This is a genomic window from Corallococcus sp. AB032C, from assembly GCF_003668935.1.
Lineage (GTDB): Bacteria > Myxococcota > Myxococcia > Myxococcales > Myxococcaceae > Corallococcus > Corallococcus exiguus.
In genome coordinates this window covers 1-46,867 of record NZ_RAWP01000082.1, presented here as the reverse complement: position 1 = coordinate 46,867, position 46,867 = coordinate 1, and the positions used below count along the sequence as shown (strand labels likewise).

General features: G+C 67.9%; 37 protein-coding genes, 1 pseudogene and 1 riboswitch. Of the genes and pseudogenes, 22 read left to right on the top strand and 16 right to left on the bottom strand.

The features are described from left to right. A pseudogene (locus D7X99_RS29680) lies at positions 1–948 on the bottom strand (OmpA family protein); the annotation flags it as partial. Between the two features lie 435 nt (positions 949–1,383). On the opposite strand from D7X99_RS29680, the gene D7X99_RS29675 reads away from it, so the two are divergent. Continuing rightward, a complete protein-coding gene (locus tag D7X99_RS29675; RefSeq protein ID WP_121780721.1) occupies positions 1,384–2,211 on the top strand; it encodes a PPK2 family polyphosphate kinase in 828 nt (275 codons plus the stop codon). An 86-nt stretch (positions 2,212–2,297) separates the two neighbouring features. Beyond that, positions 2,298–3,305 (top strand): fatty acid desaturase, encoded by a 1,008-nt coding sequence (locus D7X99_RS29670; RefSeq protein WP_121780720.1) that lies wholly within the window; start codon positions 2,298–2,300, stop codon positions 3,303–3,305. 60 nt (positions 3,306–3,365) lie between these two features. Here D7X99_RS29670 and D7X99_RS29665 read toward each other — a convergent pair whose 3' ends face one another. After that, positions 3,366–3,842 (bottom strand): bacterioferritin, encoded by a 477-nt coding sequence (locus D7X99_RS29665; RefSeq protein ID WP_158627091.1) that lies wholly within the window; start codon positions 3,840–3,842, stop codon positions 3,366–3,368. Positions 3,843–4,083: 241 nt separating this feature from the next. Here D7X99_RS29665 and D7X99_RS29660 point away from each other — a divergent pair, with 241 nt between their 5' ends. Both D7X99_RS29660 and D7X99_RS29655 read left to right on the top strand, forming a co-directional pair. After that, entirely contained in the window at positions 4,084–6,495 is a 2,412-nt protein-coding gene (locus D7X99_RS29660) for a helicase-related protein (protein ID WP_121780718.1), read from the top strand. A 21-nt stretch (positions 6,496–6,516) separates the two neighbouring features. Further along, positions 6,517–6,720 (top strand): hypothetical protein, encoded by a 204-nt coding sequence (locus D7X99_RS29655; RefSeq protein ID WP_121780717.1) that lies wholly within the window; start codon positions 6,517–6,519, stop codon positions 6,718–6,720. A gap of 30 nt (positions 6,721–6,750) precedes the next feature. Here the strand turns inward: D7X99_RS29655 and D7X99_RS29650 are convergent, their stop codons facing one another. Beyond that, positions 6,751–7,122 carry a DUSAM domain-containing protein gene (locus D7X99_RS29650; RefSeq protein ID WP_121780716.1) on the bottom strand — a complete coding sequence of 124 codons (372 nt, stop codon included), beginning with the start codon at positions 7,120–7,122 and terminating at the stop codon, positions 6,751–6,753. A gap of 542 nt (positions 7,123–7,664) precedes the next feature. On the opposite strand from D7X99_RS29650, the gene D7X99_RS29640 reads away from it, so the two are divergent. Then, entirely contained in the window at positions 7,665–9,383 is a 1,719-nt protein-coding gene (locus tag D7X99_RS29640; RefSeq protein ID WP_121780715.1) for a radical SAM protein, read from the top strand. A gap of 57 nt (positions 9,384–9,440) precedes the next feature. Here the strand turns inward: D7X99_RS29640 and D7X99_RS29635 are convergent, their stop codons facing one another. Next, positions 9,441–10,526 carry a DUF6600 domain-containing protein gene (locus D7X99_RS29635; protein WP_199756378.1) on the bottom strand — a complete coding sequence of 362 codons (1,086 nt, stop codon included), beginning with the start codon at positions 10,524–10,526 and terminating at the stop codon, positions 9,441–9,443. A 109-nt stretch (positions 10,527–10,635) separates the two neighbouring features. Between D7X99_RS29635 and D7X99_RS29630 the strand changes: the two genes are divergently transcribed. Next, positions 10,636–11,346 carry a siderophore-interacting protein gene (locus tag D7X99_RS29630; RefSeq protein WP_121780723.1) on the top strand — a complete coding sequence of 237 codons (711 nt, stop codon included), beginning with the start codon at positions 10,636–10,638 and terminating at the stop codon, positions 11,344–11,346. Position 11,347: 1 nt separating this feature from the next. Here D7X99_RS29630 and D7X99_RS29625 read toward each other — a convergent pair whose 3' ends face one another. After that, positions 11,348–11,713 (bottom strand): hypothetical protein, encoded by a 366-nt coding sequence (locus tag D7X99_RS29625; protein WP_121780714.1) that lies wholly within the window; start codon positions 11,711–11,713, stop codon positions 11,348–11,350. A 352-nt stretch (positions 11,714–12,065) separates the two neighbouring features. Here D7X99_RS29625 and D7X99_RS29620 point away from each other — a divergent pair, with 352 nt between their 5' ends. Genes D7X99_RS29620 through D7X99_RS29610 form a run of 3 tightly spaced genes read left to right on the top strand, consistent with a single transcriptional unit; the run spans position 12,066 to position 15,474 of the window. Then, positions 12,066–12,737: an Isoquinoline 1-oxidoreductase subunit gene (locus D7X99_RS29620; RefSeq protein WP_121780713.1), complete on the top strand. Its 672-nt coding sequence runs from the start codon at positions 12,066–12,068 to the stop codon at positions 12,735–12,737. Then, positions 12,734–13,195, top strand: coding sequence for a (2Fe-2S)-binding protein (locus D7X99_RS29615; protein WP_121780712.1), 462 nt, complete (start codon positions 12,734–12,736; stop codon positions 13,193–13,195). The genes D7X99_RS29620 and D7X99_RS29615 overlap by 4 nt, the downstream gene beginning before the upstream one ends. Before the next feature lie 11 nt (positions 13,196–13,206). Next, complete coding sequence (locus tag D7X99_RS29610; RefSeq protein ID WP_121780711.1) at positions 13,207–15,474, top strand: molybdopterin cofactor-binding domain-containing protein; 2,268 nt, start codon at positions 13,207–13,209, stop codon at positions 15,472–15,474. 48 nt (positions 15,475–15,522) lie between these two features. Here D7X99_RS29610 and cdiI read toward each other — a convergent pair whose 3' ends face one another. The 6 genes from cdiI to D7X99_RS29585 form a co-directional block, all read right to left on the bottom strand. Next, positions 15,523–15,873, bottom strand: a complete 351-nt coding sequence (gene cdiI, locus D7X99_RS29605; protein WP_120596691.1) for a ribonuclease toxin immunity protein CdiI — start codon at positions 15,871–15,873, stop codon at positions 15,523–15,525. A 52-nt stretch (positions 15,874–15,925) separates the two neighbouring features. After that, a complete protein-coding gene (locus tag D7X99_RS29600) occupies positions 15,926–17,140 on the bottom strand; it encodes a hypothetical protein (protein WP_126934504.1) in 1,215 nt (404 codons plus the stop codon). 118 nt (positions 17,141–17,258) lie between these two features. Beyond that, on the bottom strand, positions 17,259–18,104 hold the full coding sequence (locus tag D7X99_RS29595) for a hypothetical protein (protein ID WP_126934503.1): 846 nt from the start codon (positions 18,102–18,104) through the stop codon (positions 17,259–17,261). 998 nt (positions 18,105–19,102) lie between these two features. Further along, positions 19,103–21,046, bottom strand: coding sequence for an amidohydrolase (locus D7X99_RS29590; protein ID WP_233613828.1), 1,944 nt, complete (start codon positions 21,044–21,046; stop codon positions 19,103–19,105). 366 nt (positions 21,047–21,412) lie between these two features. Beyond that, a complete protein-coding gene (locus tag D7X99_RS42440; RefSeq protein ID WP_147476297.1) occupies positions 21,413–21,904 on the bottom strand; it encodes a hypothetical protein in 492 nt (163 codons plus the stop codon). A 271-nt stretch (positions 21,905–22,175) separates the two neighbouring features. Then, on the bottom strand, positions 22,176–27,827 hold the full coding sequence (locus D7X99_RS29585) for an RHS repeat-associated core domain-containing protein (protein WP_158627090.1): 5,652 nt from the start codon (positions 27,825–27,827) through the stop codon (positions 22,176–22,178). Positions 27,828–28,691: 864 nt separating this feature from the next. Then, a riboswitch (TPP riboswitch) is annotated at positions 28,692–28,804 on the top strand. 45 nt (positions 28,805–28,849) lie between these two features. Between D7X99_RS29585 and thiC the strand changes: the two genes are divergently transcribed. After that, positions 28,850–30,721, top strand: a complete 1,872-nt coding sequence (gene thiC / locus D7X99_RS29580; protein ID WP_121780708.1) for a phosphomethylpyrimidine synthase ThiC — start codon at positions 28,850–28,852, stop codon at positions 30,719–30,721. A 129-nt stretch (positions 30,722–30,850) separates the two neighbouring features. Next, positions 30,851–31,258: a DUF4870 domain-containing protein gene (locus D7X99_RS29575; RefSeq protein WP_120575787.1), complete on the top strand. Its 408-nt coding sequence runs from the start codon at positions 30,851–30,853 to the stop codon at positions 31,256–31,258. 3 nt (positions 31,259–31,261) lie between these two features. On the opposite strand, the gene moaA is transcribed toward D7X99_RS29575, so the two are convergent. The 3 genes from moaA to thiO form a co-directional block, all read right to left on the bottom strand. Further along, complete coding sequence (gene moaA / locus D7X99_RS29570) at positions 31,262–32,287, bottom strand: GTP 3',8-cyclase MoaA (protein WP_233613821.1); 1,026 nt, start codon at positions 32,285–32,287, stop codon at positions 31,262–31,264. 46 nt (positions 32,288–32,333) lie between these two features. Continuing rightward, entirely contained in the window at positions 32,334–33,566 is a 1,233-nt protein-coding gene (locus D7X99_RS29565; RefSeq protein WP_120575788.1) for an HD-GYP domain-containing protein, read from the bottom strand. A 172-nt stretch (positions 33,567–33,738) separates the two neighbouring features. Continuing rightward, the gene (thiO, locus tag D7X99_RS29560) at positions 33,739–34,854 is read right to left on the bottom strand and encodes a glycine oxidase ThiO (RefSeq protein ID WP_121780707.1); all 1,116 of its coding nucleotides are present in this window, start codon (positions 34,852–34,854) and stop codon (positions 33,739–33,741) included. Between the two features lie 293 nt (positions 34,855–35,147). Between thiO and hisG the strand changes: the two genes are divergently transcribed. From hisG to D7X99_RS29510, 10 genes are all read left to right on the top strand, one after another. After that, positions 35,148–36,005 (top strand): ATP phosphoribosyltransferase, encoded by an 858-nt coding sequence (hisG, locus tag D7X99_RS29555; RefSeq protein ID WP_121780706.1) that lies wholly within the window; start codon positions 35,148–35,150, stop codon positions 36,003–36,005. Continuing rightward, entirely contained in the window at positions 36,002–37,303 is a 1,302-nt protein-coding gene (gene hisD / locus D7X99_RS29550; protein ID WP_121780705.1) for a histidinol dehydrogenase, read from the top strand. The genes hisG and hisD overlap by 4 nt, the downstream gene beginning before the upstream one ends. After that, a complete protein-coding gene (locus D7X99_RS29545; RefSeq protein WP_121780704.1) occupies positions 37,300–38,337 on the top strand; it encodes a histidinol-phosphate transaminase in 1,038 nt (345 codons plus the stop codon). The genes hisD and D7X99_RS29545 overlap by 4 nt, the downstream gene beginning before the upstream one ends. Next, positions 38,337–38,930 carry an imidazole glycerol phosphate synthase subunit HisH gene (gene hisH, locus D7X99_RS29540; protein ID WP_121780703.1) on the top strand — a complete coding sequence of 198 codons (594 nt, stop codon included), beginning with the start codon at positions 38,337–38,339 and terminating at the stop codon, positions 38,928–38,930. The genes D7X99_RS29545 and hisH overlap by 1 nt, the downstream gene beginning before the upstream one ends. Then, positions 38,927–39,643 carry a HisA/HisF-related TIM barrel protein gene (locus D7X99_RS29535; RefSeq protein WP_121780702.1) on the top strand — a complete coding sequence of 239 codons (717 nt, stop codon included), beginning with the start codon at positions 38,927–38,929 and terminating at the stop codon, positions 39,641–39,643. Before hisH ends, D7X99_RS29535 begins: the two co-directional genes overlap by 4 nt. Next, a complete protein-coding gene (locus tag D7X99_RS29530; RefSeq protein WP_121780701.1) occupies positions 39,640–40,185 on the top strand; it encodes an imidazoleglycerol-phosphate dehydratase in 546 nt (181 codons plus the stop codon). Before D7X99_RS29535 ends, D7X99_RS29530 begins: the two co-directional genes overlap by 4 nt. Beyond that, positions 40,185–40,946 carry an imidazole glycerol phosphate synthase subunit HisF gene (gene hisF, locus D7X99_RS29525; protein ID WP_121780700.1) on the top strand — a complete coding sequence of 254 codons (762 nt, stop codon included), beginning with the start codon at positions 40,185–40,187 and terminating at the stop codon, positions 40,944–40,946. The genes D7X99_RS29530 and hisF overlap by 1 nt, the downstream gene beginning before the upstream one ends. After that, the gene (hisN, locus tag D7X99_RS29520) at positions 40,943–41,725 is read left to right on the top strand and encodes a histidinol-phosphatase (protein ID WP_120581101.1); all 783 of its coding nucleotides are present in this window, start codon (positions 40,943–40,945) and stop codon (positions 41,723–41,725) included. The genes hisF and hisN overlap by 4 nt, the downstream gene beginning before the upstream one ends. After that, the gene (gene hisIE / locus D7X99_RS29515) at positions 41,722–42,339 is read left to right on the top strand and encodes a bifunctional phosphoribosyl-AMP cyclohydrolase/phosphoribosyl-ATP diphosphatase HisIE (RefSeq protein WP_121780699.1); all 618 of its coding nucleotides are present in this window, start codon (positions 41,722–41,724) and stop codon (positions 42,337–42,339) included. Before hisN ends, hisIE begins: the two co-directional genes overlap by 4 nt. A 222-nt stretch (positions 42,340–42,561) precedes the next feature. Then, a complete protein-coding gene (locus D7X99_RS29510) occupies positions 42,562–43,005 on the top strand; it encodes a DofB protein (RefSeq protein ID WP_120523716.1) in 444 nt (147 codons plus the stop codon). A gap of 59 nt (positions 43,006–43,064) precedes the next feature. Here the strand turns inward: D7X99_RS29510 and D7X99_RS29505 are convergent, their stop codons facing one another. Further along, positions 43,065–44,201: a hypothetical protein gene (locus tag D7X99_RS29505; RefSeq protein WP_233613819.1), complete on the bottom strand. Its 1,137-nt coding sequence runs from the start codon at positions 44,199–44,201 to the stop codon at positions 43,065–43,067. An 81-nt stretch (positions 44,202–44,282) separates the two neighbouring features. Here D7X99_RS29505 and lpdA point away from each other — a divergent pair, with 81 nt between their 5' ends. Next, complete coding sequence (gene lpdA, locus D7X99_RS29500) at positions 44,283–45,680, top strand: dihydrolipoyl dehydrogenase (protein ID WP_120581104.1); 1,398 nt, start codon at positions 44,283–44,285, stop codon at positions 45,678–45,680. Here the strand turns inward: lpdA and D7X99_RS29495 are convergent. Then, a complete protein-coding gene (locus tag D7X99_RS29495) occupies positions 45,677–46,675 on the bottom strand; it encodes a YafY family protein (RefSeq protein ID WP_121780697.1) in 999 nt (332 codons plus the stop codon). The genes lpdA and D7X99_RS29495 overlap by 4 nt on opposite strands. Between the last annotated feature and the right edge of the window lie 192 nt (positions 46,676–46,867).

The following is a 46,867-nucleotide window of genomic DNA, read 5'->3' as shown; positions in this document are numbered from 1 at the left end:
GGCGGGCGTGGGGGGAAGGGCTTCCGCGATGCGGGGACGCATCACCGGCTGGACTGCCTGGAGCGCGGACACCGACAGGCCGGCCATCACGCGGAAGGCGGGCGTGCCCGGCGCGGTGCCCAGGCCGGGGCCGCCCAGCGCGAACACCTCCATCCGGGAGCCCAGCGCATAGCGGCCTCCTGCCAGCAGCTCCATGGGCATGGGGCTGTCCGTCAGGGGGACCGCGGAGCGCAGGCCCAGCTCACCGCGCAGCTTGTGGCCCGTGGTGGCCACGGTGGCCGCCCAGGGCAGCTCCGAGCCGACCGAGTTCGAACCCACCGCCGTGCGGTTGCGCAGCCGGACGCCCGCCTCCAGGCCCAGCACCACCGGACCCACCGTGCGGCCCGCGGACACGCGCGGCGTCACGTCCCAGCCGCCGCTGCCCTGGAGCGCGTCCTTGTTGCCCACGGGCAGGCCCACCGCCAGCTCCGCCGCCAGCGACACCGGCGCGGACGCCTCATCCAGGAGCCCCAGCCGGCCCTGCAACACCGGCGTCCCCAGGCCCCACGACGAGGGGGACGTCATGCCCACGTTGGAGAACCCGCGCGTGCCCTGGTGGGCCATGAGGGGGAGGATGGCGCCCACCTCGAACCGCTTGCTCACCGTATAGGTGCCCGCCAGTTGCACTTGCGTGCGCGACCCGACGAGCGAGTCCATCCGCTCTCCATCGCGGTAGAGCGTGAGCGGAGAGCGCTCGTAGTGCGCCGCCAGGGCCAGGCGCAGCTCACCGGGCTCGCGCAGGCTGCCCGCCGCCGTGCCGAGCGCGGCGCGCGACGTGGGGTTGAGGCTCAGCCGCTCCAGGTCGAAAGCAGGGGCGGTGGTCGAGGCGGCGCTGGCCAGGGAGGGCAGCAGGGCCAGGGTGGACAACAAACGAAGGCGGGTCGGCAGGAGCATGGAGGTTCGGAACATCTGGCTCTCGTGATGTGGCGGGTCGGGCTGGCGACAGGGGGGACGAAAGCTGAACGGGCGAGATGCGGATTTGTGAGGGATTGATTTCTGGAGACTTGTTTGGACCGCCAGGGCAGCTCTTGAGCCTGGTTTTGCCGCTTGTCGCGGAGGCAATCGCAAGCAGTGAAACAGCCGCATTGCTGGAGTGTGACTGGATTCGGGGGGCTCGCGGAGCACCTGGCGGGGCGTCTTGTCTGGATTCAAGAACCAGGATCTGGAAACTGGACAGCCTGTCGGCCCAAGAGGGAGTCGGCACGCTGTCCAGCCGCCACAGCCTGTGCCGGAGGGTCCTTGAAAGGTTCGACTCGGACGTTCTGCCGCCGTCCTGGCTCGGAACGGTGTGAATCCGCCTGCGCTCAGGGCACGCTTGCGCCCACACCAGGAGCGAAGGGGACCATGGACATCATCCGCAACGACAAGCAGGGCGCGAAGGTGAAGCTGGAGCGCACCCCCACGGGACCGCCGAAGAAGACGGACAAGGAGGTGGCCAAGGCGGAGTTCGACGTGCTGGGCGAGGAGCTGTTCGATCTCCAGGACCTGCTGTGGGGCGCGAAGATGAACTCCGTCCTCATCGTCCTGCAGGGGCGCGACACCGCCGGCAAGGACGGCACCATCAAGCACGTGGTGGGCAGCCTCAATCCGCGCGGGGTGAGCGTCACCTCCTTTGGTGTGCCCAGCACGGAGGAGCGGGAGCACGACTTCCTCTGGCGCGTGCACTGCAAGACCCCGCGCCTGGGCGAGTTCTCCATCTTCAACCGCTCCCACTACGAGGACGTGCTCGTGGCGCGGGTGAACAACCTGGTGCCCAAGGCGCTCTGGAAGTCGCGCTACCAGCACATCCGCGACTTCGAGACCCTCCTCTGGGAGCACGGCACCCTCATCCTCAAGTTCTTCCTCCACATCAGCCAGGAGGAGCAGGAGCAGCGGCTGCTGGCGCGCGAGGAGGAGCCGCGCAAGGCGTGGAAGATCGCCGCGGGCGACTGGGAGGACCGCAAGCACTGGGCGGACTACACGCGCGCCTACGAGGATGTCTTCGCCCTCACGTCCACCGAGCAGGCGCCCTGGCACCTGGTGCCCTCGGACGCCAAGTGGTACCGCAACCTGGTGGTGGCCCGCGCCGTGGCGGAGGCCCTGCGCCCCTACCGTGAAACCTGGCAGGCCCGGCTGGACGAGGTGGGCAAGCAGAAGAAGGCGGAGCTTCGCGCCTGGCGTAAGAAGCGCTGACCCGGCCGTGACATGGGGATGGGACAACGCTCGCGGTCATCCGTCCCGGTGTGTCGCCGGGCGGGCACCGCCGGAGCCCTGTCCCCATGGAACGAACCGCGTCGCCATCGAGCAAGGACCTCATTGCCCGCACGCGTCCCTACGCGGCCCAGGACACCGCGCGCTCCCTCTGGGCGCTCGGCTCCACCTACGCCGCGCTCGTGGGCGCGGTGGTGCTGGCGGTGGCCGCGCCCTGGTGGCCCCTGCGCATCGTGGGCGGCCTCATTGAAGCGCTGGTGCTCATCCGCTGCTTCATCCTCTTCCACGACGCGATGCACGGGGCGCTCCTGCCGAAGTCCCGGTGGGCCAAGGCGCTCTTCCAGGTGCAGGGGCTGCTCACGCTCACCCCGGCGCGCATCTGGAATGAGACGCACAACCATCACCACGCCAACACCGCCCGCATCGCGGCGGACTCGGCGGGCACCTTCGCCACCTGGACCACGGATCAATGGCGCAAGGCCACCGGCGCACAGCGCCTGGGCTACGTGGTGGAGCGCCACCCGGTGACGCAGCTGTTCGGCTACTTCACCGCGTTCCTCTACAGCCTGTGCCTCCAGCCGTTCGTGAAGAACCCGAAGCGCTACTGGACGTCCGGGCTGGCGCTGGGCGTGCACGTGGCCCTGTCCGCGGCCGTCTGGCATGGCTTTGGCCTGGGCGTCTATCTCACGGCCTTCCTGGGGCCGCTGTTCGCCGCGTACGCGCTGGGCACGTACCTGTTCTACGCGCAGCACAACTTCGACGACGTGGCCATCCTGCCGGAGGCGTCGTGGAGCCACGCGGACGCGGCGCTGGAGGCCAGCAGCTACATGCGCTTCGGGCCGGTGATGGAGTGGTTCACGGGCAACATCGGCTACCACCACGTCCACCACCTCAACCCGCGCATCCCGTTCTACCGGCTGCCGGAGGCGATGGCGTCCATCCCGGAGCTCCAGGGGCCGCACGTCACCACGCTCACGCTGAAGGACATCGTGGGGTGCCTGCGGCTGAACCTGTGGGATCCGTCGCTGAAGCGGATGGTGCGCTACCGCGACGTGCAGGTGGCACCGGGCGCCTGAGGATCCTCGGCCCGGCGGGTCCGTTCGGGACCCGCCCGAGGAACCCACCGGGCCGGGGTCTCAAGGCTTCAGCAGCGCGTGCAGGGCGTTGGCGTGGGCCTCCTCTTCGTCGAGGAGCTCCTCCAGCAGCCGCCGCGTGGTGGGATCGCGTTCCGCGAAGTAGGGGATGAGGTCGCGGTACGACGCGATGGCGACGCGCTCCGCCTCCAGGTTCTCGCGCAGCAGCTCCACCAGCGTGCGCCCTTCGTTGTCCTGGGTGTCACCGCTGGACATAAGCCCTCCAAGGTTGAAATCCGGCCGGCCGCCCAGCTGTTGGATGCGCTCGACGAGCCTGAGCGCGTGGTCCTGTTCATCGCGAGCGTGCAGGCCGAAAGCGGCCTTCATCGCCTCGTGACACGCGCCTCCCGCCAGCAGGGCGTGGCGCGTGTAGCGCCGCACGCAGACGACCTTGGTCGCCAGCGCGGCGTTGAGCAGCGTGATGCGGACCCCCAGCTCCCCCGGGTCGGTCTCGGACGGCTGCGAATGCGTGTCGGCCATGGCATTGCCCCCGGGCGGCTGCGTGTCCGGAAGCTGGGGGGCCCGGGCGGCGCCGTCCATCCCATCTGCCCCCGCGTGCCGGGAGCGCCGCGCCTGTCCGTCCCGCCCCGGGGCCCGTTGTATCTGGCAAGGGCCTTTCGCTGACGCCTGCTTCCACGCAGGGCGCGGGCAGGGACGTTGTCCGCGAACATCCCTTGCGGCCTCCAGGGCGGAGGAGGGGGTTCGGGGTTAGTCTTCGCCAATGAGCTCGAGCCCATCCAGCCGGCCGTCCGTCGTCGTGGCGGAGCTGGGGCCCACGAACACCGGGAAGACCTTTCGCGCCATCGAACGGATGCTCGAGCACGACTCCGGCATCATCGGGTTGCCGCTTCGCCTGCTTGCCCGTGAGGTCTACGACCGGGTGACCGCGAAGGTGGGCGAGGGCCGGGTCGCGCTGATGACGGGCGAGGAGAAGCGCGTCCCGCCCCGGCCCGACTATTGGATCTGCACCGTGGAGGCGATGCCGACCGACCGGGAGGTGGACTTCCTCGCGGTGGATGAAATCCAGCTCGCCGCGCACCGGGAGCGTGGGCACGTCTTCACGGATCGACTGCTGCACGCGCGCGGCCGCAAGGAGACCTGGTTCCTGGGCGCGGACACCATGCGGCCCATGGTGCAGGCGCTGATTCCCCATGCGACCACGAAGCGCGCCATGCGCCTGTCGCAGCTGCGCTATGCCGGGCGCCGCTCGCTGAAGAGCCTGCCGCCGCGCTCGGCGGTGGTCGCGTTCTCCGCGGACCGCGTCTATGAGCTGGCCGAAGCGCTGCGTCGTCTGCGGGGCGGGGTGGCGGTGGTGCTGGGCGCGCTGTCACCGCGTACGCGCAACGCGCAGGTGGCCATGTATCAATCCGGCGAGGTCCAGTATCTCGTGGCCACGGATGCCATTGGCATGGGGTTGAACCTGGACCTCAACCACGTGGCCTTCGCGACGCTCTCCAAGTACGACGGCGCCGAACAGCGCGACCTGTATCCGGACGAGCTGGCGCAGATCGCCGGTCGCGCGGGGCGCCACCTCAACGACGGGAGCTTCGGCGCGCTGAACACGCTGCCGGAGCTGCCGCCGCGCATCGTCTCCGCCATCGAAACCCACCGCTTCCCAGCAGTGCGCAGCCTTGTCTGGCGCAATTCCTCGCTCGACTTCGCAAGCCCGGAAGCGCTGCTGGATTCATTGTCGCGAGCGCCGCGCGACAGCGCCTTCGTCCGGGTGGAGCGCGCGGACGACTTCGACGCGCTCAAGGGCTTGTCCGGGGTGCCGGCCATCCGCGAGCTCACCACCGACAAGGCCTCCGTGGAGCTGCTGTGGCAGGTCTGCCAGATCCCGGATTTTCGCAAGGGGCTCTTCGGGCAGCACGTCGCGCTGCTTCGCGAGACGTTCCTCCAGCTGACGGCCGGGGACGGGAAGCTGGATCCGACGTGGCTGGGCCGGCAGGTGTCGCCGCTGGACGATGCCTCCGGGGACATCCACACGCTGATGGACCGGCTCGCGGCCATCCGCATCTGGACGTACATCAGCCATCGTCCGGGTTGGCTGAACGACGCGGAGGACTGGCAGGAGCGCACGCGTCTCATCGAGGACGCGCTGGGAGACGCCCTGCACGAGCGGCTGGTGGAGCGCTTCGTGCAGCGGGCCGCGAGGAGGAGCGCGCGCCGCTTCGTGAGGGCCAGCGCGCAGTTGCAGGCCGGTGCCTCGGACAATCCATTCGCGAAGCTGGGGCTCCTGTTGACGGAGGTGCCGGGCGCGGAAGGCGCGTTGATGACGGAGGAGCAGTTCGTCCAGCGCGTGGTGGACGCGACGCACGACGCCTTTGAGGTGGACGCGACGGGGCGAATCTCCTTCGAGGCGCAGCCGTTGGCCCGGCTGGTGCGGGGGCGCGACCGGCGCTCGCCGCAGCTGGCGTTGGCGGAGCCGGAGGTGTGGACAGGAGGCGCGCGTCAGCGATTGGAGCGCCGGCTGGTGGCGCTGGCGAGGGACCTGGTCACGGAGGCCATGGGAGGCTTTCCCGCGGAGTCCTTCACGGGCGAGGGTCGCGCACCGGCGATGCGGGGCGTGGCCTACCGGCTGGCGGAAGGGCTGGGTGTCATCTCCCAGGGCGAGGCGCGCGAGCAGTGGCGGCTCCTGGACGAGGAGTCGCGGGAGCGGCTGAAGACGCAGGGCGTCCACGAGGGCCAGCGGTTCCTCTATGTCACCCAGGCCCTGTCGCCCCAGGCGCTGGAGCGGCGGGCCATGTTGACGGCGCTGTTCCAGCAGGCGCCGTGTCCGCAGGGCATTCCCCAGGAGCCGGCGCTGAATGTCTCGTCGCTGGCCGGCCGGAGCGCGCGGGCCTTCGGCTACGAGGTCATCGGACCGGTGGCGCTGCGCATCGACATCGTGGAGCGGCTGGGCGAGGGATTGCGGAACCCGCAGGGCGCGAAGCAGGTGCAGGCGCTCATGCAACAACTGCGATTGGAGGGCGGCGTCCGCGCGCAGGTGCTGCGGGCGTTGGGTGGACAGCCTCAGGGTGCTGCCTCGAAGAAGCGGCGGCGCAGGCGGGGACGAAAGCCGTCGGCGCCGGATACGAGTGGTGTTCGCGGTCGTGAGACGGCAGGCTCGGGCCGGCTCAACGACCGCCCATGATGAAACGGGGCCTTCGAGGCCATGGGTTACCGCGAGGCGGAACGGCAGCGCTCGCCCGACTGCGCCCAGGGTGTGTCCCAGGCGGTGGCGCAGCTCAGCGCGGAGATCCGGGGCCTCGCCTCCCCGCTCTTCCTGCTCCTGAACGAGTACTTGATGGAGGAGAAACAGGACGCGGAGCTCCAGGCCGTGCTGCGCTCCGCGAACCTGGCCGAACTGCTGGAGTGACAGCGCTACATTGGCGCCGCACCCTGGCCGTCATGGATCGTCAGACATGCCGGATAGCTGCTCCAAGGCGAGCTCGCGGTAGTAGGGGACGACTTCGACAGCAAGTACGTCGCGCATCTGCTGGCGCGCGCTGTCGAAGTCCCCCTGCCGCTGGAACCTCCACATCCCGTGCAGTGCGTCTGTCAGGCGGTTCGATCCCTCTGCGATGCGTCGCTCGGCCTCGCGCACCAAGGCCAGCGCCTCGGTCCTGGTGCTCAAGGCAGTCTCTGCATTCGAGATGGAGACTTCCTCCGCGATGCGCAGCAAGAGGGTGCGCACGTCGTCACTCAGTGTCAGTGGCGCTCCCTCGCGAAGGACGCGCCGTGCAAGGTCGCGGAACGGGCTCCAGTCGGGTGTGCTCATTCGGTTCTCATCGTTTCGGCTTGGATGGGCGGCACATATCAAGGGGCCAATCGTGTTGCCCTTCGCACCTGCGCAGACAGTCAGTGCAGGGACCCGCGAATCTACCGTCTACGCAGGCGTTCCAGTTTCGCAAGCACCTGTTCTTCCACGTGGGCAGGCGTGGATCATCCACGTAATCGTCCGCCTCGGAGCTGGCGTGTGTGCCGGTGGCGCCGACACCCGCGGCCATGATGACCGAAGCTTCGGCGGCGGTGAGTCCGCATGCTTCTGGGAGTCCTGGGTGTCGCTGAATGCAATCCGTCTCGGTGTCCATCGCGATGGAGACACATCCCAGGCTGAAAGCCGCGAGGAAGGGGGCAAGGCTGCGCCACGAGCGGGCGGTTCTCAGGGCTGTCACGAGGCGCGGACCCTACTGCGGAGGGGGGCCGTCCAGGGAGCAGGCCGGCGGCCCGGAGGGAGGGGAGGCGACGAATCCACGCGGGGCCTGCCCGGATTCGCCTATACGCTGGCCTTCGTCTCCCTCCCAGTCCGGTGGTCGTCCCATGAGCAGTGGTCGTGCCCTCTCGCCAGTCCTCCTCGTCGGTGCCGGAACGGGCGAAGCCACGTGCGGCATCCTCTACCTGGCGAGCTACCTGCGGCGCGGCGGGATTGAAGCCTTCGTACGCCTGTGGGACGGGGACGAGAGCGCGGGGGATGTGACGCAGTCCTTCGAGCGCCTCATCGCCCGCGTTCGCCCGAAGCTCATCGGCATCAGCCTCAAGTGGTTCCACCACGTGGACCGCGCGCTGCTCATCGCCCGGACCATCCGGAAGATCGACCCGTCCATCCGCATCGTCGTGGGAGGCAACTCCGCGTCGTACTGGTGGAAGGAATTGAGCGGCTACGACTGCATCGACCACGTCATCCTGGGCGATGGGGAAGTCCCCCTGCTGGCGCTCTGCAACGGAGAGGAAGCCCCGCCCAACGTCGTGACGCGGACGCCGGACGGCCGTCCCCGCCGGTTGCCGCTGGCGTACGTGCAGCGCGCCACCAACACGCAGGACGTCTACTACTCGCACTTCAACGAGATCTTCCTCAGCCAGATGGACGCGCACTCCTTCTCCGGCTGGGTCGCGCCTGGGAAGGGCTGCGGCGAGAACTGCCTCTATTGCGGCGGGGCGCGAGGCAACCAGAAGGCGGACTTCGGGCGCGCGAAGCCGTTCCTGCGCGCCGAGGAGAACGTGCGCCGCGACCATCAGGAGATCGCCAGCCGGACCTGGCAGATGCGCTACGACTTCGCGGGAAGCACGGCGGAGTTCCTGGGGAGCACCTGGGCGGGCGTGGACCTGTCACGCCACTGCTGCACGTACTTCCTCTGGGGCGTACCGCGCGTGGAGTTGGTCGAGGCACTGGCGGAGACCTTCCAGCGCATCTACATGGTCATCGACATCGGCTGCTTCTCCGAACAGCAGCGGCTGGAGCAGATGTCCAAGGGCCTGCTCAAGCCCTGCGCGAAGGACCGCGAGCTGCTGGAGGTCATCGAGTCCGTCCGCCGCCATCCGAACGTGGAGATTGAAATCTCCGGCATCGGGGGCCTGCCGTTCACGAGCCGGGAGCGGCTGGCGGAGGAGCTGCGGCTGGTGGAGCGCATCATCGGCCTGGACTGCGTGGTGGGCTACCAGCGGCTGGAGGCGCAGCCCGGGGCGCTCGTCACGGAGCACCCCGCGCGCTTCGACATGGTGACGGAGGCGAAGACGTTCGCGGAGTTCCTCGGCTACTTCGAGCGGCGCGAGCCCGGCGACGTGTCCGTGCCGATGATCCGCTTCAACGACAAGGAGCTGGAGGCGGCGGTGCAGCGCACCTCGGACCGGGTGGACGCGCTGGCCTGGAAGCACCGGGACGCGAGGAAGCACGTCGACCTCAGCGGGCGCACGCGGCTCAAGAACACTGCGTCCTCGGCGGAGCGCTTCACTCTGGGGGACTGGCTGGGCAGCCACCGGGCGCCCGCGAAGATGGCGAAGGAGCCGGTGACGGTCCTGCGCTCGGTGGACGGAATCACGTTGAGCTGCGCGCCGTCCGTCAACCCGCGAAGGTTCACCGACCCCACGCTGACGCAAGGGGATGACGGCGCCATCCTCCTCGCCGCCCTGGCCGCCTTCGAAAAGCCCACTACCGTCTCCAGCGCGGTGACCCAGTTGGGCACCAAGGAGAGGCTGGATCCGCACTCCGCTCGCGAGGTCATCGACCATCTGGTGGATGGGCGCTTCCTTCAGCCCGCGTAGGCGCCAGGGCGCGCGCTTGTTTCCTGGATGAATCAGCACCTGCCACTGCCCCTGTCATCAGCGGTGCTGGGAACCTCCGGAGTGTCCACTCGATGGATGGGAGGGAGCCGGCGCATGCGGAGCCGGCTCATGCGGCTCAGCGGGCGCATGAGGAGCGGCAGGCTCATGGGGCGCCACGGGCGCATGAGGAGCGGCAGGCTCATGGGGCGCCACGGGCTCATGGGGCGCCACGGGCTCATGGGGCGCGGCGTGCTCCGGCACCACGGGCTCATGCGGCGCGGAGGGGACCTCGGAACGCGGAGGCGGGGCCACTTCATGCGGCGTAACCGGTGTCGCGGGAACCGCATGGCGGGGCACTGCCGGCGCGGGCCGTGACGGGGCCACGCTGGTCCCAGTGCGAGCGCGCGGCGGATGCCCCGTGGGAGGCGTCATCGGCTTCGCGAGCGGAACCGCCTGTCCGGTGACCCGGGCGACCTCCCTGGGCTCCGGCCCCCGGTTCCAGTGCCCCTGGTGTGCCGCCACGTGCTCGCCCACGGGCTGTGTCTGACGCAGCAGCTCCGGGACCCGTGCGGGAGGCAGCCGGTGCCGCCAGGCGTCGGGCCGCACGAAGTCGTTCGTACCCACGAACGTCCAGCCGAGCCCGACCCCGACCCCGACCCCAACCCCGATACTGATGCCCGGCGGCGCGAGGGGCTGCCAGCCAATGAAGCCATCCCCCCATCGCCAGTCCACCCAGGCAGGGGCCCACTCACTGTCCGGCCACCACACCCAGCCCGCCGACGGCGTGACGAACCACCGCCCGTAGTGGAAGGGGGCCCAGCCCCAATCCCAATCGCTCTCGAAGGTCCAGCCCCAATCGCTGGAGACCCACCGGCCGCCGGTGGAATACGGGACGAAGTCCGTTCCCACGACGTTCGGATCCGGCCGCCAGACCCAGCCGACGTCCGGCAGGTCAATCCACGATCCGTAAGGCGCCAGATCCGATCGGAACTGGGACATGGGGTTGTCCAGGGGCGTCGAGCTCGACGTCACCTGCGGCCCGAATTCCTCCGGACCCATCGCGCAGCTGCTGGTTGCCAGGATGGCAATCGCGGTGGTGGCGCCGGTCCGAAGCCAGCGCACCCGGGTGTGCCAGGGGCTCATGTCCGGTTCCTTTCGTGGGGGTTCTCTGCCGAAAGGTGAGGACGCCTTCACGCAACTTCACGAGCCGTGCACGGGCAGGAGGCGTATGAACGCCTGCACGGAGGTCTCAATGGCAAACGCCAAGGCCATGCTGGGCAGCATGCTGGGCCGCTTCATCTTCACCGAGGCGAAGGTCACCCAGGTGCGCGAGCTGTCACACGCGTTCAGACAGATTGACTTCGAGGGGCCCGCGCTGAGGGGGCAGGGCTGGGCCCCCGGCGACAAGGTGCAGGTGTTCCTGCCAGGGCTGGGCATGCGCACGTACACGCCGCTGTCGTGGGACGAAGCGCGAGGGGCCACGGCCTTCCTGGTGTACCTGCACGGCGACAGCCCGGGAGCGAAGTGGGGCCGCGACGTGCGCACCGGGGACACGGTGCAGTTCTTCGGGCCCCGGCGCTCGGTGGTGCTGGAGTCCGGCGATGCGCCGGTGGTGCTCTTCGGTGACGAGACGTCCTTCGCGGTGGCGCACGCGTTCCGCACCGGAGCGAAGCGCGACGTCACCCCCATCTTCGAGGTGACACGCCGCGAGGACTGCGCGCCCGCGCTGCGCGAGCTGGGCTTCGAGGGCCAGGACGTGGAGCGCACGGCAGGCGACGCGCACCTGGCGCAAGTCCACGAACGGCTGCGCGAAGTCCTGCGCGCGAAACCCGGCGCGACGCTGGTGATGACGGGCCGGGCGCAGTCCATCCAGGCCTTGCGCTCGCGGCTGCGCGGCGACGGCGAACGCGCCACGCCGAAGGTGAAGGCCTACTGGGCGGTGGGCAAGACGGGGCTCGACTGATTCAGGCCGGAGCGAACTGGAGGCCGCGCAGGAAGTCGTCGCGGCCCCGGGTCACGCCCGCGGGACGGCGCTTGGACTTCTGCCGCAGGAAGCGCGAGGCGTCCTGGCGGCGGTAGCAGGTGAGGAGCCGGTCCTCGTCATTGAGGATGAGGATCCACCCGCGGGCCTGCCGCGCCAATGACGAGTCACGCAGCGCGACCGGCAGGTCTCGCTCGTGCACGGTGAGGTGGGTGGCACCACACGCCCGGGCGGGAGTACCGAACTCGAGGATGAACGCGATGACCTCCTCGCGCAGCCTCCACCGGGAACACTGTTCGACGAAGAGGCGGGTGAGGGAGAACACGGACGACGCGGGGTTCTGGCGCATGGCGGGCTATCTCCTTGCGTGCTTCCCAATACACATGGCGTTCCAACACCCCGCGCACGCGATTCCGCGCACTTGCGCGGATCCCCCAGCGGCCCCGAAAGACATTCCGTCAATCCCGCCCGCGGCCCGTGTCACCCAGGCACGAATCCTTCACGAAGGCCGCCGTCCCTCACGGTGCGTGAGGTCACCGCCCACTCCCAGGGTTGGCCCCGTTCTGAAGAAAACCTTCACAGGCCATGCGGCATTTTGACAGGCTCGCGGAGGGCGGGACCGGGGCAGCATGGCCCGTCCGGCCTCGCGACGCTGCGTGTGAGGCCGGACGACCTCTGGCCGAAGGGATGGACGGGGCACGATGAATCTTCGCTCGAAGGCACTGGGAGCCGTGCTGGGCGCGGGGGCGGCGGGGCTGTCGCTGTCGCTCCTGATCAGCGTGGGATGCGGAGGCCGCGCGGCGCATCCGGCCGTGGTGCCGCCGCCCGCGAATCCGCAAGCACTCCGGCCGCCGGAGGCCTTCGCGGGCATTGGCGACAAGAAGGAGCGCTCGCAAGCGCTGTTCCTGGAGGCGAGCCGGGTCATGCTGCATCCCCGCTGCGTCAACTGCCACCCCGCGGGCGACAGTCCGCTGCAAGGTGAAGAGGGCAAGGTGCACGACCCGCCGGTGGTCCGGGGCCCTGAGGACCAGGGGGTGCCCGGCCTGGAGTGCACTTCCTGCCACCAGGACCGCAACGCGCAGCTGGCGCGGATCCCCGGCGCGCCCAAGTGGCACGTGGCGCCCAAGGTGATGGCGTGGGAGGGGCGCACGCCGCACGCGCTGTGCGAACAGTTGAAGGACCCGGCGCGCAACGGCGGAAAGAGCCTGGCGGAATTGATTGAGCACTCGGCGCATGACGAGCTGGTGGGCTGGGGCTGGAAGCCCGGGGCGGATCGGGTTCCGGCGCCGGGAACGCAGGCGGAGTTCGGGGCCCTGGTGGCCGCGTGGGTGAAGGATGGCGCGGAGTGCCCGCGCGAGGAGAGCCGACCGTGAGCATCCGTCTGCGAGTGAATGGGACCGAGCACGTGCTGGACGTGGATCCGGAGATGCCGTTGCTCTGGGCGCTGCGCGACGTGCTGACGTTGACGGGCACGAAGTACGGCTGCGGCCAGGCGCTCTGCGGCGCGTGCGTGGTGCACATCGACGGCGCGGCGGTGCGCTCGTGCGTGACGCCGGTGCGCCGCGCGGACGGCCGCGAGGTGATGACCATCGAGGGCCTGTCTCCGGACGGCTCGCATCCGTTGCAGAAGGCATGGGTGGAGCTGGCGGTGCCTCAGTGTGGCTTCTGTCAGGCGGGGCAGATCATGACGGCGGCGGCGCTGCTGGCGAAGAAGCCGAAGCCCACCGACGCGGAGATCGATCAATCGCTGGCGGGCAACCTCTGCCGCTGCGGAACGTACACGCGCATCCGCACCGCCGTGAAGAAGGCGGCGGGACTGCCGACGGAGTGAGGGCCGCCATCATGCAAGACACTCGCATCCGTCTGTCGCGCCGCTCCGTGCTGGAAGGAATGGGACTCGTGGCCGCGGGCCTGGGGCTGGAGGTGTTCCTGCCCGCGAGGGCCCACGCCGCGCCCATGCCCACGTCGCTGCCGGAAGTGCCCACGGGGGGTCTCCGGGCCAACGTCTTCGTGCACGTGGCGCCGGACGGCGTGGTGACCATCGTCTGCCATCGCTCGGAGATGGGGCAGGGCGTGCGCAGCTCGCTGCCGGTGCTCATCGCGGACGAGCTGGGCGCGGACATGGCCCACGTGAAGGTGGTCCAGGGCGACGGCGACGAGGCCTACGGAGACCAGAACACGGACGGCTCCAGCAGCGTGCGGAAGATCTTCGACGACCTGCGCTACGCGGGCGCGACGGCGCGCACGATGCTGGTGGCGGTGGCGGCGAAGCGCTGGAAGGTGGCGCCCACGGAGTGCGAGGCGCGCGACCACGCCGTCTTCCACAAGGGCTCGCAGCGGACGCTGAAGTTCGGAGAGCTGGCCGGTGACGCGGCGAAGCTGAAGGTCCCCAAGAAGGACGCGGTGACGCTCCGTCCGCGCAGCGAGCTCAAGCACCTGGGCAAGGAGCTGCCGCTCTTGGACGGGCCGGACATCGTGACGGGCCGGGCGGTGTTCGGCGCGGACGTCGTGTTGCCGGGGATGCGCACGGCGGTCATCGCGCGTCCGCCCGTGGCGGGAGGCAAGGTGGCCCGCTACGACGCGACGAAGACGCTGGCGGTGCCGGGCGTGCGGCAGGTGGTGGAGTTGCCGGCGGCGACGAAGCCCTTCCTGTTCCAGCCGCTGGGAGGCCTGGCGGTGGTGGCGGACAACACCTGGGCGGCGATGAAGGGCCGCGCGGCGCTGGACGTGACGTGGGAGGGCGGCGACAACGCCGTCTACGACTCGGAGGCGTACCGCGAGCAGCTGCTGGAGGTGATTGGCAAGCCGGGCAAGGTGGTGCGCAACGTCGGCGACGCGCAAGGAGCGCTGGCGAAGGCGGCGAAGCGGGTGCAGGCCACGTACAACACGCCGCACCTGGCGCACGCGCCCATGGAGCCGCCCGCGGCGCTGGCGAAGGTGGAGAACGGCACCTGCGAGGTGTGGGCCACGACGCAGAACCCGCAGGCCGCGCGCAGCGAGGTGGCGAAGGCGCTGGGCATCGACCCGTCGAAGGTGACCATCCACGTGACGCTGTTGGGTGGCGGGTTCGGCCGCAAGTCGAAGCCGGACTACGTGGTGGAGGCGGCGCTGGTGGCGAAGGCGGTGGGCGCGCCGGTGCGCCTGCAGTGGACGCGCGAGGACGACGTGCGCCACGACTACTACCACTCCACGAGCGCGCAGCGGCTGGAGGCGGGCCTGGACGCGAGCGGCAAGGTGGTGGCGTGGCACCAGCGCATCGCGTTCCCGCCCATCGGGTCCACGTTCTCCGACGCGACGTTCGCGGGTGACGGAGAGATGGGGCAGGGCATCGTGGATCTGCCGTTGGCCATCCCGGACATCCGGATGGAGAACTGCGAAGCGCGAGCGCACACGCGCATCGGCTGGCTGCGGTCCGTGGCGAACATCTACCACGCGTTCGCGGTGCAGAGTTTCATCGACGAGCTGGCGCACGAGCGCGGCACGGATCCACGGGACACGTTGCTGGAGGTGCTGGGGCCGTCGCGCATCGTGACGCCCAAGGACCTGGGCGTGGCGAAGGTGCCGAACTACGGCCAGTCCCTGGAAGAGCACCCGGTGGACACGGCGCGGCTGCGCAGGGTGATTGAAAGGGTGACGGGCCTGTCTCGCTGGGACGAGCGCAAGCGGGAGGGAAGGGCGCTGGGGCTGGCGGCGCACCGCAGCTTCCTGACGTACGTGGCGGTGGTGGTGTCGGTGGTGAAGGGCGCGGACGAGCGCATCCGCGTGGACGAGGCGTGGATCGTCGCGGATGCGGGCACCATCGTGAACATGGAGCGCGTGCGGGCGCAGATGGAGGGCGCGGTGGTGTTCGGCCTGAGCCTGGGGCTCTACGGCGCCATCACGATGAAGGACGGCGCCGTGGTGGAGAGCAACTTCCGCGACTACCGCCTGGCGCGCATCGCGGAGACGCCGAAGCGCATCCACGTGGACATCATCCCCAGCGACGGCCGCCCCGGAGGCATTGGCGAGCCCGGAGTGCCCCCCGTGGCCCCCGCCCTGGCCAACGCCGTGTTCGCGCTCACGGGGACGCGCGTGCGTGAGCTGCCATTGGTGAAGACCGTGAAGGTGTGAGCCGAGGGTGCGGTCTTCCTGCGGCCCGCACCAAACATCAGTACGCACTTAGAGGCCCAAGTAACCTGGGAGGTCCTTCAGGATCGCTTCGAGCTCAGCCTTGTCTTCCGGCCAAGCCTTGACGTGGGCCTGCGCCCAGGTCAATGCGAACCGGACGAACACGCTGTAATCAACGATGACCTCCTCCTCGTAAATGGAGAACCGGACCCCGTCGAACCGTTCCTCCCACGGGTCAAGGCTTCCTGGGAACTCGCATGAGAGAATTCCTTCAAAGCCATAGCCGATTCCGTTCAGCAGGTTCCGGTAGGTATCGACGAATTCGGAAGCGTTGATGGCGTTGAAGAACGCCTGTACCGGGAAAAGGCGATCCCGATCCGATACAAGGCTCAACCTGGGCATGTCGGGTCTCTCGAGTCCGGCTCCTGCTGATACATCATACTTCAGCGCGCACTCACGGCACCCACAAGGCGCCATCCGAAAGGGGAGCATCCGAGCCGCTGGCCCCCATGCCTCCCCAGATGAAGAGGGCGTTGCCCGTCCACACGCTCACGTGTCCGGTTCGCGCGGAAGGTGCGCCTTCGGTGCGCAGCGGTGCCCACGTGTCCGTGGCCGGGTCGTAGGCCGCGCCGTCCGAGCAGACGCCGCCGCCGGAGCCGCAGGTCGGCGAGGTGCCACCCCAGATGACCATCTTCGAACCGGTCCACACCGCGGTGTGCCCGATGCGCGGCGAGGGCGCGCCCTTGGTGGAGATGGCTGACCACACCCGGTACACCGGATCGAACGCGGCGCCCTTGTCGCAGTAGATCGGCGGATCCTGCTGGGGGTCGTCGCCACAGCCGGTCCCGCCCCAGATGATCATGCTCGACCCGGTCCACACCGCCGTGTGAGACCAGCGGGCCTTGGGGCTCCCTTCTTCGGGTGGCATCGCCAGCCAGCCGTCCCCGTGAGGGCCGTACATCGAGCCGTCCGCCATGGCCACGTCGAAGAGGCTGCCACCGTTTCCGCCCCAGACGTACATCACGCCGTCGATCCACACCGCGGAGTGCGCATAGCGGTTCGGAGGGGCTTTGACGAAGTTCATGGTCGTCCAGAGGTCTTCCTTCGCGTGGTAGATGGCCCCATCCCTGAACACACGCGGCGCTCGGGCATCCTTGCCGCCCCACACCAGCATCTGCGTGCCGGTCCAGAGGGCTGTGTGTCCCCAGCGCGGAGCGGGCGCGTAATCGGACTTGATGGGGGGGCTCCAGGCGTCGCTCGCGGGGTCATAGGTCGCGCCGTCGCCACAGGGAACATCGGGGCCACCGCAGCCAAGCCCGCCCCAGACCATCATCCGCTCGCCGGTCCACACCGCCGTATGCAGCGAGCGTGCGGAGAGCGCGCCCTGGGTCGACATGGGCGTCCACGTCTTCGCCGCCACATTGAAGCGGGCCCCGTCGCCGCAGAATCCGTCAGCGGTGCAGCCGCCCCGTCCGCCCCAGAGCAGGACGTTCTGGCCATCAAAGACACTCGCCACCTGGCTCCGCGCGGCAAGAGGCCCGCCCGAGGGGAGGGGCGTCCAGGTGCCTTGCTCCTGCTGAGGCTGTTCCTGCTCGTCCGGGTCGGTCTGCTCCTTCTCACTGGAGCATCCGACGAGAGCCAGGACGAGCAGTCCTGGAATCAGGCGCATTCGGAGCGGCTTCACTGCGTCATGCTTCGACTGCGGCACGGGGGCTTTCTCCTGTGACGGGGGCATCGCAGTCTGCCTCACTCTCGGTGAAAGCCAACGCTGAGCTGGCTTCGCGCCATCACCGAGGCGAGCAACCTTCGGGCGGCAATGTTGTTCGCATTGCCTGACGGTCTGGAACGACATCCTCGATGAAAGTGTAATAGCCCTTGCCCTGGAAGGTGACGTACTCGTTTTCGCCGACACGGGACTCGATCCAGTTGTAGAGATCCTCGAAACGAAGACCCGAGACGTCCGCGCGCAGGTATCCTTTGTCCGCGAACTCCGCGGACTCTGGGACCGGCGGGGCCCATGATGGGGCCCAGGGAATCGGATACTCAACGCCTTCGCGTATTGGGACGAAACTCACGCGGATGCTTTCAGGCTCGTAGGGGACGGCGTTCTCCGCCTTGAGTCTGATAATCTCGTCATAGACTGACAGGAATTCAGGAGGAGTCTTTGCCCTGACGTTCGCTGCGTGTGCCGAATCAAGGGGCCCCTCCACCGCCACCGCTTGAAGAACTCCCCGCTCATTTTGCCACCGGATGACCTTGCCGGGAGTGCAGACGATGTGGGCGGGGTTGGAATAGCCCTTCAAGGACTCAAGCGCCTTGAGCCGCTGCTTGAGGCCGGCTTGCTGTTCCTGTGTCAGGAGGATGCGATAGAAGCGCGGCTGCGACTCCCAACCTGCCCGCTGTTTGAAGATGACCTCCCCTGATGCATGGATGGCGATGTCAGGAGTCTGGTCGAACAAGCTGTACTTCGTGGACCAGAGGCTCGCGGGCCAGGAGGAGAGGAGCGGGGCCTCTTGCATGTCCGCAGGGGATGCCATGGCGCCATGCCCGGTGGACGCGCATCCGGCGCCCATCAGCGCGAGGAGCAGCCAGCACAAAGCTTTTCGTGTCAGGGCAGGTCGAACGGTGCTCATGGTTGGACTCCTGTTGCAGGGGGCGCTTCGGTACAGATGGCATTGAATCTGTTGTCGTCCGTCAGGAGTTCCAGATCCGGTGGCACTCCCGGTCGCTCCACCCAGGAATACTCAACGCGGAACCTCTTGACCGAGCCATGAGACCAGAGAAGTCCCCGTGTGCCCGCGTTGAGCCGCCCCGCGGGATCGCCCGAGCAGTGGCCATGGGGTTGGGAAACGAGCCAGGTCAGGTCGCGGTCGGAGCGCAGCCGTACCGGGACAGGGCTCCCCCAGTAGACGCGTTCGAGGGCATGAAGAACGCCCCAGGTGAGCACCGAACCCAGCACCACACCGCCGCAGAGCGCCACCCAGCTTGAACGTTTCACCGGACTCCCGAAGGCAAAGGGCACGCCCATCCTAACGTCTCCCGGGGTCGGGGCATTGTCATCGAGCACGACCAGGGCCACGAGTTGCTGGGCATGGACCTGTCGCAGGAAGAGCTCGAATGGGCCGGGATGGCGTTGCGGCGTGCCCTGGCAACCCGTTCTCAGGTGGCATCGGGTCATGCGGCTTTAATGACAGCACGTGACGAAACTCAGCGCTGGTTGGGGCACAGGCGCCGTTTGCGTGGGTGTGGCGTTCACAGACCTGCATCAGGATTGCAGAGGCAGACGGGATGCGGACAGTGAGCGGGCAACTTCGGCTCCGGCTTCCCTGCACACAACTCGGCGCATACATCGGCGAGCCGGAGACAGGAGGGAGACTGCCGGTCACGGCAGCCTGACGCAGTGCCGATCACGAGAGTCGCCAGCGCGCGCCAGAGTCTCAGTCGCACTCCATGGCTCCATTCCCGTCTGGCACGCCCATGCCCGATTGCTGGTCCAATCCTCACGATTCGTTTGGACAAGCCCCGATCCAGAAAGTTCCCGGAGGATTCGGACGGATTCCGTGCAGTCTTCGAGCGTCACCCGATAAACAGCGCGTCGCCCGCGATTCGGACGACGCGCTGAGGGACTCACTCAGTTCCTGCTCGCGGGATCCTTGCCGCCCAGGTACGTCCGGACGACCGGAATCTGGCTGAGGGTCGTCGGGTCCCCGCCCTTGGAGGCGTCACGGTCGAGCGGGTTGGCGCCCAGGACGACGAAGTCCGCCACCTTGCCCGGCTCGATGCTGCCCACCCAGCTGTCAATCTCATGCTGGCGCGCCGGCTCGATGGTGACCGCGCGCAGGGCCTCCTCGACGGTCGTCGCATGCTGGGGCCCGAGCACATAGGTCTTCTGGAAGTCCGGATAGGCCCACGTGCGCCGCGTGACCGCCTGCTCGACGAACCAGAGCGGCCGCGCCGGCGTCACCATGGAGTCGCTGTGGAAGGAGTATGGGATGCCATTGCGGCGGTTGAAGTCCACCGGGTCGATGTCGATGTCCTTGTGCGCTCCATTCTTCTGGAGCATCTGCGCCAGGGCATCACCCCAGTACGCCACGTGGCCGATGAGGTGCGTCACCCGCAGGTCCATCGCCGGCACCTTCTGCTGCCCGGAGACATGGGTGCCCTTGCGCAGCTCCCCAATCGCCTGGGAGACGGACTCCTGGCCCACGGTGTTGTGGATGAGCAGCATCCGGTGCGTGTTGGCCTGCTCCAACTGGAGCTGGGAGAACGCGTCGACGGCCCACTGGTTCGCCTGGTTGCCATTGGCATGCAGCTGGAACCGCCAGGCCGAGTCGGGCCAGAGCGGGCGCATGGCATCCGCGAGCTCCTTCGCGCTCTTGAAGTCGCCCTTGCCCTCCTTCGCGTCGGGGCAGTGTCCGTCCGAGCTGTAGGCATAGGGTGTTCCGAGCAGCGCCGTGCAGCCCTGCGTCGAACCGTCCACCCAGAGCTTGATGGCGCCAGCGCCCAGCCACTTGGGCAGCGCGCAGTCGTTGGTCGGGCTCGGCGTGCACGAGGGCCCGCTCGGCTTGAGCGCCGGAGCGGTGACAGCCCCGTCCTTGTTCACGACGGGCATGGCCGCGAGGTTGGTCACGACGCCCGTGACGCGCAGCGGGAAGGTCGGGTTCATGGCGAGGAGCTTGACCAGTTCGAGCTGCGACCGGTCGGACAGTCCGCCATCGGCGATGGTCGTGAGCCCGGCTTCACGCAGGGCCTGGATGGCCTTGAGGAGGTCCTGGAGGCCCCCGCTCGGGATGGCCTTCTGCACCAGCATCCCCTGCTGCGTGGCCTCCAGGAAGGGCGCGAAGCCGGCGGACTCCTCGATCAACCCGGTGTACTGGCCCTTCGAATCGGTGACCCACCGTCCTCCGTGCTGTGTCACCGAGTCCGGAGGGAGGCAGGGCTTCTGCCCCTTGCAGACGATCTCGAAGGCCTTCTCGTTCACATAGGCGAGGTGGCCTGACTGGTCGAGGATGAGGACCGGCCGGTCCTTGCGCACACACGCATCGAGGTAGAGCTTCGGCTGCTGCATGAACCCGACGGTCGACGTCACGCCACACTTGCCGGCGATGAACTGCTGCCGCGACGGGTCCAGGTTCATCCCGAGGACGAACATCTTGGCCGTCTCCGGGGTGGTGGGCTCCACGGTCATGGAGCTCAGCGCGCTGAGCAGGTCCTCGTGCTTCTTGCACTGCTCGGGCGTGGACAGGTTGTAGGGAGGAGGCAGGCAGGGCGCCAGGTTGTGGGTGCCCAGCACGCTCTGCATGAGCGTCGGCAGGATGTGCAGGTGGGGATCGATGAATCCGGGCAGGAGGACCTGTCCCGCCTCCAGCTCGACCCGCTTGGATCCCACGCCGAGCCCCGCGCTCAGCTCCTTCTCGGTGCCGACCTTCAAGATTCGGCCCTTGCCGTCCACGGTGACGGCTTCGGCGATCGTCCCCTTGTCATCCAGGGTGATGATCTTGCCGACGAAGAGGGTCGTGTCGTCGACCTCGGGCCCGGGGAGGACCGGGCGGTTCGTCGCGCAGGATGTCAGCATCGCGAGCGCTCCGAACATCGCGAGGGAGCGGGGACGTGTGCCGTGAGCCGGTGCCTTCCGGAATGGGTGCAGCTGCATGCGAACTCCTGTTGGAGGGAGCCCGCAGTCTACGGAAGCCCATTTCGCCGCTGAAGTGGCAATTCGAGATTTTCTTGACGCGTCAGGTTTGTATTTGACGCGTCAGAGGCAGAATGACACGTCAGGGCTGCGGAGATGGCTACGACCTGGTGTGGATGGCGCAGCTGGCCGCCGCATAGGCGCTCTGCGCCCGCCGGCCCATCCAAAGACAAGGTTGAGATTGAAAACAACGAGAAGCCCGGCCTTGTGCCAGCCAACCGGGCTTCTTCAAATGATTGCCAGACACCATCATGGAGACTGCGGCTGCGAAGGGGGCTCTCGCTTCGCCATTCCCTTGACCTTCGTCGTGTGATGACCACGAAACTGTCCATCCGGGGCATAGAGAACTTCAAAGCGAATGCAGTCAGGGGCCTGCGGGGAGACATAGAACTTCATGTGTCGGCCGTAGACATCCCCTTTCCTGAGTCTCAAGACTCCCTGCCAGTTATCGGGATTCGCGGCGTAATCCACCGCCGACAAATCAACATCGTCAAATGTGTCGCAAGTCCAGGCCCTGTCGAGACTGAGCGTCTTCCAGCTCACGATATTCGGAATCTCTACGTCATCCAGGGCGTGGAGCTCAATCTGGCCATCCAGGGTGGTGCCGTCGTATTTGACGTCCTTGAATAGCAGTTCAATGAAATCAGCGTCGGCGGGGCCGAGGCCATGTTCGTTGAGTCTGAGTCCGGACCTCTGTGCACATCCAGTGAGGACAAAAATCAAGGGAATGACGAGTTTCATGCTGGCTGTTCTGGGCGTTTCACGCCCAAAGTACCCTCGGGCGCTATTGGTGTGCTTTGGGGTGACATGTCGAAGGAGTGAGCCGCTGCAATACCATTGTTCTAAGTCGAGCCGCGAGGAGGCGCCAGTTGCAGCGGCAATGCCGCGCTGCCGCCCAAGAACTGACGTGGGCTTTTTTGTGAGAAGCCCACGTCGGGGGGGCAGCAACTCCTTGGGGTGGAGTTCCCTTAGCGTTTCTCGAGGCAGTTCCAACTGCTTTGCCGGCTTCGGGCTATTTGGAGAAACACCCCTCAATGCCATTTCCACTGGCGCCAGGGATTCCTTTGTTCCTGTCTGATTGTCCCCCGTTGTTGTTGTGTCTCATTCCGCAGTTATGGCCAAATTCGTGCACTAGGATTCTCATGTAGCAATCTGGCTGACTGTGTGTGGATCTGTTATTGTTGAATTTGGGCTCACACCAGATGATCGGTTTTCTTGAAGGACTTCGGAGCCCCTTACTCGTTTGGACCTCCTTGCAGAAAACTCCTTTGGTGCGCAGTCCAGGAGCCGCTGCCCAGGCGTCGGCGTCTTCATCGCAGGCCGCATTGCTTGAATCGCATTGAACTTCGACATTATTGCATTGATCGATGATGCATGCTTTCATGCAAGGATCCTCGACAAGCTTGTCGGCGAGGGCCACGCACTCCTGAGTCCGTTCCTCGCTGAGATCCGCAGGGCAGTTATTCCCAGTCACTTTGAACAAGGCATCTGGATCAGTCCAATTTGTTGGATTCGACTGTGCATAACGATAAGCAGAAAGGTCGGTGAGTTTTGGGAGGCTGGTCCCGACTCTGGCCTTCTGCAGCAGGCTCTCGGGCTGAAGGTAGTGCCCCGCAGCTGGGTCGTAGTACCTGTTCCAGTTCTCGAAGAGGTCTGTCTCCGCGTCATGATACTGGCCAGGGAAGCGCAGCGGCGTCCAGAACGGCGAAGCGCCTGTCTGGAATCGGCGGTACTCGTAGGCAGAGATGACAACGCCCTGTTCATTCTTGGCGGCATTGCGAGGGCCAGTGCAAACGCAAGCGCTTCCTTGCAAGCTACATCTGTTGAACCCTGTATTGTTGAGGGTGGCTCGGGTTCCGGAGGCGCTTGGTGTGAACCAGGAGGTAAACATCCGGCTTGGATACCAGGGCATAGCCACTGCCAGGTCCGCACTGGTGGCTTCGTCGCGAATGGAAACGGTGTCGTTTCGGTTCTGGCTGTATACGTCAGTGCAGTCATCGAAGTCGCTCCACAGATCCGAAGAGTCGAAGAGGACACGCTGCTCAAGACTGGTGCCCTCGATGATGGGTTGCTTCATGACGGTGCCGAAGGGCCCCGACGTCGACGTGGAATAGGGATGCGGCGTTTCAACGTCCACGCTGACTCGATTGACGTGGCCGAACGCGTCGTACTCGCCTGTGCCTGAAACCCGGCCTTGTTCATCCAGCGTAAGGACGGGTTTCCCCAGGGGGTCTGTGATGAGGTGGTATGCGCCACAAACTGCGGCTTGGCTTGCGCGTGTACAGTCGGCAGTGGCATCCGAGAGGTGCGCCCAGGATGTATCCAACTTGCCGCGGATGATGGCGACAGGGCGACCGCCCAGCCAGACATATTCGTCCACCGGATGAGTGGTCATGGCGTAGCTGTGCGTGTTTCCCTGGTCAACGAGCAATTCCTGGGACTGGCTGTAGAAATACTCGTCCTTGACGCCCGTGGGATAATCCTTGAGGCGCCGACGCCCCTGTGCGTCGTAGAAGTAGTTGAACGTCAATCCGTTGACGCCAACGCTCTTGAAGACCGTGTCCGCGCCACCGTTGGACGAGGGCCCGGACGTGAAGTCCAGGTGGAATGCATTGCCGTGGGCATCGGCCGGCCGCCAGAGCTTCTGTGAGACCCGACCGTCCGCGTCATACGTGTATGAGTAGCCGAGTTGTGCGCCGGTCTGCGTGGAGTTGCGCGAGGTGAGCCAGTCTGGGTGCCCAGCGCTGGAATAGGCCAGCGCCCAGGAGTTGGCTTCGCCGGACTCAGAAGAGCGGTTGCCGCGGGCGTCATAGGCGAACGCGCGAGAGGTGAAGGGGCCGCCCGCAGTGGAAAGGGTGCCCGTCGCGGATGTCAGGCGCAGCAAGCCGTCGTAGTCGTAGGTTTCGGTGAGAGGCGAAGTGGCACCCAGCAGGCACGAGTCAGCGCGCACCAACTGATCCGCCTGCCACGTGTAGAGCTGTTTGAAGACAGTGCCGTTGCCGCTACCAGGTGTGAAGTTGGCACCCGAGGCAAGTGTCGACACCCAGAGAGCGCGCTGGCGGCCCGTGGCGTCACCTGTGCCCGCGTTGGGAACTGCAGATGGGCAAGAAGAAGGCGCAGCGGTGGCATTGTCACCAAGGGCGTACTCGACGCTGCCGGAGGTGCCCGCTGCGGCATAGTGGGTGCGGTAGCCGCGCAGTCCACCGTACGGCTCCCATACCACCTGGGAGAGTAGCATTTCGGTGGTGGGTGCGCCGCTGGAGTACTTCAAGACAGAGACGCTTGCGATGCGGTCGGTGAGGGCGCCTGTGCCGTAGTTGTAGGTGACTACGCGGCCATAGGGGTACGTCACCTGGGTGAGGTTGCCGTTGGGGCTATAGGCATAGAGGGTGTGAGGATTTTGGAAAGGTGTGCCGCTACACGTAGTGGTGCCGGTGCGCAGGCGGACCTCCTTCAATTTGCGGCCCCATGCGTCGTAGCTGAACCAGGTGCGGCCGAATGAGTCGTCCTGATACCGCAAACGGCCCATGGTGTTGGCCAGCGTGCCACAGGAGACGTCGGGGCTGATCGAGCCGTCATAAGCCTGGACATAGAGTGTCTCCGCGCCGCCGGAAACCAGAGGTGAGAGGTGTGAAACGGAGAGCAGCCGCCCCATGGCGTCGGAGGCATAGGCAAGGTGGTCGCGGATGTGGGCCGAGACCATGGCGGGCGTCTGTTTCACGATGGAACTGCCCAGGGCATCGTAGGCGAAGCGGGTGGTGCCGGCGGTGCTGCCGCTCCCGGTGGCTGCGAGGGTGGCTTCCACCATGTTGCCAAAGTCATCGTACTGGTATCGCGAGGCATTGGCGGAAGGCGTCGCTGTCGCGCAGTTCGTCGTCGCGGCAAGGCCCGTGTCCAGGCTGATGAGGTTGCCGTGGGCGTCGTGCTTGAGGCACGTGCGCGTCGTGGTGCCGCTCGTCGCGTGCTCGTCGATGCGCTGAAGCCGGTTGGCGCCATCGTACTGCATGGCGGTGCAGGCCGCCGACGTCGGCTGACCATCCGAGCCCACCGCGCACCACGCCGGAGGCGCGTTGAAGGGCTTGCCTTCGCCCGTGAGGTTGTTGGCGGCATCATGGCTCTTCGTGCCGACGAAGCTTCCCGTGCCGATACCTGTCTTCGTCCAGGTTGGACGGCGGTGAGCGTCCGCTGCGTATGTGAACACCTTGCGCGTGTTGCCGGAAGCATCAAGGTAGCGTTCTTCGTTCACTTTGCCGTCTGGCCAGTAGGTGTAAGTCACCTTCTCGGACCACGTGGCCGCGCTCGCGGTGGAGGACTTCGCCTTCCACTGGCGCTTGTCGGTGAGGGTTCCTCCGGTGCAGCCGGACGTGGTGCCCTGGCGATAGCAGGAAACTTCGTAGTTGCCCTCCGGCAATTGTACGTACGTCTGGTTGCCCGCAGGGTCGTGGCTGTAGTGGGTCACCACATCCGGTTGGCCCGTAACCCTTACGGTCTGCATCAGCAGTTGTTGGTCCTGGTAGGTGGAAAGAAAGGTGACGCCGTTAGCGTCGACCATCTCCGTGACGTGGCCACCCGCATCGTAGGTATTGAAGAGCGTTTCGATCGGCGTGCTGGAGAGGCCGTTGGGATATTGGGCCAATTTCTGCAATTGATTGCGGCGGGGCGTCGTCTCGGTGTCAGCCCAGTAGTAGTTGCGCGTCACCGGGAACACGGTGCCGGCGGGGCAGTCCGTCGCGGCCTCGCTGGCGACGAGGCAGGGACCATGCTGCTCGACGGTGCGGCCAAAAGGGTCCGCCGTGGTATCGCCCGTACGTGTTGTCAGGGAAAAAGTGCCCACCCAGCGTTGCTGGCTGCTCCAGGCCCCAGTGGCGGCGTCGAAGACGCGCGTCCAACCAGAGCGGATGGTGGCTGAGAGGCGGCCGGTGGCGTCGTAGCGGTTGAAGGTGCGGGCCTTTTGTCCAGCCGCACCCAGCACGCTGGCCTTCTCCGAGGACGTCAGCAGTTGCTCTCCGTTGGGGCCGTAGGTGTAGCTGAAGGTTTCCTCCTCCAGCGCACCCGTGCCTGTCATGTCTTGGGCGCCGCGCTTGACGCCCGTCTTCTCCAGCAGCGAGGCCGGCATGCCCGTGCCCGCCGCCGGGGAGGCGTAGGTGTAGACCTCCCAGAAGTCGCGCTTGTTCTTGCGAGCCTTCTCATATGCGGGCAGCCCCGCTGCGGCGCATTCCCACTCGTAGCGCTCGGTTCCGGGACTGCACGCGCCCGCCACGGTGCAGCTGTCGGTCGTCTGGTAAAGACGTGGGGTGACTGTCTCCGTGCCGTTGGCCAGAGTCTCGTACGCGCGAACGAGTCCTGATGCGCCCGTGAGGCCATCTCCTCGGCCCGCATTGGCATCAGATGAGGTGCGCTTTTGGGGTAGGGCGCCACAGCAGTTGCTGCCAGGCGCACAGGTGGACGGTGTCAGTCCACTCAGCGTCAGTTGCTCATCATCACCGTTGATCGTTGCGACAGCGCCAGTGCTGGCATAGTCATGCTTCATGACCAGTAACGTGTCGATGGAGGCCTGGAGGGAGGATGGGGAGTAGCTGTATGTGCGTACTTTGCTGGCCATCGTAGCCTTGGCGATCCGACCGGGCCGCTCCACGCTGCTTGAGTCCAGTGCGTAGTCATACGTAATTGAAGCTGAAGAATCTCCGCGCCGCGTCACGCTGCGCACCACACATTCTGGCTGACCATCCACGGAAGTCAGCAGGGCATACTGGAAGTCCAACGAGCCCATGGGACCGTTGACAGAGGCAAGGTACGGAACACCTGCGTCGCTCCCCGGGTTGACCGGTGGGCAACCGAGGACGGAAAGCGCTGCGTAGTTGAGCGCAGCCAGTTCAATGCCACTCGGGGAGACAATCCGGCTCAGGAAAAAGCGCTCTTGAGTGCTCCCAACCTCGATGTGCTTCGCCTGAAAGTAGAGCTTGCGACCGCTTGGCTCGGTCAGCGTGAAGCCCAAGGCTGCGCGTTGAAGTCGCTCTCGTCGACTGGCGGAGCCACCGGACGGCGTCGCCGTGCATGGGATGCCCGTGCAGGGAGTGAAGCGAGATACTGCACCCGTCTCCTTCACCACGGTCCATTTGGAATTCGTTGGGAGAACAAAGCTATAGTAGTTGTGCCACCATGACAATGTGTCGGGCATGGAGGCAGAGGGCCTTGTGGCAGGGGTCACAAGGGCGCTTCCAAATGGCTTTGGGACATTGCGCACCAAGCCTGCGGTGAGCCAAGTAGCAATCGCTGATGTGAAATGACGCGTCAGCTTCAATGTTCCGACGCTGCCGGCTACTTGCAGGTCATCCTCGACGAGGATGCTTTCCCCTGTGAGCGCATTGACCGGGTCCCCGATGCTGGGGAGCTTTTCGCCATTGGTGCCGCAGGCGCATTTTCCGTCTGAGCAGTCAGGCGGAGGTTGGAAGCACTCGTCGTTGCATTCGGAGGCACCTGGACCTGGTGCTGTGCAAGTCTCGTTCTCGCCGTACTGCCAGTACCAGCAGATTGATAAATCCTTCTGGGCTACTGGGTCGTATTTCGGATCGACCGGATTGACATAGTTTCCGCAACAGCGTTCGCCACTTTGCGCAGGACCGGGCTTTCCATCGCAGTAGCAGGCGACAAGTTTCTTGCCCACGCAAATCGGCGCAGTCCATCCACGGGAGTTACATGCCGCTTGGGCATGAAGAGGCGAAAGCGTGCAGCCAATAATGATGATTAATGAAACCAAACGCGCTTGTTGTGACATGACTTGAGTGTTGATCGCAGTGGGTGGGAGGAATGCCATGTTTGGTGCGGCAGTGAATCGGCTTGCGAGAATTGGCGGTGAGCGCTAATTCTGACGCTGAGGCCCCCCTGTTGGCTGCTCGGCGACTGCCTGTTCCTTGGGTGGTACGCACAGGCGCTCAGGCGCGGTGGGGAGCAGTTGTTGACACTGCCAGGTTGAAGGGCAGTCCGTAGGCTTCTGGCACGTGCGGCTACAGAGGTAACCCGAGTTCGCGCCGGCAGGCCCATGGACTGCGGCGTGCAAGCAGAGGCCCGACGCACAGTCCGAATGGGAACCGCCGGTGCAGTCTTCCCCCAGGGCGCGCTGGCCGGTACCATTTTCGCGGACGCGGTGCTCCGTCAGGACTGGCGGTGAAGCGCGGGCTGCGCTTGCTTGCGGCTTCCCCCCATCACCACACCCCGCCAGCAAGAGCAGGGCGAGCATTCCCCAGGAACAGCAGCTCCCAACGCATAGCTTCATGTCGGACTTCTCCTATTTCCGAAGTCTAAACATGATCCTTTCAAGTGTTGTCAAGAGGACGCTTGGGAGTGAATGGAAATCCCTCGCGGGGTGCAATTCGTTTGCGGTTACGCGCAGTCTCGATCCGTGGCGCCTGAATATCGCCCTTACAACGGCTGACATGTTGCCCCTCCCTGCAGGGCCACCGTGCGTCCACTGTCCCCACGGCCACGTCCGCACGGGTTGAAGCGGGCTTGCCCCTGCGCTACACCGCTCCGCAGTCGCTAGGGGCGCCTCCGGAAGGGGGCTGAGATGGACGTGTGGCCGCGTCCGATCCCTTTGAACCTGAACCGGTTAGCACCGGCGGAGGGAAGCGGTGTGGGCGCTCCATGCTCCCGTCCCGACTCCCGTCCGTTCTCACGAGGAGCCGTCCGATGAGTGGAGCGTCCAAGAGTCTGAAGGTCGATGGGAAGGTGCTGGAGGGGATCAGCCGTGGCCCGCTTCCTGCGTCGCGCAAGGTCTACGTGCCCGGGTCCCTGCACCCCGACCTCCGCGTCCCCCTGCGCGAAATCGCCCAGACACCCACGCGTCACCACGGCCACGCCGGCCCGGAGACCGCCAACCCCCCCGTCCACGTCTACGACTCCAGCGGCCCCTACACCGACCCCTCCGCCGATATCGATCTGCGCCGGGGCCTGCCCGCCGTTCGCGAGAACTGGATCCGCGCCCGCAACGACACGGACGAACTGGACGGCATCACGTCGGAATACGGCCGCGCCCGCGAAGCCGACCCGCGCCTCAACGGCCTGCGCTTCAGCCACATCCGCAAGCCCCGAGTCGCGAAGGCCGGCGCCAACGTCAGCCAGATGCACTACGCCCGCAAGGGCATCATCACGCCGGAGATGGAATACGTCGCCGTGCGCGAGAACCAGAAGCTCGACGCTTCACTCGCCGCCCAGCACCCCGGCCACTCCTGGGGCGCCGCGATTCCTCGCGTGATTACGCCGGAGTTCGTGCGCGATGAAATCGCCCGGGGTCGCGCCATCATCCCCGCGAACATCAACCACCCGGAGTTGGAGCCGATGATCATCGGCCGCAACTTCCTGGTGAAGATCAACGCCAACATCGGCAACTCCGCCGTCACGTCCTCCATCGAGGAGGAGGTGGAGAAGATGGTCTGGTCCATCCGCTGGGGCGCGGACACCGTCATGGACCTGTCCACCGGCCGCAACATCCACGAGACGCGCGAGTGGATCCTCCGCAACGCGCCCGTGCCCATCGGCACCGTGCCCATCTACCAGGCGCTGGAGAAGGTGGGCGGCAAGGCCGAGGAGCTCACCTGGGCCATCTTCCGCGACACGCTCATCGAACAGGCCGAGCAGGGCGTGGACTACTTCACCATCCACGCGGGCGTGCGCCTCCAGTACGTGCCGCTCACCGCGAAGCGCCTCACCGGCATCGTCAGCCGCGGCGGCTCCATCCTCGCCAAGTGGTGCCTGGCCCACCACCAGGAGAACTTCCTCTACACGCACTTCGAGGAGATCTGCGAGATCATGAAGGCGTACGACGTCAGCTTCAGCCTGGGCGACGGCCTGCGCCCCGGCTCCATCGCGGACGCCAACGACGCCGCGCAGTTCGGCGAACTGGAGACGCTGGGCGAGCTGACGAAGGTGGCCTGGAAGCACGACGTGCAGGTGATGATCGAAGGCCCCGGCCACGTCCCCATGCACCTCATCCAGGAGAACATGACGAAGCAGCTCGCCGTGTGCCACGAGGCGCCGTTCTACACGCTGGGGCCCCTCACCACGGACATCGCGCCCGGCTACGATCACTTCACCAGCGGCATTGGCGCGGCGATGATCGGTTGGTTCGGCACGGCGATGCTCTGCTACGTGACGCCCAAGGAGCACCTGGGCCTGCCCGACCGTGACGACGTGAAGGAGGGTGTCATCACGTACAAGATCGCGGCCCACGCCGCGGACCTGGCCAAGGGCCACCCGGGCGCGCAGGCTCGCGACAACGCCCTGTCCAAGGCGCGCTTCGAGTTCCGCTGGGAGGATCAGTTCAACCTGTCCCTGGACCCCGAGCGCGCCCGCGCCTTCCACGACGAGACGCTCCCCGCCGAAGGCGCCAAGGTCGCGCACTTCTGCTCCATGTGCGGCCCGCACTTCTGCTCCATGAAGATCACCCAGGACGTGCGCGACTACGCGGACAAGGTCGGCGTCAACGAGACCCAGGCCCTGGAGCAGGGGCTGAAGGACAAGAGCGAGGAATTCAAGAAGGCGGGCCACGAGCTGTACCGCTGACGGCCTGCGGTGGACGGGGGCCTGCATGCTCGGCCCCTGTCCGCTGGATGACAGGCACCGACACGGCATGTCATGGTGCGCTCATCCGGGCGCACCCGTCGCGCCCCACTCAGTTTTGGAGGGCGTTTCATGGAGCCAGGTCAGCGCGAGGATCAGCAGTTCGGCACGTTCATCACCGGCTCGCCGACGGCGACCCAGGATGAGAAGACGATGGGGATGTTGGCCCATCTGGGCTCCATCGCCGGCCTCATCGTGGGCGCGGGCTTCCTGGGCTGGGCGGTGCCGCTGTTCCTGATGCTGGCCAAGGGCAAGGAGTCGTCCTTCATCCGCGCGCACGCGGTGGAGTCGCTCAACTTCCAGATCACCACGACCATCGGCATGGCCATCTCCGGCATCCTGGTGTGCGCGCTGGGCCTGGGCGTCGTCACGGGCGCCATCGTCTTCCTGGCGTCGCTGGTGTTCAGCGTCATCGCCGGCCTGAAGGCCAACGACGGCGAGCTGTACCGCTACCCCGTGAACATCCGGCTGGTGAAGTAGCCCTCAGCCGCCAATGCCCATCATGGGCAGGAGCGTGGCGCCGTTTCCGGCTTCCGTGAAGCGGTGCCCCTCCGGCTTCTCACCCAGCGCGCGGCGCACGGCCACGGCCAGCTCCTCGTCCGTCGCGCCGCCCCGGATGAGCTGATGCAGCGGTGCCTGCGCCCGGCCGCCCAGACAGCTGCGCAGGTCGCCGTTGGACGCCACCCGCACCCGGTTGCAGCCGCCGCAGAAGTTCTGCGTCAGCGGGGAGATGAACCCCACGCGCCCGCTGTCCGTGCTCCAGTAGCGCGCCGGCCCGGACGTGGGCGACGCGGCGCTCTCCGGTGGCTCCTCGGTGAGGACGCGGCCCGAGGCAGCCAGGCGCTCCAGCAGCTCCGCCGTGGGCACCGGCGTGCCCTGACCAAAGGGCATCAATTCAATGAAGCGCGGGGTGATGCCGCGCGCGTGCGCGTACTTCACCAGCTCCGGCACCTCCGCGTCGTTGATGCCGCGCATCACCACGACGTTGAGCTTCAGCGACTGGTAGCCCGAGCCCGCCGCCGCGTCGATGCCACGCAGCACCGCGTCGAAGTCGCCTTGCTTGGAGATGCGCCGGAACACCTCCGCGGACAGCGTGTCCAGGCTCAGGTTGAGCTGGGTGACGCCCGCGTCGCGCAGCGGCCCGGCCAGCGACTCCAGGCGGCTCGCGTTGGTGGTGATTGCCAGGTGCTCCACGCCGGGCACCGCGGCGATGCGTCGCGCGATGTCGAGGATGTCCGGCCGGGCGAGCGGCTCGCCGCCTGTCAGGCGCACGCGGCGGATGCCCATGCGCGCGAAGACGGAGACGATGCGCTCGAACTCTCCCGCGTCGAGCAGGTCCTTCTTCCCGCCCCACGACGCGGGCGAGCAGTAGGTGCAGCGGAAGTTGCAGCGGTCCGTGACGCTCAGCCGCAGGTACGTCATGCGCCGCCCCTGCGCGTCACACAGCGGGGGGGCGAGCGGATTGGAAGCGGGCAGGGGGGCGGTCATCGCGGGGCCTTCCGCCTTCATGGATAGCAACCCCCGCGCGGAAAGGCACCGCTTCCCGCGGTCCGCCTCAGCCTTCGGTCCCTGAGGCTGAACGGATGACGGCGGGCGGCGCGCCAATGGGCGTGGCCGTGCTTCCCACCGGCGGGGAGTCCGGCTCGTCGTCCAGGTCGGTGAGCCGCGCCAGCTCGGCCTCGGACTCGGCGGCGTCCGCGGCGGCCTGCATCGGGTTGAGCTTCTTCTCCGCCATCTCCTTCTTGATGCGGATGAGCCCCTCTTCGCCGATGTCCAGGAACGCCTTCACGACGTCCGGGTCGAACTGCGTGTTGGCGCAGCGCTTGATCTCCTGGATGGCGTTCGCGAACGTCGTGCCCTTGCGGTACGGCCGGTCGCTCGTCATCGCGTCCAGCGTGTCCGCCACCGCGAAGATGCGCGCGCCGATGTGGATCTCGTTGCGCTGGAGGTTGCGGGGGTAGCCCGCGCCGTCGAAGCGCTCCTGGTGCGACAGGACGATGTCCGCCGGCGTGGAGAGGAAGGGGATGTTCTGGATCATCTGGAAGCCGATCTCCGGATGACGCCGCATCTCCAGCCACTCGTCGGGGGTGAGCTTGCCGGGCTTGAGCAGCACCGCGTCCGGCACGCCGATCTTCCCGATGTCGTGCAAGAGCGCGCCGCGGCCGATCTCCTCCATCTCCTTGCCGTGGATGCCCATGCGGGTGGCGATGGCGGAGGTGTAGCTGACCACACGCTGGGAGTGGTCGCTCGTCTCGTGTTCGCGCGCATCCAGGGCCGCCACCAATGCCAGCAGCGTGTTCTGGTACGTGTTCGCGATGTTGTGCAGCGCGCTGCGCAGCTCGGCGGTGCGGTCGCGCACCTTGCCCTCGAGCTTCTTCTGGTAGCGCTTGCGCGCCATCTCGATGCGGCGCTTGGCGAGCGCGCGTTCGATGGCGCGGATGAGGTCCGTGAGCTTGGGTGGCTTGAGCAGGTAGTCCACCGCGCCCCGGCGCAGGCAGTCCACGGCGGACTCGGTGTCGCCGTAGCCGGTGAGCATGATGACGGACGTGTCCGGCAGCCGCTCGCGCAGGTTCTCCAGCAGCCACAACCCGTCGCGCCCCGGCATCTTCATGTCGCTGATGACGAGCGGCGTCTCTTCTTCGCCTGCGACGTCGAGCGCCATCTCGGCGCCATTGGCCACGACGCAGTTGTAGCCCTCCTCACGGAGGAGCACGGAGATGACGTCGCGGACGGAATCATCGTCGTCGACGATCAGGATTCTGGGGGGTGCGGGGGGGATGGCTTCCACGGCCGAAGATTCTAGAGGTTTCCAGGGATTAAAGGCGAACGAGTGCGAGAAATCATCACCCCCTCGCCTCCCTGCCATCCAGGGTGGGGTGCGAGCCCTGGTTCCGAAGTGAACGTCTCCGGTTCTTGAAGCATTCCCCGTCTTTCGGAGTAGGTCAGGCAGGCACGCCGCGTCAATCGCGCGCCATCGTCCCCCGGTCATAGCGGAAGGGGGTGAGGTCCACCGAGGGCTTCTCCCCCAGCACGGCCTGGGCGACGAGCTTCGCGGTGATGGGGGCGAGCAGGATGCCGTTGCGGAAGTGGCCGGTGGCGAGGAACAGGCCGGGCGAGGGGCCTTCTCCGATGTACGGCAGCGCATCCTGGGTCCAGGGACGGAAGCCGGCCCAGGTCTCCGTGATGGGCGCGCTGGCCAGGTCCGGGCACAGCTGCAGCGCCATGTCGAGGATGCGCGCCAGCCCCGCCGCGGTCACCTGCTTGTCGAAGCCCACGTGCTCCATGGTGCTCCCGGCGATGATCCGCCCGTCCGCGCGCGGCACCAGGTAGCCCTTCGCGGACGTCACCACCCGCTCCAGCAGCGGCAGCCGCGTCTGCAGCTGCACCATCTGTCCGCGCGCCGGGCGCACCGCCTGCGCCGACACGCCCGCACCCTGGACCAGGGATGACCACGAGCCCGCGGCCAGCACCACGGCGTCCGCGCGCAGCACCTCGCCGTCCAGGTCCACGCCCACCGCGCGGCCCTGCTCGTGCACCACGCCGCGCACGTAGCCGCTCTTGAACACCGCGCCCACGCGCGCGGCGGCCATGGTGAGCGCGCGCACGAGGAGCCGGTTGTCGACCTGGTGATCATCCGGGAAGTGCGCGGCGCCCACGGCGGCGGGGGACAGGTGCGGCTCCAGCTCGCGCGCGGCCTTGCCGTCGAGCAGCTCGGCGCGCAGCCCCATGCCGTGCTGCCAGCCCACGGTGGACTCCACGTGATGAAGGTCCGCTTCGTCGAACGCGACGCGAAGCAGGCCGCACGGCCGGTACTCGATGTCCACGCCGGAGAGTTCGCGCAGCTCCGCGGCGAAGCTTCCGTAGAGGGCGCGGCTTCGCAGGCACAGCTCGAAGAAGGGGCCCGGTCCTTCGGACTCCCACTGGGGCGCGAGGATGCCGCCGGCGGCGCTGGAGGCTTCCGCGCCGGGGATGGAGCGCTCCAGCACCGTCACGCGCGCACCGGCCTGACGGAGTTTCAGCGCGATGCCACAGCCCATCACACCACCGCCCACCACGAGGACGTCGGAGGTTGCCATGCGCCGCTTGTGCTCAAGCGAGCACGGGTTTGCAAGCGTCAAGACAGTCCATGACCCGGGGTGACTTGACGCTGAGGCCTCCGGTCGTTAACCCTAGTGCCGTGCGTTCCACGTCCCTGCATCACCACCATGCGCATCATCGGCCGGCCCATGACGGGACCGTTCGCCGCGCGCATGCCTGGGTGACGCACTAGAACGCACCCACTTCCGGCAGATGCCGCAGTGATCGAAGGCCCGTCCCCCCAGGACGGGCCTTTTTTCGTTTCCGCCACCGCAGTCCCCCGAGCCCACCCATGTTGAAGATTGCCCTGCCCAACAAAGGACGTCTGTCCGAGGAAGTGCGCGAGCTGTTCAACGACGCGGGCCTGGAGGTGCGCGCTCGGGGCGAGCGGGCCCTCACCGCGTCCCTGGGCGGCGAGTTCGAAGCCATCTTCGTCCGTGCCCAGGACATCCCGGAGTTCGTCGCGGACGGCGCCGCGCAAGCGGGAGTCACCGGCTGGGACCTGGTGAACGAGGCCGGGCGCGAGCTGGAGCCGCTGATGGACCTGGAGTTCGGCCGCTGCCGGCTGGTGGTGGCCGCGCGCGACGAGAGCGGCATCTCCCGCGTGGAGGACGTGAAGGAGGGGATGCGGGTGGCCTCCTGCTTCCCCCGGCTGACGCAGGGCTTCTTCCAGCAGCGAGGGCAGAAGGTGACGGTGGTGCCGGTGAGCGGCGCGGCGGAGATCGCTCCGCACCTGGGCATCGCGGACATCGTGGTGGACCTCACGTCGACGGGGTCCACGTTGAAGATGAACGGCTTGAAGGAAGTGGCCACCGTGCTGGAGTCGAGCGCCCGGCTGGTGGCGTGTCCGCGCAACGGACTGGAGGCGCGGCGCGCGCTGGAGGAGCTGACGCAGGCGCTGGGGTCGGTGCTGGCGGCGCGCGGGCGGCGCTACCTGATGGCCAACGTCCCGAAGACGTCCCTGGAACAGGTGCGCGAGGTGCTGCCCGGCCTCAACGGTCCCACGGTGGTGGACGTGATGAACGGAGGCCACTTCGTCGCGGTGCACGCGGTGGTCTCGTCGAGGAATCTCTATCGCACGGTGAATGCGCTGAAGGCGCTCGGTGGCCAGGGCATCCTCGTCACGCGCATCGAGAGGTTGATGGCATGAGCGCCTCCATCCTCGAGTACCAGGGGGCCTTGTCCTCGCTGGATTCTGACGCGCGGCGGAGGTTGCTGGCGCGCTCGGGCGAGTCGGATGCGCTGGTGGCTTCCCGTGTCCAGGCACTGATTGCCCGCGTTCGCACGGAAGGTGACCGGGCCCTCTTCGACTTCGCGCGTGAGTTCGACCGCGTGGAGTTGGCGGCCCTGGAGGTTCCGCGTGAACGATGGAACGCGGCGTTGGAGTCGATTCCCTCCGACGTGCGCGAGGCGCTGACCCGCGCGGCGCGCAACATCGCCCGGGCGCACGCGGCGCAGCGGCCCCATGCCATCGAGGTGGAGACGGAGCCCGGTGTCATCGTGGGCCGCCGGCCGGATCCGCTGAGCCGCGTCGGCGTGTATGCCCCAGGCGGCCGGGCAGTGTACCCCAGCAGCGTGCTCATGGGCGTGGTCCCCGCGAAGGTCGCGGGCGTGGGCGAAGTCATCGTCTGCTCACCGCCGGGGCCGGACGGCCTTCCAAGTGCGGGCGTGCTCGCGGCGGCGGCGCTCGCGGGCGCGGATCGGGTGTTCGCATTGGGAGGTGCGGGCGCGGTGGCCGCGCTGGCCTACGGAACCCAGAGTGTTCCTCGTGTGGACCGCATCGTTGGACCGGGCAACGCGTACGTGGCGGCCGCGAAGCTCCAGGTGGTGGATGCTGTCGCCATCGACGCGCCCGCGGGCCCGAGCGAAATCCTGGTGGTCGCCGACGCGAGCGCCCGTCCGGATGCCGTGGCGCGTGAGCTGCTGGCCCAGGCGGAGCACGACCCCGAGGCCTGCTGCGTGGCGCTGGTGCTGGGCGCTCCGCTGGCGCAGGCGGTGCGGGACGCGGTGGAGCAGCAGGCCCGCGTCGCGCGGCGCGGCGACATCGTCCTCTCTGCGCTGGGGAGCCGGGGCGCGGTGCTGCGCATCGACTCGCTGGAGGAGGCGTGGCCCTTCGTCGCGGAGTTCGCTCCGGAGCACCTGCTGCTCGCGACGGCGACGCCCACGGAGGACCTGGCGCGGGTTCGCAACGCGGGCACTGTGTTCGTGGGGCAACGCGCGTCGGTGGCCTTTGGTGACTACCTCACCGGTGCGAACCACGTGCTGCCCACGGCGGGACTGGCCCGTGCGTACTCGGGACTGAGCGTGCTGGACTTCTACCGGTGGACCACGTGGCAACGCGTGACACCGGAAGCGGCGGCGGCGATGGCGGACGACGTGGGGACGCTGGCGGACAGCGAGGGCCTCTTCGCCCACGCGGCCGCGGCTCGGGCCTGGAGGGTGCCGTGATTCCATTTCGCGAGACGTATCGGGACATCCCTCTGTACTCCCCGGCGAAGAAGCCGTGCCGGGTGGACCTGAGTGACAACACCAACCTCTTCGGCGCACCGCCGTCCGCGGATCGAGTGCTGCGGGAGGAGGGGTTCCTTCGGCTGGCCCGCTATCCCGCCAGCTATGCGCCGGACCTGAAGCGCGCCGTGGCCACCTACGCGGGTGTCTCGGTGGAGAACGTCACGACGGGCTGCGGCTCGGACGACGTCATCGACTGTGCGCTGCGAGCCTTCCTGGAGCCCGGGGACGCGGTGGCCTTTCCGGATCCCACGTTCGTGATGGTGCCCATGTACGCCAGGTTGAGCGCGCTCAAGCCGGTGCCCGTGCCGCTGCGCGCGGATCATGACCTGGACGTGGACGGCCTGCTCGCCACGGGGGCGAAGCTCATCTACGTGTGCACGCCCAACAATCCCACTGGCACGGTGGCCTCGCGCGCGGCGGTGGAGCGGCTGGTGGATTCGGCTCCGGGTATGGTGCTCATCGATCAGGCGTATGTGGAGTTCACGCGGGGCGGGGACTACCTCGACCTGGCGCGGACGCGGCCCAACGTGCTGGTGACGCGCACGATGTCCAAGGCGTTCGGGCTCGCGGGCCTGCGGGTGGGGTGGGGCGTCGGGGCGCCGTCGCTGGTGGCGGAGGTGGAGAAGGCCCGGGGGCCCTACAAGCACACGGCGCTGGGCGAGGCCGTGGCCGTGGCCGCGCTCACGGATGATGTCCCGTGGATGGAGGCCTGCGCGGCGGAGGCGGTGGAGAACCGCGAGCGGCTGCGCGGAGCCTTGAAGGCGCTGGGGTTGGAACCGCTCCCTTCGGAAGGGAACTTCCTCCTCGTCCCAGTGCCGGAGGCGCGGTGGGTGGGCGAGGCGCTGCGAGAGCGCAACGTGAACGTGCGGGTGTTCGAAGGGCTCACGGGCGTGGGCGACGCGCTGCGCATCGGCTGTGGCCCCTGGCCGATGATGGCTTCGGCGCTGAAGGCCCTGAAGGAGGTGCTGTGATGCGGGTGACCCTTTTCGACTATGGCGCCGGCAACCTGCACTCGCTGATCAAGGCGCTGGCTACTACGCCCGGTGCGGACGTGCGCGTGCAGGAGGATCCGCTGCGCGCACTGGATACGGACGTCCTGGTGCTTCCCGGCGTTGGGGCGTTCGGTTCGGCGGCGGCGCGGCTCGCCCCGGGACGCGAGGCGATGCGCAAGGCGCTGGACGCCGGTCTGCCGTGCCTGGGCATCTGCCTGGGCATGCAGCTGCTCTTCGACGAGAGCGACGAAGGGGCAGGGCAGGGACTCGGCTACTTCCCGGGCCGGGTGACGCGGCTGGCCGCGCGGCACGTTCCTCAGATTGGGTGGAACGACGTGGATGAGGACCGGGCGGTCCAGTCCGCGCGGTTGTCCACCGTGTACTACGCGCACAGCTTTGTCTGCCGTGCCGTGGAGTCTAGCGAAGTGGTGGGCTGGACAACGCACGAGGGCGACCGGTTCCCCGCCTCCGTGCGGCGCGGGAACGTGCTGGGCGTGCAGTTCCACCCGGAGAAGTCCTCCCACGCGGGCGTGCGCTTCGTGCAGGCATTTCTCCAGGAGGTGTCCTCATGATCGCCATCCCGGCCATCGACCTGCGGGAAGGGGCGTGCGTGCAGCTCGTGGGTGGCTCCTACGAGGCGGAACGCGTGCGCGTGAATGATCCGCTGGATGCCTTGAGGCAGTGGCTGGCGCTGGGCTTCCGCACGTTCCACGTCGTGGACCTGGACGCGGCGCTGGGGAAGGGCTCCAACGCGGATGCGGTGGCCCGGCTGGTGTCGCATGCCCCGGGCCTCACGTTCACGGTGGGCGGCGGTGTTCGTGAAGCCTCGCGCGTGGAGGCGGTGCTCGCGGGCGGGGCGTCCTCGGTCGTCGTGGGGACCCGGGCCATCGAGGACCTGGCCTGGCTCACCGAGGTCGCGGAGCGCTTCCCCGGCCGCGTGGTGGTCGCCGCGGACGTGAAGGGCCGTGAGGTCGTGACGCGCGGTTGGACGTCCGGCAGCGCTCGCGACATCCGCGACGTGCTGTCCGCGCTGGAGCCCCTTCCTCTGGGCGGGATGCTCGTCACGGCGGTGCACAAAGAGGGGCAGCTGGGCGGCGTGGACCTGCCCTTGATGGAGGAGGTGGCCCGTTCGAGCCGGCACCGGCTCTACGCCTCCGGTGGGGTGACGACGATCGAGGACCTGCGCTCGCTGGCGAAGGTGGGCGCATTCGGGGCGGTGGTGGGCATGGCGCTTTACACGGGTCGGTTGGATGCGCGCGCGGTCGCGCGGGAGTTCACGCAATGAGCACGGTCACCACGGTCGTCCGTGAAACGAAGGAGACCCAGGTCACGGTGGAGCTGGCGCGCGGTACCGGCGTGGCCCGGGTGGACACGGGCCTCAAGTTCTTCGACCACATGCTCGCCACGCTCGCACGCTACGCGGGGCTGGACCTGACCCTGCGCGCTCGCGGCGACCTGCGCCACCACCTGATGGAGGACGTGGCCATCACCCTGGGCACCGCCGTCCAGCGCGTCATCCCCGCCACCGCCGCGCGCTACGGCGAGCGCACCCTGCCCATGGATGACGCCCTGGTGCAGGCGTGCCTGGACGCGGGCGGGCGCTTCTTCTACCGCGGCCCGTTGAAGAACCGGCTGTACGAGCACTGGATGCGCTCCTTCTGCGAGCACTCGCGCATCACGCTCCACCTGCGCGTGCTTCGCGGCAAGGACAGCCACCACCTCACCGAGGCAGCCTTCAAGGCGCTGGGGCTCGCGCTGCGCGACGCGATGGTGGACTCCGGCGTCGTCTTCAGCATGAAGGGCAGTGTCTCCCTGGAGGTGAAGTGATGCTCCGCCGACGGATCATCGTCTGCCTGGATGTGAAGGGCGGGCGCGTGGTGAAGGGCGTCCAGTTCGAGGGCCTGCGCGACGTGGGCGACCCGGTGGAGCTGGCACACCGCTATGAGGAGGCCGGCGCGGACGAGGTGACCTTCCTGGACATCTCCGCGAGCTCCGAGGAGCGCCAGACGCTGTGGGACCTGGTCCAGCGCACCGCGGAGCGCCTCTTCATCCCGCTCACGGTGGGCGGAGGCGTGCGCACCGTGGACGACGTGGGCCGCGCGCTGAGGGCCGGCGCGGACAAGGTGAGCATCAACTCCGCGGCGGTGGCCACGCCGGAGCTGCTCACCGGCTGCGCGGAGCGCTTCGGCGCCCAGTGCGTGGTGGCCAGCATCGACGCGAAGCGCGAGGGAGACCGCTACCGCGTCTATACACACGGCGGCCGGCGGCCCACCGACCTGGACGCTGTGGCCTGGGCGAAGGAGTGCGTCCGGCGCGGCGCGGGCGAGGTGCTGCTCACCAGCATCGACCGGGACGGGGCTCGCACGGGCTACGACCTGGACCTGACCCGTGCGGTGGCGGAGGCCGTGGACGTGCCCGTCATCGCCTCCGGAGGCGCGGGCCGCGCGGAGCACGTGCGCGATGCCCTGACCCTGGGCGCGGCGGACGCGGCGCTCGTCGCAGGCATCCTCCATGATGGCCTCACCACGGTGGGCGCCTTGAAGTCCCTGTTGAACGACAACGGCATCGCCATCCGGAGCACGACATGAACGCGGACCCGCGAGACTTGATGGAGGCCGCCGCCGATGTGGCGCGCAAGGCCGGTGACGTGGCGCTGGACTTCTTCCGGCGCGGCATCGCCGTGGACACCAAGAGCGACGGTACGCCCGTGACGGTGGCGGACCGCACCGCCGAGTGGACCGCTCGCGAATGGTTGGAGGCGCGCTTCCCCGAGGACGGCATCCTGGGCGAGGAGTTCGGCGAGTCCCGGCCGGGCGCGAAGCGCCGGTGGATATTGGATCCCATCGACGGCACGAAGACGTTCATCCGGGGCGTGCCGCTGTGGGGCACGCTGGTCGCGGTGGCGGAAGGGGAGACCATCCTCGCGGGCGCGGCCTACTTCCCGGCCGTGAACGAGCTGGTAGTCGCGTCTCCGGGCCTGGGCTGTTTCTGGAACGGATCCGCGGCGCGCGTGTCGGATCAGGACTCGCTGGCGCAGGCCGTGGTGCTCGTCACCGACGAGCGCTTCCTCCAGAACCCCGCGAAGGGCGCGGCGTGGAAGGAGCTGTCGCGGCAGGCGTCCCTCTCCCGCACGTGGGGCGACTGCTACGGCTATCTCCTCGTCGCCACGGGCCGCGCGGAGGTCATGGTGGACGAAGGCCTGTCTCCCTGGGACGCGGCGGCCCTTCAGCCCATCATCGAAGAGGCTGGCGGCGTCTTCACCGACTGGAAGGGCACGCGCACGGCGTTCGGCGGTGACGGCATCGCCACCAACGCGGCGCTGTCGAAGCGCGTGCGCGAGGTGCTGCGCTCGGGAGTCCAGCCATGACGTTGGAGCTCTCCCGGTTGAACTTCGACAAGGGTCAGGGACTGGTGACGGTGGTGACGCAGGACGCGAGCACCGGCGACGTGCTGATGGTGGCGCACGCCGACCGCGAGGCGCTGGAGCGCACGCTCGCAACGGGTGAGATGCACTACCGCTCCCGCACGCGCGGCCTCTGGCACAAGGGCGCCACCAGCGGGAACACCCAGAAGGTCGTCTCCCTCACCGCGGACTGTGACGGCGACGCGGTGCTCGCGCGCGTGCGCAAGGCCGGCCCCGCGTGCCACACCGGCGAGGAGACCTGCTTCGGCGAGGGCCGCTGGGACGCGCTCGCGCACCTGGACGCGACGCTCTCCGCCCGCGCGGCCGGTCCCCAGCCCGAAGGCGCGAAGCCCAGCTACACCCGGCGCCTGTTGGAGGACCGGAACCTGCGCCTGAAGAAACTGGGCGAGGAGGCCGCGGAGCTCGTCACCGCCTGCGCCGACGCGGACACGCACCGGGCCGCGGAAGAGGCCGCCGACGTGCTCTTCCATGCGCTCGTCGCGGTGCGCGCCTTGGACGTGACGTTGGAAGATGTAAAGGCCGTTCTCTCCGCCCGCGCACGTCCGAAACCGCCCTGAACTCCCTGGATAGCCCGGCGTGTCGGTTGCGACCCAGGCGGAGTTGTCCAGCTGCACTGCATCCTCACAGCGTGACTGGCACACAGGCGCCCCAAAGGTGCATGCGTGTGTCCGCTACTCTTCAACCGCCTCTGTGATCCTGGTACAGATTCCGGCCTGCGACACGGGCCGTGCCCGACGAAGCGGCCCCGTCGTCATCAGCGTTCGCATCCCGGAGGCTTCGTGTCTGCCACGTACCAATCCGAACTCATCGACCGCGTCCTGTTTTCGCGCTGGCACAACCCGCCGACGAAGGATGACGTCCAGGCCATCATGGCGCAGATGGAGGAAGCGACGCAGCGGCTGGGGCAGAACGTGCTCTACATCGCGTCCATCAGCCCCAAGGCGAAGGTTCCCGACGCGACCGAGCGCGCGCACCTGAACCAGATGGTCGCCGAGGGCCGCCGCTACTGTGAGCAGTCCTGGCTCGTCTACGAGGGCACGGACCTGCAGCACAACCTGCAGCGAGTCATCATCTCGGGCGTGCTCATCCTCACGCGCACGTTCGACAACTACCTGTCGGTCGCCAAGTCGGCGGACGCCATCGTCAAGGACGTGTCCACCGCGCTGAAGAAGGACGCGTCCTCCATCTTCCGCCAGGCGCGCGACCGCGGCCTCATCGCCTGACGCACCACGCGGGCGACGTCGGAGCCCCTCCGACGCCGCGTGCGTGATGGCGCCCGTCCCTACCGGGCGCCGATGATCTCCAGCTCCTTCAGCTCCACCCCCGGCCGCTCCGGAAGGACGCTCACCGCGTCCACGTCGAGCAGGGGGACCCCGGGCTTGCAGATCTCCCACCTGCCCGTGCCTTGGAAGCGGCAGACGGTGGGATCCACGAAGAAGCCCTTGCCCCCCGGCTCCGTGTGCCCCACGCCGTCCGGAGCGCGGACGTGTGCCCGCAGGGAGCCCGGACCCGTGGCCCGCACCTGGAAGGACACCACGTACTTCAGCGACGGCGCGTACCCCAGCCGCAGCGCGCCATCCGTCCCCGTGCCCGCGTCCGCCATGGGCAGCTTCACCCCGGACAGCTCGTCCCGGTCGAACGCGCGGAACGCATCCCCAGGCCCCGTCGGCTGATCCGGCTTGATGGGCTTCGTCTCCACCGTGCCCGCCGTGTTCAGCGTCGCCAGCATGGGCGCCCGCCGGGCCTGCTGCACCGCCGCAGCGTTCAGGAGCGCCGGGGGCAACTGCTCCGTCTTCACGCACGTGGGCGCCAGCGCCTCCGTGAGCGCCAGCAGCTGCGGCTCCACCTCCGCCCCCGTCATGGCCGCGGGGCCCACGGCCTGGCGCGCGAGCTCCTGGCAGGCCGCGCCCAGGGCGGGCCCCGCGTGCTCCAGGCTCCAGCTTGCCTCCTGGAGGGGCGGGTTCCCCCGGCGCGCGGCCTCCCGCAGCGCCTGCGTCACCGCCTGGCCGCAGGGATTGTCAGCGGGCGCACATCGCTCGCAGAGGGTGGCGAGCAGCTCGCGGGGCAGGCCGTCCTTCGCCGTCAGGGGTGCTCGGGAGGCCAGGGCCGGGCCCCGGGCGCAGGCTGCGGCGGGAGGTGTGGGGCAGTCGCCGAGCTGCCGGTGCGCGTCACTCCAGGCCGTGCCCGCGTCCCCTCCGGTGCCCCCGTCGCTCTGGAGGAGATCCCCCAGGACGGCGTCCAGGCCCCGGCACGCGGCGGGGCCCAGGTCGGGCGGGGTGATCTTCACCGGCTGCTTCGTGCCCGGCGCCTTCCCGGGGGCCGGAGCGGGCGGGGCTTGATGCGACACGTAATAGAGGCGCGCGAACGCCAGCAGCGCTACTAGCATCAAGAGAAGCGTGTGGAGCGGGAAGCGACGCACGAGCAAACTCCTTGATTCCGACCGGGACCGGGGGTTATCAGCGCCCGCGAGTTCCATCCGCAAAAATGACCGGAGGCGTGTGTGGCTGAGACTTTCGACGTGGTGATCATCGGCTCGGGTCCTGGCGGCTATGTGGGCGCCATCCGCGCGGCCCAGCTCGGGCTGAAGACGGCCATCATCGAAAAGGACAAGCGCCTGGGTGGCACGTGTCTGCACCGCGGCTGCATCCCCACCAAGTCGCTGCTGTGGACGGCGTCGCTCTTCCACCACATCAAGGAGTCGTCCGACTTCGGCATCGACGTGGCGAACCCGACCGTGAACTGGGCCAACGCCCAGAAGCACAAGGACAAGGTCGTCACGAAGGGTGCCAACGGCATCGACTTCCTGATGAAGAAGAACAAGATCACCGTGGTGAAGGGCCACGGCCGCATCGCCGGCAAGGGCAAGGTGGAGGTCACCGCGGAGGACGGCTCCAAGCAGACCCTGGAGACGAAGAACATCATCATCGCCACGGGCTCCGTGCCCAAGTCCCTGCCGAACGTGGCGGTGGACCACAAGCGGGTGATGAACAGTGACTCCATCCTGACCATCGACCGCATCCCCAAGAGCATCATCGTCCTGGGCGCCGGCGCGGTGGGCTGCGAGTTCGCCTCCGTGTTCAACCACGTGGGCAGCCAGACGGCCATCGTGGAGTACATGCCCGCGCTGCTCCCCATCGAGGACGCGGACATCTCCAAGGAGCTGGAGAAGGTCTTCAAGAAGCGCAAGATCGACGTTCACACGGGCGCGAAGGTGGAGAAGGTGGAGCACACCGCCGACGGCGTGCGCGTCACCATGTCCGTGGGCAGCGAGACGAAGACGCTGGAGGCCGAAATCCTCCTGTCCGCGGTGGGCCGCTCGCCCGTCACGGAGGACGTGGGCCTCAACAAGACGGCCGTCCAGGTGGACCGCGGCTTCATCAAGGTCGACACGCTGTGCCGCACCAGCGAGCCCAACGTCTACGCCATTGGCGACGTCATCCCCACGCCGATGCTGGCGCACATGGCCAGCGCCGAGTGCGTGATGGTGGTGGAGCACATCGCCGGGAAGAACCCCGCGCCCATCAACTACGACCTCACGCCGTCCGCCACGTACTGCTACCCGGAGGTCGCGTCCGTGGGCCTCACGGAGAAGAAGGCCAAGGAGCGCGGCTACGACGTGAAGGTGGGCAACGCCCCCTTCGCCGCCGTGACCAAGTCGGCCATCTCCAACGAGTCGGTCGGCCTCATCAAGATCGTCTCCGACAAGAAGTACGACGAGGTGCTGGGCATCCACATCATCGGGCCGCACGCCACGGAGCTGCTCGCCGAGGCCTGCGTCGCGATGAAGCTGGAGATCACCACCGAGGAGCTGGCCCACACCATCCACGCGCACCCGACGCTCTCGGAAATCATGCACGAGGGCGCCGAGGCCACGCTGGGTCACCCGCTGCACTTCTAGCGGGGACGGCGGCCCGGCCCCTTCCGGCCGGGCCCGCCGTAGAGCGCCAGCAGTGAGGCCGCCAGCGCGGCCAGCCGTTGGCGCAGCGGTTCCGGGGCGAGCACCTCCACGCCCGCCCCGACTTCGCACAGCTGGGAGACCGCGATGGCCTCCCGCTCGAAGTCCAGCGTCACCTTCCGCTTCCCACCGCGTGCCGCGGGCGCCTTGTCAATGCGCTCACCGTCGGCCGGGGGACGCATCCTCCGCAGCGCTGCTTCCCCTTCCTGCGTGCAGGAGAGCGTGACGTCGTAGCGGGGGCGCTCGGTGGCGAACTTCGCGCACCAGTCCTTCCAGAACACAGGCAGGTCGAAGCCCTGTGGGCGGGTGAAGCCCTGGGGGCGCAGCCGCACGTCGCCAATGCGTCCGCCCCGGAAGACGCGCGGGCCCTTGTCCGTGCCCGCGACGAGGTACCAGCGGTCCGCTTTGATCACGAGCCCGTACGGGTCCACCGTCCGGCGGGAGCGGGCGCCTTCGAAGTCCTGGTAGCTCAGCGACACGCGGCGGTCCTGCCAGGCGGCGTCGCGCAGCTTGCCCAGGTGCGGCAGGGGCTCGCGGCCGGTGAACCAGCCGGAGGCGTCCACGTGCAGCCGCTGGCGCGCGTGCTCCAGCGCGGGCTGCTGGAGGGTGGGGAGGGCCGCGGCCAGCTTCACCAGTCCCGTGCGCAGCGGCCCGGACAGGCCCAGGTCGTCCAGGGCTCCAGGAGCGCCCACCGTGGCCAGGGCCTGGAGCTCCGGGCGGGTGAGGCCGGTGAGCTGGGTGCGCCAGCCCTCCATCAGCGCCACGCCGCCCGTGGCGCCGCGGGTGGCGTAGACGGGGACGCCCGCGGTGGAGAGGGCGTCCAGGTCCCGGTGCACGGTGCGGCTGGAGACCTGGAGCTCGCGTGCCAGCTCGCCCACGGTGCTGCGGGGCCGGGACTGGAGGCGCATCAACAAGTGGACGAGGCGATCCGCGCGCATGGGCCCTCTGGGCGTTGGGAGAGGTGCAGCCTGGGCCGGGAATCATGACAGGGGTTGTCAGGATTGGGGATGCATGGTGGCGCTTGAAAGGGGAGCACTGACATGAAGCCACTCGAAGGACAGGTGGCCCTGGTCGCTGGAGCGACGCGGGGCGCGGGCCGGGGAATCGCGACGATGTTGGGGGTCTGTCGC

What these genes read in the sequence shown, in the direction of transcription:
- hisD (WP_121780705.1), top strand. Translation starts at nt 36,002, where the DNA reads ATGAGCGCCTCCATCCTCGAGTACCAGGGGGCCTTGTCCTCGCTGGAT.
- D7X99_RS29655 (WP_121780717.1), top strand. Translation starts at nt 6,517, where the DNA reads ATGGGTTACCGCGAGGCGGAACGGCAGCGCTCGCCCGACTGCGCCCAG.
- thiO (WP_121780707.1), bottom strand. Translation starts at nt 34,854, where the DNA reads ATGGCAACCTCCGACGTCCTCGTGGTGGGCGGTGGTGTGATGGGCTGT.
- D7X99_RS29535 (WP_121780702.1), top strand. Translation starts at nt 38,927, where the DNA reads ATGATCGCCATCCCGGCCATCGACCTGCGGGAAGGGGCGTGCGTGCAG.
- D7X99_RS29625 (WP_121780714.1), bottom strand. Translation starts at nt 11,713, where the DNA reads ATGCGCCAGAACCCCGCGTCGTCCGTGTTCTCCCTCACCCGCCTCTTC.
- D7X99_RS29530 (WP_121780701.1), top strand. Translation starts at nt 39,640, where the DNA reads ATGAGCACGGTCACCACGGTCGTCCGTGAAACGAAGGAGACCCAGGTC.
- D7X99_RS42440 (WP_147476297.1), bottom strand. Translation starts at nt 21,904, where the DNA reads ATGAAACTCGTCATTCCCTTGATTTTTGTCCTCACTGGATGTGCACAG.
- hisF (WP_121780700.1), top strand. Translation starts at nt 40,185, where the DNA reads ATGCTCCGCCGACGGATCATCGTCTGCCTGGATGTGAAGGGCGGGCGC.
- D7X99_RS29640 (WP_121780715.1), top strand. Translation starts at nt 7,665, where the DNA reads ATGAGCAGTGGTCGTGCCCTCTCGCCAGTCCTCCTCGTCGGTGCCGGA.
- D7X99_RS29620 (WP_121780713.1), top strand. Translation starts at nt 12,066, where the DNA reads ATGAATCTTCGCTCGAAGGCACTGGGAGCCGTGCTGGGCGCGGGGGCG.
- D7X99_RS29590 (WP_233613828.1), bottom strand. Translation starts at nt 21,046, where the DNA reads ATGCTGACATCCTGCGCGACGAACCGCCCGGTCCTCCCCGGGCCCGAG.
- D7X99_RS29650 (WP_121780716.1), bottom strand. Translation starts at nt 7,122, where the DNA reads ATGAGCACACCCGACTGGAGCCCGTTCCGCGACCTTGCACGGCGCGTC.
- D7X99_RS29610 (WP_121780711.1), top strand. Translation starts at nt 13,207, where the DNA reads ATGCAAGACACTCGCATCCGTCTGTCGCGCCGCTCCGTGCTGGAAGGA.
- hisH (WP_121780703.1), top strand. Translation starts at nt 38,337, where the DNA reads ATGCGGGTGACCCTTTTCGACTATGGCGCCGGCAACCTGCACTCGCTG.
- D7X99_RS29670 (WP_121780720.1), top strand. Translation starts at nt 2,298, where the DNA reads ATGGAACGAACCGCGTCGCCATCGAGCAAGGACCTCATTGCCCGCACG.
- thiC (WP_121780708.1), top strand. Translation starts at nt 28,850, where the DNA reads ATGAGTGGAGCGTCCAAGAGTCTGAAGGTCGATGGGAAGGTGCTGGAG.
- hisG (WP_121780706.1), top strand. Translation starts at nt 35,148, where the DNA reads ATGTTGAAGATTGCCCTGCCCAACAAAGGACGTCTGTCCGAGGAAGTG.
- hisN (WP_120581101.1), top strand. Translation starts at nt 40,943, where the DNA reads ATGAACGCGGACCCGCGAGACTTGATGGAGGCCGCCGCCGATGTGGCG.
- D7X99_RS29675 (WP_121780721.1), top strand. Translation starts at nt 1,384, where the DNA reads ATGGACATCATCCGCAACGACAAGCAGGGCGCGAAGGTGAAGCTGGAG.
- D7X99_RS29595 (WP_126934503.1), bottom strand. Translation starts at nt 18,104, where the DNA reads ATGAGCACCGTTCGACCTGCCCTGACACGAAAAGCTTTGTGCTGGCTG.
- D7X99_RS29630 (WP_121780723.1), top strand. Translation starts at nt 10,636, where the DNA reads ATGGCAAACGCCAAGGCCATGCTGGGCAGCATGCTGGGCCGCTTCATC.
- D7X99_RS29600 (WP_126934504.1), bottom strand. Translation starts at nt 17,140, where the DNA reads ATGCGCCTGATTCCAGGACTGCTCGTCCTGGCTCTCGTCGGATGCTCC.
- D7X99_RS29635 (WP_199756378.1), bottom strand. Translation starts at nt 10,526, where the DNA reads ATGAGCCCCTGGCACACCCGGGTGCGCTGGCTTCGGACCGGCGCCACC.
- cdiI (WP_120596691.1), bottom strand. Translation starts at nt 15,873, where the DNA reads ATGCCCAGGTTGAGCCTTGTATCGGATCGGGATCGCCTTTTCCCGGTA.
- D7X99_RS29660 (WP_121780718.1), top strand. Translation starts at nt 4,084, where the DNA reads ATGAGCTCGAGCCCATCCAGCCGGCCGTCCGTCGTCGTGGCGGAGCTG.
- hisIE (WP_121780699.1), top strand. Translation starts at nt 41,722, where the DNA reads ATGACGTTGGAGCTCTCCCGGTTGAACTTCGACAAGGGTCAGGGACTG.
- D7X99_RS29665 (WP_158627091.1), bottom strand. Translation starts at nt 3,842, where the DNA reads ATGGCCGACACGCATTCGCAGCCGTCCGAGACCGACCCGGGGGAGCTG.
- moaA (WP_233613821.1), bottom strand. Translation starts at nt 32,287, where the DNA reads ATGAAGGCGGAAGGCCCCGCGATGACCGCCCCCCTGCCCGCTTCCAAT.
- D7X99_RS29495 (WP_121780697.1), bottom strand. Translation starts at nt 46,675, where the DNA reads ATGCGCGCGGATCGCCTCGTCCACTTGTTGATGCGCCTCCAGTCCCGG.
- D7X99_RS29575 (WP_120575787.1), top strand. Translation starts at nt 30,851, where the DNA reads ATGGAGCCAGGTCAGCGCGAGGATCAGCAGTTCGGCACGTTCATCACC.